The sequence below is a fragment of the Campylobacter ureolyticus ACS-301-V-Sch3b genome (assembly GCF_000413435.1).
GTDB classification, from domain to species: domain Bacteria; phylum Campylobacterota; class Campylobacteria; order Campylobacterales; family Campylobacteraceae; genus Campylobacter_B; species Campylobacter_B ureolyticus_A.
The window spans coordinates 187,010-244,680 of the sequence record NZ_KE340327.1 but is presented as its reverse complement, the minus strand read 5'-3'; the positions used below and the strand labels follow the sequence as shown (position 1 = coordinate 244,680).

Genomic DNA, 57,671 nt, shown 5'->3' with positions numbered 1-57,671 from the left:
CTTTTAAAACATCTTTATCGCCATATTTTAAATAAACATCTTGATATGTTATGCTTTTTGCATCATCTGGAAAATCTTTCGTTCCTCCAACAATTGAAGGTGTTTTATCAATTAGTTCAAATGTTCTTTCGCTTGCAGCTACTGCATCTTGCATGTTATTATAAAGACTTGATATTTTTTTAATTGGAGTATAGAGTAAAAACAGTGCTGTTAAAAATGAAAAGAAGCTTCCCACACTCATTGTGCCATCAATAACGCTTTTTCCACCAACGATTATAACAACTGCAACTCCAACTGAACCCAAAGTCTCCATTAATGGGCTTACGAGTTCGTTTATTTTAACTGATTTTAAGTTTAGTTTAAAAAACTTATTATTTTCTTTTTTAAATCTATTTAGCTCTTTTTCTTCTGTGTTATTTGCTTTAATTATCTCTATATTTGTGTAAATTTCGCTTAAAACCGAGCTTATATCAGATGTTTTTTCTTGGGACTGTCTTGATATTTTTTTCATTTTTTTCGCTAATAAACTTAGTGGGTAAATAGCTGCTGGAAGTATGATTAAAGCAAAAAAAGCAAGTTTTGGACTTTGATAAATTACAACACCTAAAAGACCAATAATGGTAAGTAAATTTGTAAAAAACTCAGGTATCATATTTGATACTATATTTCTAATTCTATCAATGTCATTTATAGTTCTACTTATCAGTTCGCCTGTGCGTATTTCGTTAAAAAATTTCATATCCAAATTAGTTAGATTTTTTACCATTTTTTCTCTAAATTCTCGTATAATATCTTGACCTATATAAACGGTAAAATATCTTTGCATATACCCGCCAGCTCCTTTTATAAAATATACAAAAATAACTGCATAAGGTAAAATGTATAGTAAATTTTCATTTTTTTCTATAAAAATTTTATTTAAAACAGGTTCTATAAGCCATGCAGTTAGCGATGTTCCAGCTGCTGCCATAATCATACCTATTATTGCAAAACAAAATTGTGGTATATAGTTTTTTATGTAGGGCAAAAATCTTTTAAAAACTTCTTTTAAGCCTTTATTTAATTCGCTTTTTTTCATTTAAATCTTCTCCCAAGTTGTGCCATTTGGCGTATCCATTATAGAAATTCCATTTTTTGATAATTTATCTCTTATCTCATCAGCTTTTATAAAATTTCTTTCTTTTTTAGCTTCATATCTTTGATTTATCAAATTTTCAATTTCTTCTTTTTGTTCATTGCTTATGCCAAATTTAAAGTAATTTTTATCTTCTAAAATTCCAAAAATATTTTTAATAAACTCTAAATTTGCTAAAATTTCGCCTTTTTTAGATCTATCTTTTGGGAATTTATCTAAAAAATCGTTACTTAAATTTATAAAATCATCAATTACTGCAAAAGCTTTTGAAGTGTTTAAATCATCACTTAAAGCTTTTATTATCTCATCTTTAAGCTCTAAATTTAACTCTCCTATTTTAAAGTTATCAACTCTTTGTAAAAGTCTATAAATTTTATCAAGTCTTTTTTTAGAGGCTTTTAAATCTTCTAAGTTATAGTTAAAATTTGCCCTATAATGTGAGCTTAGAAGATAGAATCTTAAAGCCTCACCAGGAACTAATTTTAAGGCATCTTTTATAAAAAAGCTATTATTTAAACTTTTGCTCATTTTTTGATTGTCTATTTGAACAAAGCCATTATGCATCCAGTATTTTGAAAGATTTTTATACTCACCACATCTACACTGTGCAGCTTCATTTTCATGATGTGGAAAAAGTAGATCCATTCCGCCTGCATGAATGTCAATTGAGTAGAATTTATTGTTTGAATCAAGATGAGCTTTTATCATAGCAACGCACTCTGTATGCCAACCAGGACGCCCTTTTCCAAAAGGACTTTCATACCATAACTCATCAAATTTCCATAAAACAAAATCTTTTGGATCTTTTTTTAATTCATTACTTTTTACTCTTGCTATAGCCTCATCATCGCTGTTTTTTTTGCTTAAACTAAGATATTTCTTATCTTTTTTTGTATCAAAATAAATGCCATCATCTTTTATTTTATAAGCCATGCCATTATCTAGTAATTTTGAAATATATTTAATTATATTTTCTAAATTTTCAGTGGCTTTTGGCTCTAAATCTGGCCTTAAAACATTTAGGCTATCCATATCATCCAAATATCTTTTTATATAAAAATTTGTGATATCTTCTAAGCTTTTGCCGCTAGTTTTCATTTTATTTAAAATTTTATCATCTATATCAGTAAAATTTCTTACAAATTTAACCTCGTAACCTAAATTTATAAAAACTCTTCTTAATAGATCAAAACTAACCGCACTTTTTGCATGTCCTAAGTGAGCATCATCATAAACTGTTGGACCACATAGATAAATTCTTACAATATTTTTATCAATAGGTTCAAAATTTACCTTTTTTTTCATAACACTATCAAATATAATCATTAATTATTTCCTTAAAAACTAAAAGCAATAAAACCTCTACTAAGCATAAAGCAAGTATTATAAAGATTTTTTTAGGGCTTATTATATCTAAAAAATTTCTAAAGCCAAACTCTTTTAAATTCATAATAAATAGGTAAAAACCACCAATTGAGCTAGCTAGTGCTAAGCCTGCTGCGCCTAAAGGTTTTATAAGTAAAAAACAGCTTATTATATTTAAAATAAGGCTTTTAATTGCGATTTTTGCAGCTATATTTTGTTTATTTTTTGCATAAAGCCAGAGCGAAAAAATTTTAGCTAGTCCAAAAGGAAGTAGTCCAATCATAAACATACTTAAAACAAACATTGAGTTTATAGTATCACTTCTTGTAAAAGCACCTCTTTCAAACAAGAGCCAAATTATCTCTTTACTTAAAATAACACCACCAATTGTAGAAAATAAAAGCAAGGCAAAAAGTAGATGAAATGCTTTAGAAAGTAGAATCAAAGCAGTTTTATCATCATTTTTACTTATTGCTTTTGCAATTTTTGGAAAAAGTGCTGTTGATAGTGCAATAGCAAAAAGAGCAAGAGGAAGCTGGAAAATTCTATTTGCATAGTATAGATAGCTTATACTTCCAAAAGCTAAAAAACTTGCAAACCAAGTATCTATAAAAGCCCCAATTTGTGCTGCACTTGAGCCAATTACTCCGTGAAAAAAGTTTTTATAAAAGCCTTTTGTATCAGCTTTTTTTCCTTTTTTTAATGCAGTGATTCCAACACCAAAATATCTTAATAATTTTAGTTTTTTTAAAGCAAATAAATGCACAAGAAGTTGCATTATCCCACCAATTACAACGCCTACACTAAGATATAACACTATAGTTTCATCATCTTTTGATTTTGCTAAAATTAAAGATATTATCATTGAGATATTTAGCAGTGCTGTTGAAAAGGCTGTTGTTGCAAAATGATCTTTATATTGCAAAAGCGAGGCAAATAGTGTAACTAAAAATATAAAAGTTAAATACCAAAAATTTATTCTTACATAAGGAACTGCTAAATTTATAGTTTGTTTATCGAATCCAATGGCTAAAAATTTTGTAAAAAGCGGAGCAAAAAGATTAACTAAAAGGGTTAAAAATAGTATAAAAATAGTAAATTTTATTAAAACAGTTGTTGCAAAAATAGCCTTTTTTTTAGCTTGAGTAAAACCTGGCAAAAAAGCTTGAGTAAAAGCACCCTCGCCAAAAAGTCTTCTAAATAAATTTGGTAATTTAAATGCTATAAAAAAAATATCACTCCAAACTCCAGCACCTAAAACACTAGCTGTTAAAAGGTCTCTAAAAAGCCCTAAAATTCTAGAAACAAGTATTCCTATGCTATTTGTAAAAAACCCTGCAAAAACCCTTTTTTTAGCCAAATTTAACTACCTATTTATTAATTTAAAGTAAAGAAAGATTATAGTATAATTAACCTTATTTTTTTATTTAAGGTTAAATTTGCAAGAAAACTCTTTTAGTGTTGAGAATTCAGTTATTTTTTTAAATGGAATTTGGGATTATAAAATTAGCAAAAAAACTGTCTCTCTTATAAAAAAAGATATTAAAAATTGTAAAGATAAAGTTACTTTTGATTTTTCAAATTTAAAGAGTATAGACTATGCTATTGCTATAATTATCTATAAATTTGCATTAAAAAATAATTTAAAAATTGATTTTGCAAACTCAAATGAAAAATTTGATTCTATATTTTCACTGATTAAAGATGACATCCCTAAAAAAACATATAAATTTAAAAAAAGAAATTTTTTTGAAGAAGTTGGAATTTCAGTTTATGGTGCATATTTAAGCTTTTTAAGCTTTTTAAGCTTTTTTGGAGAGCTTAGTATAAAATCTTTTTATAATCTTTTAAATTTAAAAAAACTTAGGTTTAAGGCTATTTCAAATGTCTGTAACGATGCGGGAATTAATGCAGTTTTTATAGTCTGTTTAACCTCATTTTTAATAGGAATTGTGCTTATTTATATAGGCTCAGAAATGCTCTCAAGTTTTGGAGTAACACTTTTTATAGTTGAAATTATGGGGATGCTTACTTTTAGAGAATTAAGCCCATTAATCGCAGCTATCGTAGTTGCTGGAAGAAGTGCATCTTCTTTTACTGCTCAAATTGGTGTTATGAAAATAACAGAAGAAATTGATGCGATGAAAACAATGGGTTTTGATCCATTTATAAATTTAGTTATTCCGCGTATTTTAGCTATGATTATTATTATGCCATTTATTGTTTTTTTAGCAGATATGGCAAGTATTTTGGGTCAAATGCTAGTTTCATATTATTATTTAGAAATTAATTTTTCAACCTATTTTGATAGGCTTAAAAATTTAGTTGAAATAAGGCATTTTTACATTGGACTTGTAAAAGCGCCATTTTTTGGAATGGCAATAGCTTTAATAGGGTGCTTAAGAGGTTTTGAAGTAACTGGAAGTACATCAAGCATTGGAGAACTTACTACAAAAAGTGTTGTAAATGCGATATTTTGGGTTATTTTAATTGATTGTTTGTTTGCTATATTTTTTCTTAAAGTTGATTTATAATGTTTATAGAAGCTAAAAATTTAACTATAAAATATGGTGATAAGGTGATCCATAAAGATGCTAGTTTTCATATAAAAGAGGGTGAAATTTATGGCTTTTTAGGTGGAAGCGGTAGTGGTAAAACAACCTTAATGAAAACTTTGATTTATTTGAAAGAGCCAAGTGATGGAAAAGTTTATATGTTTGATAAAGACTTGTGGTCACTTAATATAAATCAAAGGGAAGAGATAAAGCTTAAAACAGGCGTTATGTTTCAGTTTGGTGCACTTTATTCATCTATGAATGTACTTGATAATATTGGAGTTTTACTTAGAGAATATAGCTCTTTAAACAAAAACGATATTAGAGATATTTCTATGTTTTGGCTTAAAAAATCAGGCTTAAAAGAAGATGCGGCAAAGCTTTTTCCAAGTGAGTTAAGTGGTGGTATGAAAAAAAGAGTTGCTCTTGCAAGAGCTTTAGTTTTAAGTCCAAGAGTGCTTTTTTTAGATGAGCCAAACTCAGGACTTGATCCAGTAAGTGCTAGAAGAATGGATGAGTTAATAGTTAGTTTAAGAGATAGTTTAGGAATAACAGTTGGCATGGTAACTCATGATAGTGACTCTATTTTTAATATACTTGATAGATTTTTAATAATTGATAATAAAAAAGTGGCTTTTGAGGGAAACATAGAAGAAGTTAAAAATTTTGAAAATAACCCTTTAAAAGAGCTTTTTGATAGCAAAAATAAGGAAAATTAATGGAAAATAAAAACTCTTTTACAATTGTTGGAATTTTTACTATATTGGTAGGAATTTTAACTATTTGTTTTGTTTGGTGGATGACTACAAGATCTGATTCAAATGTTCATTATAAAACTTATTATATACACACAAAAGAGCTTCCAAACGGACTAAAAGAAGGCTCAGTAGTAAAATATATAGGAGTTCCAGCTGGATATGTAAAAGATATAAATTTTGCAAAAGATAGCGATTATGGAGTAATTGAGATAACTATCGATGTTCAAAAAGATTTTCCTATCAAGAAAAACAGTATTGCAACCACTGAAATTCAAGGCCTTAGTGGACTTACTACATTAAATTTATCAAAAGGAGATGGTGAGAATTTTTCTAAAAATGAAAGGCCAATTTTATACTTAGATAAAAGTTTTTTAAGTAAGTTTAACTCCGAGGCAAAAGCCATAACAACAGGAGTTAGTGAAGCAATTAAAAAAATAAACTCAGTTTTAGATGATGAAAATTTACAAAATTTAAAACAAACATTAAGCTCTATAAATTTAACAGCCTCAAATTTAAGCAACGCTGAAAATTTTGCTAAGTTAAATTCCATTTTAAAAAATCTTGATGAAATTTTAGCAAAGATCGATAAATCGGACATCGATGAAAGTTTAAAAAATTTTAATGAATTAGTTAAAAATGCAGATAATTTTGCAAAAAATGCAAATAAAACAGCTCTTAATTTAAATAAAACCTTAAATTTGATAAACTCTGATTTGAAAAATGGAAATTATGATATAAAAGAAATATTATCTCCTACTTTACATGAAACATCTTTGACTTTAATAGAGTTTAAAAAAACGCTTCGAGAGTTTCAAAATGCTTTGTTTAGGTTAGAAGACGATCCGTATGATTTCTTTTTTAGAGATACACAAAAGCAAAAAAGATCTCAAACTCTAGATTAAAATGAAAGGAAGAAAATGTATAAAAAGATATTATTAACAGCTTGCGTGGCTGTTTTATTAAGTGGCTGTTTAGGTAAAAAAGCACATCCCATAAGATACTACGAGATGACCTATAAAGGCGAGGTTTGCAATAATAAATTACAAAATCCAAAAAGAATTTATGTTGCAAATATACAAGCTTTAAATTTAGCCGATAGTAGAAATATTTTAATTGTAGATGGTAAAAATAATATAATCTATGTTGATGATGCGAAATATATCACAACACCAAGTGAGATGGTTTATAAAGGAATTGTTAGTGCAGTTTCATCAGAGTGTGAATTTGAGCAAATTTTTAGACCTACAAAAGATGCGTTAATTTTAAATACTTCACTTTTGTCTTTGCAAGTAAATTTTGATCAAGCTGAAGTTATTTTGGGATATGAGCTTGTTAAAAACTCAGAAATTTTAAAATCAGGTGTTATTAAAAACCACACTTTTGTGCCAGATCCTTCAACTGATACGATTTTAAAATATATGGATATTTCAGTAAATGAGGCTTTAAATAAGCTTATTAAAGAGATAAAATAGAAATTTAAAAGGAAGAAAATGATAGTTGAGATTGAAGGTATTTTAACTAAATTAGAGCCTGGCATGGCCGTAATAAAGCTAAATAACGGAATAAGCTATGGAATTATCATTTCATTAAATTGCTCAGCAACCCTTATAAAGGGCGAAGAAACAGCTTTATTAATAAAACAAATCGTTAGAGAAGATGCAAATTTATTATATGGCTTTAAAGACAGTGATGAAAAAATGATGTTTGAAGTTCTTTTAAAAGTAAGTGGTGTTGGTGCAAGCACTGCGATGGCAGTTTGTTCTACTTTAAAATATTGTGATTTTGCAAGTGCTGTTATAAATGGCGATACAAAGGTTCTTACGACAGTTCCTGGGATTGGTCTTAAAACTGCTAGAAAGATAATAGCAGAATTAAGTGATGCAAAATTAATAAGTAGCCAAAACTTAGAAAGTTATAAAAGCGAAAGCATAATGGCACTTGAAAGTTTAGGCTTTAAAAGAGATAAAATTCTTAAAATTTTACCAACTTGCAAAGCTCAAAATACAGCAGATCTTATAAAAGAAGCATTAAAAAAATTAGCATAAATAAGGAGAAAAATAGTGAATTTAGGACTTGTATTTGGTGGACAAAGTTATGAGCATGAAATAAGCATAGTATCAGCTATAACTTTAAAAGATGTGTTGAAAAAAGAGGTTAAATTTATTTTTTGTGATAAAGATAGAGATTTTTACTTAATAGATCCAAAAAATATGAAAGCTACATATTTTAGCAGCTTTGAGTATAAAAAATCAAAAAAACTTATACTTAAAAATGGTGGTTTTTTTAGCGAAGGTGCTTTTAGTAGCAAAAAAATAGATGTTCAAGTTTATGTAAATTTAATCCATGGATGTGATGGAGAAGATGGAAAACTAGCATCTTTATTTGAGTTTTTTGATGTTAAATTTATAGGTACAAGACTAAAACCAGCAATTTTAAGTTATGATAAAGTTTTAACTAAATTTTTAGCAAATATAACAGGAGTAAAAACTCTTAATTATCAAATTTTAAAAAGAAATGAAGAAATAACTATAAAACCACCTTTTATTTTAAAGCCAGCAACTCTTGGAAGCAGTATTGGTATAAGCATCGTTAAAGATGAGAGTGAGATTACATATGCACTTGATAAGAGCTTTGAGTTTGATGATACGCTTTTAGTTGAACCTTTTTTTGAAGGTGTTAGAGAGTGTAATTTAGCTGGTTATAAAGCAGACTCAAAGATGGAATTTTCTATGATAGAAGAGCCAAATAAAGATGAATTTTTAGATTTTGATCAAAAATACTTGAGATTTAGTGATAGTAAGACCATAAAAGAAGCTAATTTAGATGAAAAATTAAAAGAAAAATTAAGAAAAGCTTTTTCTAAAATTTATTCATACGGATTTGATGGAAGCCTTATAAGATGTGATTTTTTTATAATTGATGATGAAATTTATCTAAATGAGATAAATACAAATCCAGGAAGTTTAGCTCATTATCTGTTTGATAACTTTGAAGATAGACTTTATGATTTAGCTAGAAATTTGCCAAGTTATAAAAAAATAGAGATAGATTATAATTATGTAAAATCAATTTCTGTTTATAAGTAAAATTTAACTAAAAATATGATAAATTTTACATATAATTTTATGTAAAGGTTGTAAATGCCTAGTTTTAAACAAGATGAAATTTATACCGCAACTGAAGTTGTAAGGAATTTCAGTGCGGTTTTATCAAAAGTCAGTGATGGTGAGCTTAAAAAAGCTGTTATTGTTAAAAATAATAAATTTGAAGCTGTTATGCTTAGCCTAAAAGAGTATGAAAGACTAGAGCGTGCTGTTGAGCTTTTGGATATAGTATATTCACAAAAAAGGCACAAAGATGGCGATTAGAGAAATTTCATACTTGGCTAAAACTTATAAAATCAGCTATGAAATTAAAAATCCAGACAAAGAAAAATCTATTTTAATAATTCATGGTTGGGGTGCAAATAAAGAGATAATGATGAAAGCTTTTGGCTCTTACCTTAATGAATTTAAGCAAATTTATATAGATTTACCCGGTTTTGGGAGAAGCGATATTTTTTATGAGCTTGATTCTATAAAATATGCAAAAATTGTTCAAGTTTTTTTAAGCTCATTAAAACTAAAGCCAGATATTATTATGGGTCATAGTTTTGGCGGTAAGATAGCAACTCTTTTAAGACCAGAAAATTTAGTTCTTTTAAGTACTGCTGGAATCGTTGAAGAAAAGCCTTTTATAGTAAAATTTAAAATAAAACTTTATAAATTTTTAAAAATATTTGGTTTCGCAGGACTTTATAAACTCTTTGCTACAAAAGATGTCGCAGGAATGAGTAGAGTTATGTATGATACTTTAAAAAATGTAGTTGATGAAGACTTTAGAGAGATTTTTTCAAAAACTAGAGCTAAAACGCTTATTTTTTGGGGTGAGGGTGATAAAGCTGTAAGTCTTGAAAGTGGCAAAACAATAAATAGGCTAATTAAAAATAGTGAGTTTTTTCCACTCGCAGGAGATCACTTTTTCTTTTTAATACATTCTAAATTTATTTCAGATACTATAGAAAATAGTTTTAAAAATATTAATGAAAAAAATGAAAATAGTGAATTAAAAATAGATAAATCAAGTGAAGATAAAAAATTTATTTATGATGAATTTGATGATGATTATGAGGTTTTAGAAGTTCATGAGCGAGAATACGAAACGAATGATCCTAAAAAAAACAGTAAAAATTCAAAAAATAAAAAAATAACCAATAATCAAGAAAAAGATGTAGATATAGTAAAAAACGACAACGAAAATAAAAAATCAGATGAGCTAAATCAAAAAAAAGATGAGAAAGATTTAATCATAACAAATGATTTTAGTAAAACAAAAAACCTTGATGAAATAAATACAAAAAATGAAACTAAAACAGAAGATAAAAATAGCCAAACCATGCAAGGGCCAATCATTGGAAATAAATTTATCTATGATAAATTAGATGATGATTATGAGGTTTTAGAAGTTTATGAGCGAGAATATCAAGATGATAAAAAAAATGAAGATGTTGCTCAAGGGCAAAAAAAAGATAGCAAATTAAATGAAGATATAGCAAAAAAAGAGGCCTCAACAAGTTTAGAAAAAAATAAAGAATTTAATAAAGAAGATGAATTTAAAGAAGATAACAAAGCAAAAAAAGCTAACAACAACGATAATGATAAAAAAATAGATGAAATAGTTATTAATGAAAATAATGCAAAAAAAGATGAAAAAGATTTATCTGATGATGAAGTTGTGCAAGATTTAGTTTTAGTAAGTGATGTTGTAAAAAGAAAAAAAATAGATAATAAGCCTAATTTAGATAGAAAAATACCAAAAGATGAAGATTGCAAAGAAGTTTTAAATAATGATTCTAAAAGCGAAAAACTCATAGATAAAGCAGATAAGGATACACAAATTTTAGAAAACAAATCTGAAAAAAGTGTAGAAAATGACACAAAAAATATTGATTTAGCTCAAGATGATTCAAAAAAAAGAAAAAAAAGAGCGATTAGATTTAGCGATATTTATAAATATAAAGTTCAAAAAGCCTTAAAAGAAATTGAAAAAGAAGAGGATAAAAAATGATTTTTTTAAAATTTCTTACACATTTTTTATTAATTTTATCTCTAGGTTTTTACCTTATAACAACTCTTCAGTGGTTTTCTTATAAATTTGAAAGAGTATTTTTTCACTTTACTAAACCTCTTTGGCATCTGATTTTTTTATTTATTCCAATAGTTTGTTATTTTGGATTAAGACTTATAAATGAAAATTTGTTTTTCATATATTTTTATATTATTTTATTACCAAGTCTTATTATTTGGCATAAAAAACTTGATAAAAAATTAGTTTTTACCTCAAGAGTTAAAAGATTTTTTTTAATTTTAATTTTAACAACTCTGTTTTTAGATATTATTTTGTTTAAAAAAGCATTTGTTCTTCCAGTCTTTGCACCTCTTTTTATATCTTTTTTTATAAGTTTTTGCTTTGAAAAGCTAAATGCGAAAATTTATATGCAAAAAGCACAAAAAAAATTAGAAAGTATGCCAAATTTAACAATCATACAAATTACAGCAAGCTATGGAAAAACAAGTATTAAAAATTTTTTATATCAAATTTTAAATGAAAAATTTAATTGTTATAAGACCCCAAGAAGTGTAAATACATTAATGGGCTTAGTAAAAGACATAAATGAAAATTTAAATACCGATGTGCAAATTTACATAGCAGAGGCTGGCGCTAGGAAAAATGGCGATATTGATGCGATAACAAAATTTTTAAAACCACAAATTGTTATTGTTGGTGAGATAGGAAGTCAACATATTGAATATTTTAAAAGTATTGATAATATAAGAAAAACAAAACTTGAAGCCTTAAACTCAGAAAGACTTAAAAAGGCTTTTTTACATAGCTCAACCTTAAAAAAAGATGATGATAAAATAGTTATTTATGATGAGTATTTACAAAATATCAAAGCAAATTTAGATGGCGTTAGTTTTGAGATGAAATTTGATGAAAGTTATAAATTTCATGCACCAATTTTAGGTATTTTTAATGCTTCAAATTTAGCAGTTTGTATATGTGTGGCGAAATTTTTAGGTTTAAAAATAGATGAAATAAAATTAAAAATTTCAAATTTAAAAAGTGTAGAGCACCGCCTTCAAATCGTATCAAAAACACCTAAGTTTATAATAGATGATGGCTTTAATGGAAATTTTGAAGGTATGAGTGCAAGCTATGAGCTTGTTAGAGAATATGATGGGAATAAAGTTATCGTAACTCCAGGAATAGTAGAAGCCACAAAACAGATGAATGAAAACTTAGCGAAAATCATAAATGAAATTTTTGATTTAATTATCGTAACTGGTGAATTAAATGCAAAGATTTTTAGTGAAATTTGTGATAAAAATAAACTGTTTATTTTAAAAGACAAAAACGATCTTATAAAAACATTAAGCGAAAAAACAAAAGCTGGGGATTTAATACTGTTTTCAAATGACGCGCCAAGTTTTATATGAAATCTTTTAAGTTATTGTTGATCGTTGTGAATATAGTACAACGTTCACATATTTTATTTGTTGAATACATCGCAAATTAATTTAATTTAAAATAACTTAGTTTTAATGAATAATAGTTATAATTTATCGATTTTTTTTAAGGTTGAAATTTGAAATTTTTTTTAAGTTTAATTTTATTTATAAATTTTACTTTTGCAAGTGTTATTAAAATCATTGTTACTGGTGATATTATGACACATAAGCCACAGCTTGATTATGCTTATGATAGAAATAGTAGTGAGTTTGATTTTTCGCCGCAATTTAGTAATATTAAAGAATTTTTAAAAAGTGGTGATTTGGTTATTGGAAATTTTGAAAGCTCATCAAATCCAAATTTAATTTATAAGGGATATCCACTTTTTAATACTCCAGCTGAAATTTTTAAAGCCTTAAAAGATACTGGTTTTCATGCTCTATCAACAGCGAATAATCACGCTCTTGATGGTGGAATAGATGGTATTTTAACAACAAATGAGGCTATAGAAAATGCCGGACTTTTTAATTTTGGCACAGGAAAAGGAAATAAATTTAAACTTTTAGAAGTAAAAGGTGTTAAAATAGGGCTTTTGAGTTATTCGTATGGTTATAATGGGCTTGAAAACTCGCTAAATTCTGAAGAAAAAAGTTTATTAAATTTCTTGGATGAAGAAAAAATTAAAAGTGATATTGACAAACTTTTAAATTACGGGGCTGATTTTATTGTTGTTTTTCCACATTGGGGTATAGAGTATCAAAGTTATTCAAACAAAAATCAGCAAAATTTAGCCAAAAAAATTATTAGTTTTGGTGCAAATGCTATCATTGGAAATCATCCTCATGTTTCACAAGAGATTGCGTGGTATAATCAAAATGGCTTTATAGCGTATTCTTGCGGAAATTTCATATCAAATCAAAGGGTTGAAACGATTGGTAATATAGAAAGTGAGCAAAGCGTTGCTTATGAAATTTTAATATCAAAAGATGAAAATTCCACTAAAATAGTCGATGTTTTTTATAATCCTTTATGGATAAATCCAGTTTTTGAAAATGGCAAAAAAACTATAAAAGTTTTTCTAGCAAAGGATATAATAAATGAAAATTATGATAAAAACTCAACTAAATTTTTAATAGATAATCCAAAAACTAGAGCAAAAAAAGCTTATGAAAATATAAAAAAGAAAATTTTTGGTAGGAAGAGATAATAAAGGTTGTCATTCAATTATCAGCAAAGGTTTTTTATTTTCAAATTTTTTATTTATAAGCTAACTTTCAAAAAGTTATAAATATTTTAATATACAAAGCATTTATCTTTTATAAATCAGCCTTAAAACTCCAGCTATAAAAAAAGCAATGGCTATAAATTTAAAACCATCATCTAAAAGCAGGATAAAAAATGAAGTTAGGATTAAAACTAGTCCAAAAATAAGCTCGCTAACCTTTTCATCAATCGCCTTTTTAAAGTATTCAAGCTGTGATTTAGAGATATTTGTTTCTATCTGTCCCGAGCTTATCTTGTGAAAACTTGTTTTTATATAGTGCAGGTTTTGCGGAAGCTCCTTTAATTCATCAAAAATAGTATCAACTAAAGTCTCTTTTGCACCAACTGCTCGTGGGATATTTTTAACTAAGATTGGAAGTATATCTTTTATACCGTTAAAATTTTCTAAATAACTAGTGCCAAGACCCTCTATAATGGCACTTACTCTTAGGATATAGATAGCTTCGGCAGGGAGTTTGAAGGGAAATTTAGCGGTATTTGCCATAACTTCAAAGGCTAAATTTTGCATTGTTGTTTTGCTAAGTGAGTCATTTGAAAATATATCAAAAATTTGCTCCACAAACTCAGCAAGCATCGTAGTTGGCGTTTCATAAGCACTAATTCCAAGATTTTTGCAAGCGGCGATATACTCTTCATAGTTTTGCTCATTTGCAGCTTTTAAAAGCGAGATTATGTTAAGTCTAGTCTCATTTGAGACTGATTTTACCATACCAAAATCAAGCAAAATTATCTGCGAGTTTTTATTTATAAAGACATTTCCAGGATGAGGATCAGCGTGAAAATAGCCCCGAATCAGCATTTGCTCTACATAAAACAAAACTAGGTCATTTATCGCTTTTTTAATATCAATTTTAAACTCTTCAATATTTTTTCTATCATCAAACCTAAATCCCTCCTCAAAGCTCATTACAAGCATATTATCGTTGCTAAGCTCTTCGTAATATTTTGGAAAAATGATGTTTGAATCTTGGTAAATTTTAGAAAATTTCTTTAAATTTGTAAGCTCTATTCTCATACTAGTTTCTTTTATAATAGTGCTTGCAAACTCGCTAATTACAGCTTCTATTGAGTTTTTTGTATAGTGCGAAAAAAGTGGCTTAAAAATTACATTTAAAAAAGAGATGATTTTTATATCAGTTTTTACTATTTTTTCGATATTATATCGCCTTATTTTTATGGCAACTTTACTACCATCTTTTAAAAAAGCCTCATGTACTTGCCCAATAGAGGCACTTGCTATTGGAGTTTTGTTAAAATTTATAAAACCTTTGTCTTCATAAACTTTCTCTAGCTCACTTTGGCTCATTGGTGGCAAATTATCGTGTATTTTTTTAAGCTCATTTAGATAATTAGGCGGGAAAAAGTCACTTCTTGTGGCTAAAACTTGCGCCATTTTTATAAAGCTCGGTCCAAGATAATTGATGTAAGAGGTAATTTTATCGGCTTTTATGCTCTTTATAAACAAAAAGCTCTCACGCCTTTTAATAAGTAGATAAAATGTTAGTAAAAGATGAAAAATCTTATAGATTCTTAGCGGACTATAGAGATTTTTTGTCATTTTTACCTAGCTTTTCATCTTTTTTAAAATCTCATCAAGTTTTTTTTCAACTCTTGCTATGTCATCTTTGCTTGCCAAATTTAGCTCACTAGCAACTTCTTTAAAATACTCCATATTTTGTCTGTGCTCGGCCTCAGCTCTTTCATAAAGTCTGTCTATAAAGGCTTTGCTATCCTCTTTTGTGATTTTGCCACGATTTTCAAGAGCATTTAGTTCTTTTTGAACTCTGTCTTTGATGGTTAAAAACCCACCCGCTGTTATATAAAGCATATCTTTTAGCATAATTTATCCTTTACTTTAGATGAAATTCTTATTTTTGATAAGTTTTCTAACCTCTAGTGCGATGGCAAGCTCTTCGTTTGTTGGTACTACCAAAGCCCTTATAACTGAGTCTCTTTTGGTTATAAATCTAATTGAGTTGCTTTTTAACTCATTTAAATCATCATCGATATTTACGCCAAAGTGATTTATCGTCTTACAGATATCAGCTCTTAAGTGAGCGTAGTTTTCGCCAACTCCAGCTGTAAAGATGATAGCATCGACTCTGCCCATTATGGCAAAGTATGAGCCAATATATTTTGTGATCCTATACATGTACATATTGTAAGCTAGCTTTGCTCTTTCATCATCATGATCTAAAATCATTCTCTTTACTTTTCTAATGTCACTCATACCACAAATTCCTAAAAGTCCGCTTTCCTTATTTAGCATATAGTCAATTTCTGCTTGATTTTTGTTTGTTATTTTGGCGATATGATAGAGCGCTGCAGGATCGATATCTCCGCTTCTTGTTCCCATCATAAGTCCTTCAAGTGGCGATATTCCCATTGAGGTATCTATGCTCTTTCCACCTTTTATGGCAGTTACACTTGCGCCATTTCCAATGTGAAGCGAGATGGCATTAAAGGCATCAAGTCTTATTCCCATGTAGTTTGCCGCTTGTTCGGTAACATATTTGTGCGAAGTTCCGTGAAAGCCATATTTTCTAACGCCATATTTTTCGTAATATTCATACGGAATTGCATACATGTAGGCATATTGCGGCATTGTTTGGTGAAAAACTGTGTCAAATACCGCTACATTTGGGACATTTGGCGCTTCAGCCATAGCACTTCTAATTCCTGCTAAATGCCCAGGGTTGTGAAGTGGGGCAAGCTCTGAAAGTTCATCGATAGTTTTTATAACTTCATCATCTATAATGACTGAGTCTTGAAATTTATTTCCCCCATGAACAACTCTGTGGCCTATGCCATCAAGTTCGCTAAAATCTTTTAAAACTTTACTCTTTTTAAAAAAAATATTTAGATAGTCCATGCCCTCTAAGTGGTCTTTTATGGCGACATCTTTTACAAAAAGCTCATTGCCATAGTTTATATTGACTTTAGAGTGCTCGCTTCCAATCTCTTCGATAAAGCCATCTAAAATGGCATTTCGCCCATTCATATCAAAAAGTTTAAATTTGATTGAGCTACTTCCTGAGTTTAATACTAAAATTTTCATATCAATTTCCTGCTTGAATTGCGCTAATTAGCACTGTATTTACGATATCTTCCACGCTCGCACCTCTACTTAAGTCATTTACTGGTTTTTTTAGTCCTTGTAAAATCGGTCCCATTGCAACACATCCTGTAAGTCTTTGAACTGCTTTGTAGGTGATGTTTCCTGAGTTTAGATCTGGAAAGACAAAGGTATTTGTTTTGCCTGCTACTTTTGAGTTTGGCATTTTTTTCTTCGCTACTTTTTCATCAATTGCAGCGTCAAATTGAAGTGGTCCATCGACATCTTCGCCCAAACTCTCTTTTGCTAAATTCAGAGCCTCTTTTACTTTATCGACACTTTTTCCTTTGCCACTTTCACCAGTTGAGTAGCTAAGAAGTGCGATTTTAGGCTCAATACCAAAAGATTTTGCTGTAGATGATAGGGATATGGCAATATCACAAAGCTCTTTAGCAGTTGGCTCAGGCACCACAGCACAATCCCCAAAAACTAAAACCTCATCTTCTAAACATATTAAAAAAGCCCCACTAACTGTTGAAATTCCCTCTTTTGTCTTAATAAGTTGCAAAGCAGGGCGGATAGTATCAGCCGTAGTTCCAACAGCGCCACTTATCATGGCATCAGCTTTTCCGACTAAAACAAGCATTGTTGCAAAGTAGTTTTTATCAAGCATAATTTTTTTTGCATCTTCTAAAGTTATGCCTTTATGTTTTCTAAGCTCATAAAACTCATTTACAAACTCATCTAAAAGCTCGCTTTTTAAAGGATTGATAATTGTTGCTTTTGAGAGGTTTAGCTTTAAATTTTTTGCTTTTTTATCTATCTCATCAGGCTTGCCTAGTAAAATGACATTTACAGCCTCTTTTTTAAGCAAAATATCAGATGCTTTTAAAATTCTCTCATCCTCGCTTTCAGGAAAGACTACGGTTTTTAAATTTGATTTTGCTTTTTTATAAAGTTCATATTCAAATTTAATTGGAGTTTTGAAATTTGTTTTTGCATTTTCTAACTCATCAAAGAAAATTTCAGGTTTTACCTCTAAAATACTAGTTGAAACAAATTTATCACTTTTGTTAAAATAAATCTTATCAGCTACACTATAAGAAAAATCCAAAGCACTTTTGAACTCATCAAATTTTGCCTCATCATCATCTAAATACTCTGTTAAAATAGGCAAATTAATATCTTTTGCTAAATTTGTATTAAATTTATTTTTATCACCTATGATGATAACAAAGTCATTTTTTTCTAAAATTTCTTCATATTTTTTTATTGTTTTTAACCTTAGTTCTTTTTGATTTGAAAAACAATTTTGCAAATCATCTTTGCAAAAACAACTTATTGAAGATATATGCTCATTATAAAGTGGAGAAAAAATAGCTATTTTTTTAAATTTAGTACTAAAAATTTCTTTTATAAATGATAGGGTTTTAGACTCACTTTTATTTACATTATCGCTACTTAAAATAAATAGTCCATTTTTCATAAAAACTCCTTTGAATTGTTATTTTTATATATTGTAGTTATAATTTTATAAAAAGCATATAAATTTAGCCAAATTTAGTCTAAAAATTTGTAAAATTTAACTAAATTTATCATTTTAAATTAATATTGTTTTGATACAATATTGCATTTTATTTTAAAGGTAAAAACAAAATGTCAAAGCTTACTGGTTCGCAAATGATAATGCAAGCACTAAAAAACGAAGGCGTAAAAGTAGTTTTTGGATATCCAGGAGGGGCAGCATTAAATATATTTGATGCAACTTATGATGAGAAAGATTTTGAACTTATTTTAACTAGACATGAGCAAGCTGCAGCCCACGCAGCCGATGGATATGCAAGAGTAACTGGAGAAGTTGGAGTTTGCATAGTAACAAGTGGTCCTGGATTTACAAACACAATAACAGGACTTGCAACTGCATATATGGACTCAATACCACTTGTATTAATAAGTGGCCAAGTAGCTAATTCACTCATTGGAACAGATGCTTTTCAAGAAATTGATGCTGTTGGAATTTCAAGACCATGTGTTAAGCATAATTATTTAGTAAAAACTATTGAAGAGCTTCCAAGAGTATTAAAAGAGGCTTTTTATATTGCAAGAAGTGGCAGACCTGGTCCAGTTCACATTGATATCCCAAAAGATATAAGTGCTGCTCTTGGTGAGTTTTGCTATCCAGAAGAAATTTCAATGAAAACATATAAACCAACCTATAAAGGAAATCAAAGACAGATTAAAAAAGCTGTAAATTTAATATCAAAATCAAAAAAACCTCTTTTATACTTAGGTGGTGGAGTAATTAGCTCAAATGCAACAAATGAGGTTAGAAAACTATCAGAAATTTCAAAAATTCCTGCAGTTGAAACACTAATGGCACTTGGAGTTTTAAGAAGCGATGATGAATTAAATCTTGGAATGGTTGGAATGCACGGCAAATATGCTGCAAATATGGCTATGAGTGAGGCTGATTTGATATTTTGTATTGGGGCAAGATTTGATGATAGAGTAACTGGAAAATTAAGCGAGTTTGCAAAAAATGCAAAAATTATTCATATTGACATAGATCCAAGTTCAATTTCTAAGATTGTAAATGCTGATTATCCTATAGTTGGAGATATAAAAAATGTGCTTGAGGATTTAATACCATTATTAAAAAATGAAGTTGATTCTAACTCATTTAAAGAGTGGAGAAATACCTTAAAAACTTATGATAAGATTCACCCTCTTAAATTTAATGATAGCGATGAAGTTTTAAAACCACAATGGGTTATAGAAGAAACTGCTAAAATTATAGATGATGAAAAAGCTATTGTAGTAACTGATGTTGGGCAGCATCAAATGTGGGTGGCTCAATACTATCCTTTTAAAAACCCAAGAACACTTTTAACAAGTGGAGGTTTAGGGACTATGGGATATGGTCTTCCAGCAGCTCTTGGAGCAGCGATGGCAAATAAAAATGGTATTGTGGTAAATTTTAACGGAGATGGTGGAGTGCTAATGAATATGCAAGAATTTCAAACTATTTGTGAAAACAAACTCCCTATCATAAACATAATTTTAAATAATAAATTTTTAGGAATGGTAAGACAGTGGCAAAGTCTTTTTTACAAAGAAAGATTTGCTTCAACTGACATTAGCAATCAGCCTGATTTTGTGAAATTAATTGAAAGTTTTGGCGGAAAAGGTTTTGTCGCAAATACAAAAGATGAGTTTAGAAACGCTCTTAAAGAAGCCATCAAAAGCAAAAAGACAGCTTTGATTGATGCAAGAATAGATAGATTTGAAAATGTTGTTCCTATGGTTCCAGCTGGTGGTGCACTATATAATATGATACTTAAATAAGGTTTTAAAAATGAAAGATAAAAGAAGATTAATTTCAGTTATAGTATTAAACGAGCACGGTGTTTTATCTAGGATAGTAGGTCTTTTTTCTGGTCGTGGATATAACATAGACAGCTTAACTGTTGCTCCTGTTCCAAATACAGAATTTTCAAGAGTTAGTATTGTAACAAGTGGCGATGTTAAAGTTTTTGAACAAATAGTTAAACAGCTTTATAAGTTAATTCCAATTTATAAAGTTATAGAAGATGGGGAATTTGTAGAAAAAGAGATGGCATTAGTTAAAATTTCGCTTTTAGAAAATTTATCAGGACTTGATGCCGTTTTAAAGTCATATAATGGAAGCGTTGCAAATAGCAATGATGAAATTTTAATAGTTATGGCATGTGATGACTCGCTTAGAATAGATAGTTTTGTAAAAACTATGAAAAAATATAACCCGATTGATATAGTAAGAAGTGGTTCAGTTATAATGGAGATGTAAAATGCTGCTTAGTAGAATTTGTGAAATATTAAATATTGAGTTTAGCGGTGATGATTTTGATATAAAGGCTATAAACTCACTTGATTTGGCTTTGGAAAATGAGCTTAGTTATTGCGATGGAGTAAAAAATATCAAATTTCTAGAACATACTAAAGCAGGGGCTGTTTTAGTAAGTGAAAAAATGCTAAATCATGTTCCAGAGCATATTAGAGTTTTAGTTTGCCAAAACCCACATCTTAGTTTTGCTATTTTAAGCAAATATTTTAAAAAAGAATTAATTAGGCATGGTAATGTAGCAAATATTGATAAAACAGCTACAATAATGAAAAATGCTTATGTTGGGTTTGACTCATCAATAGATGAAAATACTTTAATAATGCCTGGAGCTTATATTGGCGATAATGTAAAGATAGGTAAAAATTGCATTATTTATCCAAATGTTGTTATTTATAACGATACAATTATAGGAAATAATTGCATAATTCATGCAAATAGCGTTGTTGGAAGTGATGGTTTTGGATATGCTCATACAAAAGATGGAAAACATGTAAAAATTCATCATAATGGAAATGTAATAATAGAATATGATGTTGAAATAGGAGCTGGAACTACGATAGATAGAGGTGTTTTTAAGCCAACCATAATAAAATCAGGTACAAAAATAGATAACCTTGTTCAAGTAGGACATAATTGTGAACTTGGAGATAATTGCTTAATAGTTTCACAAACAGGGATATCTGGCTCAACAATACTTGGTAGAAATGTTGTAATGGGCGGACAAAGTGGCTCTGTTGGGCATATAAAAGTTGGAGATTTTGCTCAAATAGCAGCAAGAGGTGGGGTTAGTAAAAATTTAGAAGGCTTTAAACAATATGCCGGTCATCCGATATATGAGCTAAAAGAGTGGCTAAAAATAAATGCTAAAATCCACCGCTTTTTTAAAAAAGAGAGTTAAAATTTCGCTCTCTTTTGCTTGATTTTAAAGATTTGTATATTTTTAATTTAGTTTAAAAATATACATATCGCATGAGTTTTTAATTTTTGGAACGAAATTTCTTAAAATAAAACCTAAAATTCCCCATCTATTTTTATACATATCAAACATTGCACCTTTTTTAATAAATTTAAGCCTGTCATCAAATTCTAAAATTTCATCTTCGCTATCAATTCCAAATTTAAACTTTGCATTTTTTATAAATTTCATGGCATCATGGCGGCTTTGAGGGAAATTTGCAGCAAATTTATTTAAAAAATCAGCCATTAAAACACCCTGAAATCTATCAAGTAAATTTTTAAAAAACTCTTTTAATTTAGGCTTTTCAAAATACATTGTAACGCCTTCTAATACAAAGATAAATTTAGCATTTTTATGTTTACTAACAAGCTCATCCATCCAAGTAGTTTCAAACATTGATGATGTTATATAAAAATTATTTTTAGCTTTTTTTACCAGTTTTTCACGCAAATTTATAACATCACACAAGTCAAGGTCGTAAAAAATAGCGTTTGAAATTTTACTTTCAAGTCTTAAAGGGCGCGTATCCAGCCCAGCTCCAACTTGAATGATGACTAAATCACAATTTTTATTTTCATTTGCTATTTTTAAAATTTCATCATCAAAAAATTTAGCTCTAATTACTGTTCCAACACGGCTCAATTTACTTTTATCGAATTTAGAAAAATCATAGTCTAAGTGTTTAACAATTTCACCTGAAAACTCATCTTTTAAAATAGGCTTTTTAACTAAATTTTCAAGACTTCTAAAATATAAATTTATAAGTAAAGTCTCACTAACTCCATCGCTAAATTTTATCTTTTCCATATTTTTTTCCTTTTTATAAAAATCAATATCATTATTATAGCTTATATTTATTAAATTTTTTAGGAATTTTTATATAAAATTTTAGCTTTTAAATTAATATTTTTAAAAGGATAAAAATTGGTTTTTAATGATTTTGCGTAGCTAAATAAAGAAATTTTGAATTAATATATAAATTATGAATTTAATATACATATATCAGCTTCAAAGCTTGATAAAGTGATTTTTTTATCAAGGTATAAATTTAAAACAAAATTAGTAGTTAAATTTTTAACTACTTTTTCTTTTGAAAAATTGCATTGCAAATATAAAAGAGGCTACGCCTATTAAAAACATAGGTATTAAGTATTCTAAGCTATCGATAAAGCTTATATCTTTTAAAAATATACTCCTTAAAAATAGCAAGTAATATTTTAAAGTTACTAAATTTGTAAAAGGCTCAAGCCAATTTGGCATGTTTTCAACAGGAGTTGCAAAGCCTGATAATAAAAATGAAGGTAGTAAAAATACAAAAGTATAAAGTATTGCTTGTTGTTGTGTTTTTGATATTGATGAGACAAAAAGACCAATACCACAAACACTAAATAAAAATACTATCACTCCAAGATACAAAAGCCATAAATCTCCAACCAATGGTATATTAAAACCAAAAAATGCAATTAAAAGTATAATAGTGGCATTAAAAATACTTATAATTATCGCAGGGATAAGTTTTCCAAGCATTATTTGAAGTGCTGAAAGAGGAGATACTAAAATTTGATCAAAAGTACCAAGTTCTCTTTCTCTTGCTATTGACATAGCAGTTAGCGCAAAAGCTGATACTAGGCTAACTGAGCCAAAAACACTTGGCAAAATCCACCAATAATTATTTAAATTTGGATTATATAAATTTCTAATTTCAAGATTATTGTTTTTATTTGTCATTGATAGGATATAGCTTTCTGCTATTTGGGCTGAATTTGAGCGGCGTCCATCAGATATTACCTGTATATTATTATCTTTAATTCCAAAATTTGGTGGAAAAACAACTATAGAAATAGCCTTTTTTAGCTCTAATAGTTTATTTGCTTCTTCATAACTTTTCACCATATAGATATTTCTAATATATTTTGAGCCTTCAAATTTATATAAGATTTCTTTTGTTTGTTCGCTATTGCTTTGGTTAAAAATAGCTAAGTCTATGTTTTTAATGTCTAAATTTATTGAAAAAGAAAAAATTAAAAGCTGAATTAGTGGAGCCAAAAAAACAATAACTGAGTTTTGCTTATCTTTAATTATAGATAAAAACTCTTTTTTAATAAGTGCAAGAAGTCTCAATCCAAGCTCCTTTTTAGTTTAAATTTTACAAGTATAAAAAACAACACTCCAACACTAATCATTCCAATAATATCAAATATAAATATCTTATATACATCTCCTACTAAAAATATTGTTTGAAGTGAGCTTACAAAATATCTTGCATGAATTAAATATGAAAAATACTGAAGCAATTCAGGCATATTGTTTATCTCAAAAATAGCTCCTGATATTAAAAAAGCAGGTAAAAAACCAGCTATTATGGCAGCTTGAGCGGATACAAATTGATTTTTAGTTAAAGATGAGATAAAAAGACCCATAGTTAAAGATGGAAAAAGATATATAATACTCATTATTACAAGTATTAAAATACTACCTCTAAAAGGAACGTTATACCAAAAAAATGCGACTAAAAAGCACATTAACATAGAGCCTAAGGCTAAAAACAGATATGGAATAAGTTTTGCAATTATTATTTCATTCATACTAATTGGTGTTGCTAAAAGAGCCTCCATCGTGCCTCTCTCCCACTCTCTTGTTATTACTAAAGCGGTTAAAAGTGTGCTTATTAGTGTCATTATAACTGCAATTGAACCTGGTATTATAAAATATCTACTTGAAATTTCTGAGTTAAATCTCATTTGAGTTTGTAAGTTTATAGGATTTATTTTTTCTAGTTTACTTGTTATTTTGTTTTGAATTTCCCAATTTTTTATGATTTGGCTTGAGTATTTTGCTATAAGTCCTGCTGTATTTGGCTCACTACCATCTAATAAAAGTTGAATTTTGTGTGTTTTATAAAAATCATCTTCTATTATTAAAAGTGCTTTTATATCATTTTTTTTAATTCTTTGTATAAATTCTTCTTTATTGCTCCCAACTTCAGTATTAAAAAATTTTGAGGCCATAAAATTTGATATTAAATCCTTTGTGAGATTTGAATGAGAAACTATACCAAATTTAATATTTTTTGAATCAAGCGAAACAGCATACCCCATCAAAAAAAGCAAAATTAATGGCAAGATAAAAGCAATTAAAATAGAACTTGGATCTCTAAAAACTTGCAAAGTTTCTTTATAGGCAATTGCTTTAATATTTTTAATCTTCATAATCTTTTACAAGCTTTATAAAAGCTTCCTCCATTGTTGCATTGTTTTTAATATCACTTTTTATTTTACTAGGTGATCCAGTTTTTATATCTTTGCCTTTATAAATTATCATTATTTTATCGCAAAGCTCGGCTTCATCCATTAAATGAGTTGTTACCATAACACTTACTCCATTTTTTGAAAGAGTATTTATATGAGTCCAAAACTCACGCCTTGTTACACTATCAACTCCACTAGTAGGCTCATCTAAGAATAATACTGATGGTTCATGCATTATCGCACAAGCTAAACTAAGGCGTTGTTTTATACCAAGTGGAAGTTCTAAAACAGTTGATTTAAGGTATTTTTTAAACTCAAAAGTTTCTATCATTCGCTCAATTTTTTCTTTTTTTTGTTTTCCTTTTAAGCCATAAATTCCCGCAAAAAAATCTAAATTATCAGTTAAATTTAAATTTTGATAAAGAGAAAATTTTTGCGCCATATAGCCTATTTTTTGTTTAGTTTCTTGAGCTTTTTCGTATAAATCTTGACCTAGAACCAATGCTTTTCCACTAGTTGGTTTTAAAAGTCCGCAAAGCATTTTAAATGTAGTTGATTTACCAGCTCCATTTGGTCCTAAAAGCCCAAAAATTTCTCCACTATTTACACTAAAATTTATACTGTCTGTAGCTGTAAAATCACCAAATTTCTTAGTTAAATTTATAGCTTCTATAACTGGCTTATCGCTTTTTAAAATATCTGTTTTTAAAGATGAAATTTTTATATTTTTTGGGTTTAATAGATCTAAAAAAAGATCTTCAAAACTTGGTTCTATAGTCTTAGCATTTTTTGGAATTTCAAATTTAGCATTTTTTTTAATACTAAATTTTATATCATCGCCTAAAATAGAGGCATCTAATATATTTGGGTTTGATTTTAGAGTATCAAGATATGTTTTTTTGTCATCAGTATTTATTAAAAATACTCTATTTTGAAGTATTTTTTTAGCGTTTTGTGGATTTTCATGAAGTAAAATTTCACCTTCATTTAGCATTATAATCTCATCACATAAATTTGCCTCATCTTGGTATGATGTTGCCCAAATTATAGTAATGCCATCTTTTTGGAGTTCTTTTGCCATCTTCCAAAGCTCTTTTCTAGCTATTGGATCAACTCCAACTCCTGGTTCATCCAATAAAAGAAGTTTTGGTTTTCTTATTAAAGCGCAAGAAAGTGCAAGCTTTTGTTTCATTCCTCCACTTAAATTTTTAGCAAATCTATTTTTAAATGGAGCTAGTTTTGTAAACTCTAAAAGTTCATTTATTCTATCATTTTGGTTTTGAATATCTTGCAAAGTAGCATAAAGTTTTAAGTTTTCATAGCAGCTTAGCTCTTCGTATAGTCCAAAATTTTGAGGCATATATCCAATACTTGATAAAAATTCTTTACTTGAGTTTGGCATCTTAAAGCCAAGTACTTCAAGGTTTCCAGAAGTTGGCTTCATAAGACCAACAAGAAGTCTTAAAAGTGTTGTTTTTCCAGCTCCATCAGGTCCTATCAAGCCTGTTATAAGACCACTTTTTGCTTCAAAGCTTATATTGTTAATTGCAATTGTGTTTTTAAATTTCTTTTCTAAATTAACAGCTTTTATCATTTTAGTTTTATATGTACTGGCATTCCCTGTTTTAGCTTATCATCGCTTTGATCAATATCTACTTTAAATCTATAGACCAAATCAGCCCTTAGTTTTATAGTTTGGACATTTTTTGGTGTAAATTCAGCTATATTTGAAATAAAGCTAATGTGACCTTTATATGGTTCATCTTTAATATCTGAATACACTAAAACCTCATCTCCAATTTTAATTTTTCCCATATATGGCTCATCTATATATGCTCTAACAAAAAAATTATCTTTTTTTGATATTTCAAAAACTGGTTCGCCTGGGTTTGAAATCTCACCAATTTCTTTAAATTTAGTTTGTATAACACCATCAATTGGTGAAGTAAGTGAGTAGTTTTGCATATCTAGTTTAATTTTTTCGGCATTTATTTTAAGTGAGTTTATAAGTTCGATTTGTGAAGCTATATCTTCTTTTTCATAACCATTTTTTAGCTTTTCATATTCTGCTTTTGCAAGATTGAAATTTGCTTCAAGACCTTCTAGGTTTGATTTAGCTTTTGTATAGGCATCTTGTGATGTTGCTTTTAGTTTTATGAGTTTTGCTTGTCTATTAAAACTTATCCTTGCTTCATTTAAACTTGCTTTTGAGATATCTAAATTTGCCTTTGCTTTAGCTATATCTTCCTCTCTAAAACCTTTTTGAAGCTTGGAAAGTTTTATTTCATTTAATGAAATTTGAGATTTTAGCTCATCTAGTTTATTTAAAAGATAACTTTTATCAAGTTCTGCAAGCTTATCTCCAGCTTTAACTAGATTGCCTTCATCTTTATAAATTTCTGAAATTTCACCTAAAAATCTAAACGAAAGTGTTGAGGTTTGTGAGTCAATATTTCCATAAAAAACAAGTTCATTGTTTTTAAGCAAATTTTGTTTTTGAAAAAAGAAATATCCAATAATGATAAAACCAATAATAAGTAAAATAGTAACAGCTTTTTTCATATTATAACCTAACATTAAGATGTGGTAATAATACCATAAAATCGCTAATTATTAAATTTAATTTATGATATATTTTTTAAAGAGCTAAAACTATGCTTTTTAAAATTTATATTTGTAAAATTAGTATTTATTAAGAATTTTAAACATTTTTTAAAAAGCTTAATGTGGTAAAAAGAGCCACAATTAAAGTAGCTCTTTTTTAATTATTTTAAAGTTGGAGTTTATAAACTCTCTTTTATCTCAATAGTTTTTATCTTATCACCAACTCTTATGCTATCAACTACTTTTAAACTCTCTTCATCAATGGCTTTTCCAAAAACTGTATGTACTCCATCAAGATGAGGTTGAGCCGAGTGACAAACAAAAAACTGGCTTCCACCAGTATCTCGTCCAGCATGAGCCATAGAAAGAGTTCCTCTTTCGTGTTTGTGAGTTTGGTTATCACACTCACACTTTATCCTATATCCTGGACCACCAGTTCCGGTGCCAAAAGGACAACCTCCTTGAATGACAAAATTAGGTATAACTCTATGAAAATTTAGCCCATCATAAAAGCCACTTTTTGCTAAACTTGCAAAATTCATTACAGTTTGTGGTGTTTCATCTGGATAAAGTTCGCATTTAATATCGCCTTTTTCAGTCTTAATTATGGCAAATTTATACTTTGCTAACTCATCTTTATCTATATCAAAAACTTTTAATTTTTCCATTTTTATCCTTTATTTTATTACGCTATATTTGTATAGACCTCTTGCACATCGTCATCTTCTTCAAGTTTGTCTATTAAAAGCTCTATTTCTTCAATTTCATCATCGCTAAATTCCTGTTTATTATTTGCGATATATTTTAAACTTCCATTTATTATCTCAAGACCAAGTTTTTCTATACCGTTGTTTAGCTCTCCAAAGCTTTCATATTCACCATAAATTATCAAAGTTGTCTCGCCGCCATCTTCTTCATCTTCATTTACAACCATCTCAGTCATTCCATAATCAATCAAATCAAGCTCAACGCTTTCTAAATCTCTTTTTGGCATTTTTACTTCAAAAACTGATTTTCTTGAAAACATATATGATAAACTACCATTTGGTAAAAACTCTCCACCATTTTTTCCAAAGATTGATTTTATGTTTGCAACTGTTCTTGTTGTGTTTTCAGTAGCACACTCTACTATTATAAGACATCCATGTGGTCCTTTGCCATCATAATGGATAGTTTGGATATTAGGACTATCTTTTTCACTAGCTCTTTTTATGGCTGCATCGATATTGTTTTTAGGCATATTTTGTGCTTTTGCAGCAGCGATTGCGGTTCTTAGCTTTGGATTCATATCAGGGTCTGGTCCGCCTTCTTTTGCGGCTATTGTTATAGATCTTCCAAGTTTTGGAAAAATTCTACTCATTTTACCCCATCTTGCTTCTTTTGCGGCTCTTCTATACTCAAACGCTCTTCCCATAAATAAATCCTTTTTAAAATTTAAAGCTGCAATTATACCATACAAAAACTTAAAATTTCGTTGATTTTAGCATATAAACATGTTAAAAAAAAATTTAATAACAAGCATTATAATTGCTTAATTAAAATCTTATTTAAAAAGGATATTTCTATGAAAAAATTTGAGGTAAAAAACATAAAGTGCCAAAACTGTGCAAATACTATTAAAAATTATTTTGAAGATGAGTTTGGCAAGGTTGATGTAGATGTTGAAAAAGGTATTGTTTCATTAAAATTAGATGATGAAAAAATAAAATATTTTTGCGATGAGATGAAGGATTTAGGTTTTGAGGTGCTTAAGGAGATAAAATAATGTCTCAAATTTTTAAACTAAATATCATGGGAATGACTTGTGTAAACTGCTCAAATGCAGTTGAAAAAGTTACTAAAAAAATACCTGGTGTTAAAAATGCTAATGTAAGTTTTACAGCAAACTCAGGCGAATTTGAGATAGAAAATGACGATGTTAAAAACAAAATAATACAAAAGATAGAAAAATTAGGCTATGAAATAGCAACAAATTATGAAGAACTTGCTTTAAAAAAGCAAAATGCATTAAAACGTATGAAAAATACTCTTTTATTATCAATTTTTCTAACTATTATTGTTATGATTTTACATATGGGATTAAAACATAGTTTTTTAAACTCATTAATGCAGTTTATTTTAACAACAGTAGTTGTATTTTACTGCGGAAGACATTTTTTTATACATGCTTTTGGAGCTTTAAAAAATAGAAATTTTGACATGAATGTTTTAGTTTCTTTGGGCGTTTTTTCAGCATATTTTTACTCAACTTTTGCGTTTTTATTTCCAAGTTTAATACCAAGCAAGCTTAATTATGTTTATTTTGAATCAGCTGCAATGATCATAACTTTCATTAGTTTAGGTAAATTTTTAGAAGAAAACTCAAAAGCAAAAGCAGATGATTATATAAAATCACTTTTAAATTTAACACCAAAAATGGCAATTTTGTTAAAAGAAGATGGCACAACTGATGAAGTCTTAGCTACAACTTTAAATATAGGCGATGTGGTACTAGTAAAAAATGGAATGACAATTCCAAGAGATGGGGTTATAGTAGATGGCGGTGCAGAGATTGATACATCTATTTTAACAGGGGAGAGTTTGCCAATTTATAAAAAAGTAGGTGATAGCGTAAATGCTGGGTCTTTAAATACAAATGGTGTAATAAGCATTAAAATAACTACACAAAATCACGAAACCTTGCTTTTTCGAATGACAAAACTATTAAGTGAAGCAAGTGCAAAGAAAATGCCTATTTCAAGGTTTGCTGATAGAATAGCAAATATTTTTGTTCCTATTGTTATTTTAATATCATTAGTTACTTTTTTAGTTTGGTTTTTACTTGGAAATTTAGGATATGCAGTAGTTTGTGCAATTTCTGTTTTAGTTATCTCATGTCCATGTGCTTTAGGACTTGCAACACCAATAGCCATAGTTTGTGCTATTTCTTCTCTTGCAAAAAAAGGAGTTTTAGTAAAAAATCCAGAGGTTTTGGAAATTTTAAAAGATACTAAAAATGTTATTTTTGATAAAACAGGGACTTTAACCTATGGAAAAATTGAAGTTTTTAAAACAAATTTAAGTGATGATTTACTTAGTAAAGTTGCTTCTTTAGAAGCTTTGAGCGAACATTTAATAGCAAAAGCAATAGTTAATTTTGCTAAAGATCAAAATATAAAATTTGAAAAATTTAATAAAGAGTTTGAAAATTTAGTTGGCAAAGGTTTAAAAACTGATGATTTGATAGTTGGCAATGAAACTTTGCTTTTAGAAAATGGAGTAGAGTTTAATAAAAATGACTTTAAAGAATTTTTAGATGATGGATTTGGTGTTATTTTGGTAGCTTTTAATAAAAAATATGAAGGCTATATCATTTTAAGTGATAAAATTAAAACTGAATCAAAAGAAACTATAAATAATTTAAATAATTCTTTAATTAATACATTAATGCTAACAGGAGATAATAAAAAAGTTGCAAATTTTATCGCTTCAAATTTAGATATAAAAGAAGTTTTTAGTGACATTTTGCCTGAACAAAAATTTGAAATTGTAAAAAAACAAAAAGAAAAAGGAATTACAGTTTTTGTTGGAGATGGTGTAAATGATGCACTTTCGCTAAAAGAGGCAGATTGTGGTATTGCCATGAATAGTGGAAGTGATATAGCTAAAAGTTCTGGCGATATTTTACTTATAAATAATGATTTAAATGGAATTTTGAAACTTATTAAAGCATCAAACAGGTCTATGAATATAATAAAACAAAACCTTTTTTGGGCATTTTTTTACAATGCTTTATGTATTCCTCTTGCAGCTGGGGTTTTTGCTAGTTTTGGACTATTGCTAAGTCCAGTTTATGCTGCACTTGCTATGAGTTTTAGCTCAGTTAGTGTTGTGTTAAATTCTCTTAGATTAAAGCTTTGGTAAAAACCAAAGCTTTAATTTTTAACCAAAAACTCTATAAATATCATCTACTAAGAAATACTTTTTATCAATTGTTCCTTTATAATGAATCTTAAAAGTCTCATCATAAGCTTTTGTAAAGAAATTTTCTTTGCTTAGTTCTACGATTGCGTTATTTACTGCATTCAAAAGAGATGAATTACCTTTTTTTATACCGCAAGCTATATAGTCAGGATGTCCAACAGCTTTATTTGTTATAGTAAATGTATTATCTATAACAGCTATGTTTGCTAGTGAAAATACTGTGTGAAAATATCCATCACCTTCATTGTTTTTAAGTTTTGTTAAGCAATCATATAGGTTTTCACAGCTAACTACTTCAATGTTTTTAAATTTAGTTTTGTTGTCTTTTAAAAACTCATCTGAGGTAGTTCCTGGAATAACTAAAAGTTTTTTACCATTGAAGCTTGAAAGTTTATTTAAATGTGAATTGCTTGGGGCTAAAATTCCCATAAAGTCTAGTAAGTAGGGGAATGAAAAATCAACTGCTTTTTTTCTTTCATCTGTCATTGTAAAGTTTGCTACCATTAAGTCGATTTGATCATTTTTAAGCATTGGAATTCTATCTTTTGCCTGAACTCCGACTAATACAACTTTGCCTTTATTGTCTAATATTTTATTTCCTATGGCTTTTGCAAGTTCAACTTCAAAACCAGTAAATTCACCATCTTTTATTTGGCTAAATGGTGGAAAATCAGTTCTAACGCCTATTTTTATCTCATTTGAAGATTTGATTTCTTCTAGATTTCTTGCGAATAAAGCACAAAAACCAAACAAAATAATAAAAAATATTCTCTTCATAAAAACATCCTTTCTAAAAAAATCTAAAACAAAGTATATGGCAAAAATGGTTAATGTTAGGTAAATTTAATAAAATTAATTAAATGGTTATAATATATAAAATTTATAAATATTTCTCTATTTTTAAAAGATTTGTCTTTATGCTAATTCCACCCGTATATCCACCAATTCCACTATTTGATACAACTCTATGACAAGGAATTATAATAGGAATTTTATTTTTAGAGTTTGCATTTCCAACTGCACGATAAGCTTTTGGGTGATTTATAGACTTAGCAATTTCTTTGTATGTTCTAACTTGACCATAAGGGATTTTTAAAAGTGCATTATATACATTTTTTTCAAACTCAGTTCCAATTATATTTAACTTAACGCTAAAACTTTTAAGCTCTCCTTTAAAATATCTGCTTAACTCATCTATACAAAGTTTTAAATTCTCATCATTTGTTGATAAATTTTTATAAAAATTAACAAATTTTATTTCACTTATTCCATTGTTATCACCATAAATTTCTAAATTTATAAAACCAGCTCTAAAATATACTTTTTGCACTTTTATCCTTAAAAATTTATTTATAACTATATTATATTAAATTTGCTACAATTACAAGAAAATATGGAAAATTAATTTTTAAAAAGGATAAATATGGATTTTTTAACCAAATATAAAAAACACGCCGATGAGAGAAGTGTTCTCGGTGTTCCACCACTTGCTTTAAATGTAGAAGAGATAAAAGATTTAATTAATTCTTTAAAAAATGGTGATAAAAATCAAGATAAATTAATACAAATTTTAAAAAATAGAGTAAATCCTGGTGTTGATGAAGCGGCTAAGATAAAAGCTGAATTTTTAAATGAAATTATAAATCATGATTTAAAAATTAATGGAATTACAAAATTTGATGCAATTAATATACTTGAGACCATGCTTGGTGGATATAATGTTGTTGTTTTAATAAAATGTTTAAAATCTAATGATGAAGAGATAGCAAAAGCTGCAGCTAAAGCATTAGGAAATACCATATTTTTACATGATTATTTTAATGATATTATGGATTTGGCAAAGCATGGCAATGTATTTGCCAAAAGCGTAATTGAGTCTTATGCAAATGCTAAATGGTTTTTAAAAAAATCTGAAATTCCTAAAAAAATTGAAGCTATTGTTTTTAAAGTTCCTGGTGAGACAAATACAGATGATTTAAGTCCAGCAAGTGAAGCTTTTACAAGAAGTGATATCCCACTTCATGCAAATGCAATGCTTGTAAGAAGACTTCCTGGAAGTATTGAAAAAATAAATGAGTTAAAAAAAATTGGTAAAGATATCGCCTATGTTGGAGATGTTGTAGGAACTGGTAGCAGTAGAAAAAGTGGTATAAACTCTCTTCAGTGGCATATTGGAAAAGATATTAATGCCGTGCCTAATAAAAAAACAGGTGGGATTATTATCGGCTCAACAATAGCTCCTATTTTTTATAATACTGCCCAAGACAGCGGCGCAATGCCAATAGTAACTGATGTAACTAGCTTAGAAACAGGTGATGAGATAGAAATTTATCCATACGATGGAGAGATAAAAAAAGATGGAAAAGTTGTCGCTAAATTTAGCCTAAGCCCAAATACTATTTTTGACGAGGTTAGAGCAGGTGGAAGAATACCACTTATTATTTATAAAGGACTTTGTGAGAAATCACGCGAGTTTTTAAATATGCCAAAAGAAGATATTTTTATAAAACCCATACAACCAAAATCAAATAAATTTGGTCAAACTTTGGCTCAAAAAATATTAGCAAAAGCCTGTAATTTAGAAAGTGTTGTTCCTGGAATGTATATAGAACCAACCACTCTAACAGTTGGAAGTCAAGATACTACAGGACCTATGACAAAAGATGAGATAAAAGAACTTGCTAGTTTAGGTTTTGGAGCTGATTTTGTTCTTCAAAGTTTTTGTCATACAGCAGCATATCCAAAACCAAGCGATACCATAACTCATAAAACTTTACCTAAATTTATGAGTAGTCGTGGCGGAGTGGCTTTAAAGCCAGGCGATGGAGTAATTCATTCATGGCTTAATAGAATGGTTTTACCAGATAGTGTTGGCACAGGAGCTGACTCACACACAAGATTTCCAATTGGAATTAGCTTTCCAGCAGGAAGTGGGCTTGTGGCATTTGCAGCAGTTACTGGAAAAATGCCTTTAAATGTTCCAAAATCAGTTTTAGTTAGGTTTAAAGGAAAATTAAAAGATGGTATTACTTTAAGGGATTTAGTAAATGTAATTCCATACGCAGCCATAAAAAAAGGACTTTTAACAGTAGATAAAAAAAATAAGAAAAATATTTTTGCTGGAAAAATTATAGAAATAGAAGGACTTGAAAATTTAAAAGTCGAACAAGCTTTTGAATTAAGTGATGCAAGCGCTGAAAGAAGTGCAGCAGCTTGTGTTGTAAATTTGGATATTGAGCCAGTTAAAGAATATATAAAATCAAATGTAAGCTTGATAGATGCGATGATAGAGGCTGGTTATGAAAGTAAAACTACACTTTCAAGAAGAAAAGAAAAAATGCTTAAATGGCTTGAAAATCCTACCCTTTTAAGGGCTGATAAAGACGCTTCGTATGATGAAATTTTAGAGATTAATTTGGATGAAGTAAATGAGCCAATTTTAGCTTGCCCAAATGATCCTGATGATGTGGCTACAATAAGTGAAATTTTAGCCGATAAAAATAGAGTTTATAATATAGATGAGGTTTTTGTAGGAAGTTGTATGACTAATATCGGTCATTACAGAGCTTTGGGAGAAATTTTAAAAGGCGAGGGCCAAATTCCAACTAGACTTTGGATCGTTCCACCAACAAAAATGGATGAAAAAACACTAAAAGAAGAGGGATATTACTCACTTTATACAGCAGCAGGAGCTAGAACTGAAATTCCAGGTTGTAGTCTTTGTATGGGAAACCAAGCAAGAGTTAAAGATGGTGCGGTAGTTTTTTCAACTTCTACTAGAAATTTCGATAACAGAATGGGAATGGGAGCAAAAGTATATCTTGGAAGTGCTGAATTAGCTGCGGTTTGTGCAATCCTTGGAAGAATACCAAGCGTTAAAGAGTATATGCAAATTGTACCAAAAAAACTTGCAGGAAAAGAAAAATCAATTTATAAATATTTAAACTTCAATGAAGAAGAAAATTTTAAACTTTAAAGTAACTTTTTACCTAAATTTCGCTAAATTTAGGTAAAATTATATATCTTAGATTTGGAGTTTTTATGAAAAAAATTTTAATATTTGCTATTTTTTGTATTTTTTCTTATGCAAATATTTGCGATGAGATCAAAAAAAATCCAAACGAATTTTTCTTAGATAGCTCAAATAAAGATTTTTTTTTAAAAGATGAAAACTGCTTTTATATGGCTAAATCTTTGGAGCCATTAAGAGAAGTAAGTGCTAAAATTAGAGGGCTTGACATTGATTGTGATGGAAGTGAAGCTATAAATTTTTGGCAAAATTTTCAATTTGTTATTTATAAGGCTTTATTTACACCTGAAATTTATAAAACTACTTTAAAAGATGCAAATTCAAGCGATTTAGAAGTAAATAAAAATAGGGAATATTTTCAAATTTGGGCTTTACAAAGTTTTGATAATTATGAAAAATTTAATCTTTTTAACTCCCTTTATCAAGTAGCTGTTCCAATGCTTGTGGATTATTATAAAGATGATTTAGGTTATGATGAAGGAAGTGCGATATTTTATGCCTCACGTGTGGCTAATGAGTATTTAAAAGCAGCTGTTGGAAGTGTTAAAAGCTATCAAATCGATATGCTAAATAAATCTTTATTAAATACAAAATTTGATATAAATTTACTAATTAATCATCTCTACACTTATAAGCCAACCGAAATAGAACTTACAAACGCATTAAAAACTTCTATTTTGCTTAATAAAGATAAAGAATTTATACAAACTTTAATAAATTGGGGTGCAAATTTAAATTTTGGACATGAAAATACTCTTTTTTACGCATTAAAAAACTATGATATTTTAAAATTTTTACTTAAAAACGGCGCTATGATAAATTATAAAAATAGTTTTGGAAAAACACCAATTTTTTATGCTTGCGAATTAAATGATGAAAAGCTAGTTGCTTTTTTAATTCGAAATGGTGCAGATGTAAATGCAAAAATTATTTCAAATTATGAAAAAATAGCACTTAGTTCAAGTGGATCTTTACCGTTTAAGCTTTGTGCGTTAAATCACACTTCAAAAAGCTTATTAATGCACGCTGCAAAGTATTCAAATTTAAATATTGTCAAACTTTTAATCCAAAATGGTGCAAATATAAATGAAGTTGATGATATGGGCTATAATGCAGCTGATTTTGCACTGCAAAATAATGACTTGGAAGTTTTAAAATATTTGGAGAGTTTAGGACTTAAAAGACATAACTTTTTAGGAGAATATTATGAATAAAAATATACTAATAACAGGCGCAACATCTGGATTTGGTGAAGCAACAGCTTTGCTTTTTGCAAAAAATGGCTATAACACTATTTTACTTGCAAGAAGGAAAGAAAGACTTGATAGTCTAAAAGATAGTATTGCTAAATTTGGCGTAAAAGCTCACACGATTTGTGCTGATGTTAGGGATAAAAAAGCTATTTTTGAAAGCATTGAAAACTTGCCAAAAGAGTTTAAAAACATCGATATTTTAGTAAATAATGCAGGTTTGGCTCTTGGACAAGATAAATTTGGCGATGCAAATTTAGACAATCTAGAAACTATGGTTGATACAAACATAAAAGGTGTTTTATATGTTACAAAGGCGGTTTTACCGCTTATTAATAAAGGTGGATATATTTTCAACATCGGCTCTGTTGCTGGAAACTGGAGCTATCAAGGCTCAAACGTTTATGGTGGCACAAAAGCATTTATTAAGCAATTTAGTCTTAATTTAAGAAATGATATAAGAGGAAGCGGCATAAGAGTGACAAACATCGAGCCTGGACTTTGCAAGACTGAGTTTAGCCTTGTTAGATTCAAAGGCGACAAAGAAAAAGCCGATAAAGTCTATGAAAATACCGAGTTTATAACAGCTGAAAATATCGCCGAGATTATCTATAGTTGTGCAATTTTGCCAAAAAATGTCAATATCAACTCTCTTGAAGTTATGGCGACAACCCAAACTTGGGCTGGATTTTTCCATGAAAGAGTTAATTAGTGGGATTTTGCAAGCATTTAGGTGAGTGTGGAAGTTGTACTTTAAACTTGCCCTATTATGAGCAAATTTCATATAAAAAAGAGTTTATAAAAGAACTTTTTGGTCAAATTTACAGCGGCGATTTTGAGTTTTTTGGTTCATCAAAAACAGGCTATAGGATAAGAGCTGAGTTTGGGCTTTATCACGAAAAAAACGACCTTTTTTATACGATGAATGGCACAAAACAAAGGCATTTAAAGATAGATGAGTGCCTAAAAGTTGATAGTAAAATAGCAAATTTAATGCCACATCTTTTAAATGAGTTAAAAAATAGCGATAAACTGAAATTTAAAGTCTTTGGAGCTGAGTTTATTGCAACTAAAAATGATATTTTAGTGATTTTGTTATATCACAGAAATATTTTAGAAATTCAAAATGAGCTTTTAAATTTAAGTCAAAATTTAGGCGTAAATTTGATAGCAAGAAGTAGGGGCAAAAAGCTTGTTTTTGGAAGTGAAAATTTAAACGAAAGCTTGCTTATAAATGGTCGTGAGTTTAAATACACATTTGAAAGTGGTGCCTTTATCCAGCCAAACAAAAGCGTAAATGAACAGATGATAAGCTGGGTTTTAAAAAACATTGATAGACCAAAAGACCTCTTAGAGATGTATTGTGGATATGGCAATTTTACAATCCCTTTAAGCTTTAAATTTAGAGCCGTCTTGGCAAATGAAATTAGCAAAAATGCCATAAAAAACGCACTTAAAAACTGCGAGTTAAACGGCGCTTTAAACATTGAGTTTTTGCGAATGGATAGTGATGACTTGATGAGTGCGTTTAATGGAGTAAGTTTTAATAGACTAAAAGATATAAATTTAAACGATTTTGATATCAGTCATATTTTGGTTGATCCACCTCGCGCTGGACTTAGCAAAGAGGTTGTGAGATTTATAAAAAACTATGAAAATATCATCTATGTCTCTTGCAATCCCCTGACTTTAAAAGAAAATTTAGATGAAATTTGCAAAACTCATAAAGTTGTCAAATTTGCACTATTTGATCAATTTCCACATACAAAACATGTGGAGAGTATAGTCATACTTAAAAAATATAAATAAATTTACAGTATGATAATGTAAAAAGGAATAGTTAATGTTAAAAAAAATAAAAGAAATAAAAAATGTTGGAGTTTTTGAAAAATATACAAATAACCTGATTGACTTTGGTAGTTTAAATTTAATTTATGGTAGCAATGCCTCTATAAGTTATCTAGACTTTGCAAGCATTATTGATAAGATTGACTATTACTATATAGACAATATTAGTAACAATAAATATTATAAATTAATAAATGACAATAAGCTAGATAGAAAATCTATTTTTTTAAGTAATTTGTATTATTCTAAGATGGTTACAGAAGAAAGTAGTGATTATGGAATTTAAGTGTATTTATTGGAGGAGATAAAAGTGAAGAGTTATTTTGAACCTACTGGAAGATTAATTATGTCTATCGGTAAAGATTTAATTAAAGATTTACCAGCAGCTATAGTTGAATTGGTAAAAAATGCCTATGATGCTGATGCAACAAATGTGATAATAACATATAGGAAAAATAAAGATTCATTAGAAATCATTGTGAAAGATGATGGTCATGGAATGTCGAAAGATACAGTTATCGGAACTTGGATGGTTCCATCTACTGATTACAAATTAAGAAAGAAGACCAGTCCAAAAGGCAGAATATATCAGGGAAAAAAGGGTATAGGTCGATATGCTGTTTCATTATTAGGTAATAAATTAAAATTATCAACTGTAAATAATGGAATACGAACTATAGCTTTTTTTAACTGGAGTGATTTTAATACTAATAAAAAGTTGTCTGATATTCCTGTTTATATTGAAACTGAGAAAACTAATGAAGGATCAGGAACTATTTTGTATATTACAAATGAGATTGGGAATGATTTATCTGAAAAGATATCAGATGAAGATACAAAAAAAATTGAAATAGAACTTTCACGACTTTTATACGATAAAACAGATTTCAATATAGAAGTTTGCTATGAAAACTTTTTTGATGATTTGAATAAAAATGTTTGCAAAGTGATAGAGCCAGTCGAATTTTATGACACATGCCATTATAGGTTAGTTGGTGTGATAAATAAAGATTTTTCTTATGAATTAAAATATTTTAATTATTACTTAGATGAAGAAAAGATTATTGATGGACAAATTGATATATTTTTGAAAGAAAGGTTAAAAAAATGCGGTAAAGTTAAGATTGATTATAGGGTTTATGATAAGGATCCAGAAGGGATAGAAATAATTACTAACTTCATTAATAATACACAGGATGCAAGATATACGAAAACTGATATAAGGAATATTTTAAAGGAGCAGTCAGGTATTAGTATATATAGAAATGGATTTAGAATTAGACCTTATGGAGACCAAGGATATGATTGGTTAAACTTAGATGCTCAGCGTGTTCAAAATCCTAGTTTATCAATAGGTTCGGAACAGATTAATGGTCGAATTAGCATTGAAGATGAAGAAAAGTCTGGGTTAAAAGAAAAAAGCGCAAGAGATGGACTTTATGAAAATGATAGCTATTGGACATTACAGAAAATTGCTAATTTTGCATTAAGTATTTTAGAAAAAGAAAGATTTAAGTATAGACGAGATAACAAGCCTAAAAAGAAAGATAAACCTTTGGAAAAACTATTTGATTTTAGCAATGTGAAGTTAAATGTAGAGAAATCAATTGAAAAAACAAGAAAACAATTGAAGAAAAGTCCAGAGAAGCAAGAAGAAATTTTTAAATTATTAATAAAGAAGTAAGCCAAGAAATTATAAATTTAGAAAAAGAAAAAGAAGAGGATTTTTTAGAAGTCAAAGAAACGATTGCTATTTATCAAAAACACACTACTCTGGGGAATGTTATTAGTGTAGTTTTACACGAGGGCAGAAAGCCTTTATCTTGGTATACGAATAAAATTCCATCAATAGAGGAGTATTTAAAAAATTCATATCAAAGTGATGAGTTAGGAAAATATAGTTATGAAAAACTATCGAAAGACATGCAAAAATTAAGTGCAGAAGCTAAAAGACTAAGTGTATTTTTTAATCGCCTTGATCCGCTTGCATCTAATAAGAGAGGAAGACGTAAAAAAACAAACTTGAATAATCTAATCAAGAATGTATTAGAACTTTTCCAAGAAGTATCAGATGACGAAGGAATTAAAATGGAATTTACATCATCTGATGAATTTCATATTAATATAATAGAAGAAGATTTATATATGGCTTTAACAAATATTATTGAAAATGCAATATTTTGGGTTAAGTATACGGGTGAAGCTACTATGAATATTGAAGTTTCAATTTTTGATAAAGATGATAAAGTATTTATCGAAATATCAGATAATGGACTAGGAGTTTCAACTGATGATTTAGTAGATGATATTATTTTTACTCCAGGATATTCTGCTAAAAAAAGAGTTATTGAAGATAACGGAACTGGACTAGGATTAGCTATAGCGGGAGAAGCTGTTCAAAGGAATAATGGTAAATTAGAAGTAATTGATGCAGGCAAAGGAGCTTGCTTTCGAATAACATTGGATAGGAACTAAGATATGGACAATTTTAAGATATTACTGGTAGATGATGATTCCGAACAAAGAGAACAATTGCAGGAAACTATTGATAATTATAATAAAAAGTTATTTATAGAAGAACTTAAAAATAAATGTGTTATCGAGGATCAAAAATATATTTCTAGGTTGATGATGCTAGAAAACAAAGAAGAGATATATAAAATACTACAAGAAGATGGAAAAATAAGTGATGAATTTGATATATTAAATAAAATTGAAATTTCTTTTGAAGTTGCCACAACACCTGAAGAAGCTGCCATTGCACTGTTTCAGAATAATTTTGAGGCTGTCATAGTAGATTTAATGTTGGTACCGCAAAAAGATACAGGTAAAGACGATGAGCAAATATCAGGTAATATTTTATTAAAGAATATTATTGATAGAGAAATTATTCCAATTATTGTTAGAACTGGTTTTAGCCAAAAAATTAGTGACGATGTTAATACAAATATTATAAAAGTTCAGTCAAAAGATGAAAGCTCTTTTGAAGATGTAATAAATGAATTAATTAACTACTATGAAGACTCTATTTTCCGTTTACTAGGTTCTAGAGGTAAAGTTAATAATAATATAAAAGAATTTTTTTGGAAAATTATACCAGAGTGCTTCACTAATAAAAAAGAAGAATTAATGGCACTGAATAAAGAAACGCAAGAAGTTGTATTGATTCGCTATATCTCTAGTTGGTTAAGTAACAAATTTATGTTCAATGAAAAATATTTAGATGTCGAACCTATCGAAATGTATATGTTCCCAAACCCTATTACTCAGGTGTGTAGTTGCGATATATATGAAGATTGTGACAATAAACAAAAGTTTTTAGTATTGACACCAGCGTGTGACTTGGCAAATTCAAAAACAAAAGAAATTCTTTTTGCTAAAATTAAAAAGTATGATGAAGTTCAAGACTTTAGTGATATATTAGAAAAGTGCTTAAATAAAGATGGGAATGTAATATCTAATAATAATAAAAATAAGATTGCACAATGGTCAAGAAATTCTGATCAAAAATCTATGAGGTATCATTTCTTACCTAAAGTTAGTTTTTTTGAGGGCGGATTTATTGATTTTCGTTCGTTAATAACTTTAGAATATGATTATGAAAAGAATCAGTTTAAGGATAGAAATTTAAAAAAATTAGGAGTTATTACAGACGTTTTTAAAAGAGATATAATTGCAAGATTTAGTTCTTATTATCATAGGAAGGGACAACCATCATTTAACACAGAGAGTATCTTAAACAAACTATTGGCAGACTAATTAATATTATATATATTTAGAAAGGAGGTTGACAATGAAAATCATTGATATTTTTTCAGGTGGAGGAGGATTAAGTGAGGGATTTAGAATAGATGAATTCCAGTTTATTTGTCATATTGAAAAAGAAGCATCGGCATGCTTAACTCTTAAGCTAAGAAACATCTATTATTATTTAAAGGAACTTAACAATTTAGAGTTATATAACAAATATCTTAGAAAAGAAATAAATTTTCAAGAGCTCATGGAAGTCATCCCAGGCTATATTTTAGAAGATGTGTTGAACTTAGAGATTAATGAAGAAACTATTTTAGATGTTTTTGCTTTTATTGATAAAAGGCTCAACGGAGAACATTTAGATGGCATAATTGGTGGACCTCCATGTCAAGCTTATTCTACAATTGGTAGGTTTAATAATAAACACAAAAAAGAAACAGATGAAAGAATTTATTTATATGAATATTATGTTCAGTTTTTAGAGAAGTATAAACCAAAGTTCTTTGTGTTTGAAAATGTCAAAGGATTACTTTCGTTTAAAGATTATAAAGATAATCCTTTGCTACCAATAATTATAGAAGCATTTGATTCTGCTGGTTATGAAGTTAGATATGAAATTATAAATGCTGAAGATTATGGAGTCTGTCAAAGAAGAGAGAGGCTGTTTTTAGTAGGTTTTAGAAAAGATATTGAAGTAAAGAAAAATTTCTTTGAGATATTAAAAACTTATCAGTCTAAGGCACCAACAATAAAAGAATTATTTTCTGATTTGCCGAACTTAAAAGCGGGTGAGTTTAAGAGTGAATATTCGAAATCTATTGATGAATCTGAAGCCTCTCAAGAATATCGAGATATTTTGACGGATGTATTAACACAGCATATTAGTAGGTCAAACAATGAGAATGATTTAAAAATTTACAAATTAGTTTCGGACGCTAAGAAGCAAGGATTAAATCTAAAATATAATGAATTGCCAGAAGAATTAATTACTCATACTAATACTAAATCATTTTTGGACAGATATAAAGCTATAGAAGGTAACTCAGTCTCACATACAGTTGTCGCTCATATTTCAAAAGATGGGCATTACTATATACATCCAGATAGCTCTCAAAACAGATCAATAAGTGTAAGAGAGGCAGCGAGAATACAAGGGTTTCCAGATAGTTATTATTTCGAATCTTCTAGGACATCTGCTTTTATTCAAATTGGCAATGCTGTGCCACCAAAGTTATCAAAAAATTTAGCAAATACAATTTTAAAGACTTTAGAAATTGATTAGAGTCTACCTCCCCACCTCATTCTTATAATAATTTTCATGTTTTTTCAATACTCACCAAGTTCAAAAGATAGCTCTTTATTTGAATAATGCTCTTGTATAAGGGCGTTCTTTTTTATTAAAACCTATAAAATTTTATAATACTTAAAATTTGAGCACTTCTGAATTAATATATTTCCTCATGGTAGTCCTAGATAAGTTAAATTTCTTATTTAAATCTTAGACTTGATGCTATGACCAGTTAGAATATGCAGAACAAGAGGCAATCTTTGAAGAAAAAATAATCTCTGATAGCATCTATAAGATTTTTTTTAATTTTAATATCATTCATATAGTCATTTAAGATACCGACAAGAAGATATTACTTAATGAATTGATAGAGGAAATTAAAATTTATGGCAAGAAAACAGAAAAAGATATTTAATAAAATCTGTCCTTTTCAGGTTTCTGCTTATAGAGTATGACATTAATCTAAGTTTGGACAAAGAAGATCACGTGAAGAGTATAGTATTTATACAAAAGAAGTAAATTTAAATTTTGTATTTTTTATATCTTTATAGACATTTTATCTTTTATAAAGATGAATAAAGGCATGTAAAAAACTTAAAAGATTTAATATAGTGTTTTTGCTATAATTAAGCAAATTAAATAAAAAAATAAAAAAATAAAAAAGAGGAGTATTGTGGCATTTAGATATAAACTCTTGTGGTTGCAATCAGTAAAAAAATTTAAATAAAACAGATGTAATAGCTATGCAGGGCTTACAGCAGATGTTTATGGTGGCACAAATGAGTAAAGATAAGTCTATTATATTTAAAAATTTAAAAAAAATGTGCAAAGCTTTATCTTTTACTCCTAATGATACAATTAGTTTTGAAATGATTTTAGTAACGAGGATTAGGAAATGAGTTTAAAGACAGAAGACCAGGTTAGAGGTTATGCAAAAGAAGTACTAGGCTTTGGTGATGTTGAAGAAAACATTAACCAAGGTACCGGTCAAATAACTACTTTTAATCAATTAGGCTTTAAGGGATATTCAGATAAGCCAGATGGTTGGTATTTACCTAAAAATATGAATGATGTTGCAATAATTCTTGAAACAAAGTCAGAAGAAAAAGATATCAACAAACAGGCTTTTATTGATGAACTTATGAAAAATATAGATATAATTTCAAGCAAGTATAAAAAAACTATTGGTATTTTGTACAATGGTAAGGAAATTGCTATATATAAAAACAAGGAACTTATAAGAGTAGCTAATAAACTTCAAAATAAGCAATACTATATTGATTTATTTAAAGAAAACTACATAGACAAAAACAAAATTTTCACCTTAACAAAAAGAATAAATGATTTACTACATTTTAAATTTGGAATTAAAAATTTATATCACAGAATGATATTTACAGCTTCAGCCTTAGTAGTAGAAAGATTTGGTGGCAATCTTGAAGCAATTAAAGATAATGGCTATGAACCATTTAGGAACAAAATATATGACACTCTGGCAAAATCACTTCAAGACCATAGAAAACAAAATCTTAAAATAGATATTTTACTTGAGGTGTATAGCGAAATAAAAATGAACATTGTAGAAAATCAAGAAGATATCAATACATTTATTGATTGTATTATTGAAATTGCAGAGTCCATAAACTCAGATAACTGGAACGGCGAAGATGTAATGGGTATTTTCTTTAATGAATTTAATAGATACAAGAAAAAGTCCGAAAGTGGTCAAGTATTTACCCCTGAGCATATTACTTCATTTATGTATGATTTACTAGAGATAACCTACAATGACCGCCTACTTGACGCCACCTGCGGCAGCGGAGCGTTTTTAGTAAAAGCAATGGCAAATATGATAAAAGAGGTTGGAGGTGTTAATACAAAAGAAGCAGAAGATATAAAACAAAATAAGCTTTATGGTATCGAGTTTGACAGAGAAATTTTTGCCCTAGCTTGTGCCAATATGCTTATTCACAAAGATGGTAAGACTAATTTGGAGCAATATGATACAAGAGAAAAGGAAGCTTGCAAATGGATCAAATCTAAAAATATTACTAAAGTATTGATGAATCCTCCATACGAGAAAAAATACGGTTGTAAAAAAATAGTTACAAATGTACTAGACAATGTTCCTACTGGTACAAAGTGTGCATTTATATTACCAGATAAAAAACTAGAAAAAGATAAAATGCAATCATTATTAAAAAGACATACACTTGATATGATTATAAAATTACCAGAAAAACTTTTTGATGCTGGAGTAACAACAAGTGTATTTGTTTTTGAAACTGGAAAACCACAAAAAGATAAAAAAATATTTGCTTGCTATATGGAAGATGATGGACTTGAAAGGGTTAAAAATCAAGGTAGGCATGATATAAAAAATAAGTGGCAAGAAATAGAAAAATATTGGTTAGGAGTTGCAAGAACAAAAGTAGATACAAAATATAATACACATCAATGGATAGATTCAAAAGAATATTTGTCATATCAAAAACCACAGAAACCTTTTGAAATATATGAAGAAGATTTTAAAAAAACCATTATAGATTTTATACTTTTTGAAAAAAAATTGATGTAAAAGAATTTAATGAAAAACTTTTAAATCAAGTTTTGTATAAATCAGAATATAAAGATGGAAAACTCATGTTAGATATAGGTGGAAATAATGAAAAAAATTGACATAACTGAATGGAAAGAATTTGAAATTAAGGAATTATTTACTATAAATCCTACAAAATATCATCGATTGACAAATAAAGATTTAATGCAAGATGAAGGTGAGAATCCAGTAATAGTAAATTCTAGTTTTAATAATGGTATAGGTGGTTATACTAACTACGAACTCACTGAAAAGGGTAATGTAATAACATTTAGTGATACAACAACATCGGATAGCATTTTTTATCAACCAAATGATTTTGTAGGATATTCTCATGTTCAAGTAGTAAAACCAATTTCCAATATAGAAAAGTGGAATAGATATAGTTTATTATTTTTTACAGCAATATTTAAGAAGAAAGCTTCTTTAATGAATTATGATTATGTAAACAAATTTGCACGAGCCGATGCTTTAAAACTTAAAGTAAAATTACCAATTGATAAAAATGGAGAATTAAATTGGGATTATATGGAAAGTTTTATAAAAAGGCTTGAAACGAGAGAGATAGAGAGTACAAGCAATCTTACAAGCTATTTAAATAGAGCTGAGCCTATAAAAATTGATATAGAAAAGTTTAGAAGATTTAATTTGTATGATGAAAACTTGTTCGAAATATTTTCGGGAAATAAATTAGATAAGAAAAATATGACGGAAATAAGACCAACTATTAACTTTGTAGGAAGATCTAATCTAAACAATGGCATTGCTGCAAAGGTTGACAGGATTGTAAATTTAGATCCCTATGAAGCAGGTGATATGACACTAGCTCTTGGGGGGCATTATTTAGGCTCTTGTTTTATACAAAAAGAACCCTTTTATACAAGTCAAAATGTAAGTGTATTGAGAGCTAAAAGCAATATTTCATTTAATTGTAAGATGTTCATAGCAACTATGATTTTTAAGGAATCACAATTATATTATAAAGCTTTTGAAAATGAATTAAATAGGCACATTAAAAAAGATTTTTCTATATTACTTCCAGTAAAAAATGAAAAAACTCCTGATTGGGATTACATGGATAAGTGTATTGAAAATTTAAAAATAAAATGTAATAAAAAAATTTATTATATTTAAAACAAAGATGATTGTAAATAAAAATCTAGTTCTTTGTGTTTTAAGAAGGGAATTTTATGACAAGAAAAAACATTAAACAATTATAATATTAAAAAAATAGTTTCTAAAAAAGTAAATACAATAAAGAAAAATATGACTTAAAAAAAGGTTACAAGTCATTTGATTGCTTAATAACAAGCAATAAAATTGCTACATTTAAAATATAAAGGATAAAAAATGAAAATTTCAAATGAGGAAAAATTCGCTCATATAACTGTCTTTGAGAAAAATTTAGAGTTTCAAATAGATACTTTAGAGAAATTAAACAAGCTTTTAAAAACATTAAAAAAGTCTTTAAAAGAGTATCAAAAGCTTATGGACTATTACTACGGTAAGCAAAGAAACGATGACCTAGAAGCCGATAGAAAAGGGGATATCCCAACAGATCTAAAAAGAGCAGTTTTAAGCGAAGATGAAATTTATAATATGATGATTGACTATAGAGAAAGCGCCATTGAGATGATAGAAATAGCAACAAAAATGCTAAGAGCCTAGAATAAGATAAGTTTTACACTTTAAAATGCAAATTTTGATATAATAAAACTTTTAAAGTCTAAAACAAGGAATTTTATGGTTGATTTAAATAAAATAATCCAAGCAAAACGAACAATATCAGGATTTGTAGATGAGACTCCATTTGCTGTTTCTAACAAGCTTAGCAAAAATTATAACGCTAATGTTTATCTAAAAGAAGAAAATTTACAAAAAACAGGTGCTTATAAAATTCGCGGTGCTTATAATATGATTTCAAATTTAAGCCAAGAAGAAAAAGCAAAAGGTGTAATTGCTGCAAGTGCTGGAAATCACGCTCAAGGCGTTGCAATTAGCGCAAGAGAGTTTGGAATTCGTGCAGTTATCGTTATGCCAGAAGCAACACCTCTTTTAAAAGTAAGTGGCACAAAGGCTTTAGGTGCGGAAGTTATTTTAAAAGGTGATAATTTTGATGAAGCGTATGAATATGCAAATGAATATGCAAAAGAGCACTCTTTAACTTTTGTTCATCCTTTTGATAATGTTTTTGTTCAAGCAGGGCAAGGTACAACTGCTCTTGAGATGCTTGATGCGGTGCCTGATTTAGACTATATAGTAGCTCCTGTTGGTGGAGGTGGGCTAATAAGTGGAGTGGCAAGTTGTGCAAAACAAATTAACCCAAATATTAAAATAATTGCAGTTGGTGCAAAAGGTGCTCCTGCTATGTTTAATAGCTTTAATGCTAAAAAGGTAGTAAATTCAAAAAGCGTAAAAACAATTGCCGATGGCATAAGCGTTAGGGATGCAAGTCCTATTACATTAAGACATATTTTAGAAAATGTTGATGAGTTTGTTCAAGTTGATGATGAAGAGATAGCAAATGCGATTTTATTTTTACTTGAAAGCCAAAAAATAGTTGTTGAGGGTGCTGGAGCAGTTGGAGTTGCAGCGTTAATGAGTTCTAAATTTAAATATCCTAAAAATTCAAAAATCGGTATTATTTTAAGTGGTGGAAACATTGATGTTCAAATGCTTAACATAATAATTGAAAAAGGTCTTATAAAGTCTCATAGAAAGATGGCAGTCAGTGTTACACTTGTTGATAAGCCTGGTGCTTTGATGGGGCTTACTTTAGCTTTAAAAAGTGCAAATGCAAATATTGTTAAGATTGATTATGATAGATTCTCAACTCAGATTGATTATGGTGATGCGGTTATTACTATCACGCTTGAGACAAAAGGTAAGGCTCATCAAGATGAAGTTTGCGAAGTATTAAACTCAAATGGGTATATTTTTAAGAAGATTTTTTAAAAGGATTTTAAGATGGATTTTTTAACTTTAGTGATAATTTTAGTTTTAGGCATAGTTATTTTTATACTTTTTAAACAGAACAAAAAACTAAAAAAAGTTAATGAAAAACCATCTGTCGATATTTCTACTGAGATTATAAAACTTAAAAGTGTTGGTGAACTTAATGTTTTTAAAATTTACTCAAAAGAGATAGTTACTAAGAAAAATAGCCCATTTAGTGGGCTTTGGGACAGCGTATTAGGCTGGACAATGACAAAAAAGCAAATTGCAGTTATTTTTGAGTTTGAGATAGATTTTATATATGATTTAAAAAGCAAAGATTTTAAGATAGAAAATTTAGGAAATAATGATTTTAAAGTAATTATGCCACCTTGCAAATATAAATTTTCAATAACTGATATGAAAATTTATGATGAAAAAAACTCTAAATTTATGCCTTTTTTACTTCCTGATTCGCTAAATTCTTTATTTGGACCAAGCTTTGATGAGAATGAAAAAAATAAATTAATAGGCGAAGCAAAAGATGAGATTAAAAATATGTCCGTTCAAATAATTAATGATCTTGGAACTAAAATTCACAGCTCTGCAACTGATACGATAAAAACTTTAGCAAAAAGCTTTGGTGCTGGAAATGTAAGCTTAGAATTTACAGATAAAAATATAGAAAAAGTTGATGTTAAAGACAGCAATATAGAACTTGGAAATGAGTTAAAACAAAAATTTATCATAGATAAAAAATAACTTTTATCTATGATAATTCCTCAAGGCTTTTTAAAACATACCCTTTTGCGTATATGCTTTTTATATCAAGATTGAATTTTCTTTTTAAATTTCCAACTAAATTTTGCACGACTATGCGAGAGTTTGGCACACTTTCATAAACTGAACTTTCTATCATTTCAAAAGTTACTAAGTTGTTTAAATTTGCACAAAGTAAAAGTATGAGTTTGTGCATCATCGGAGTTAAAAAAATCTCTTCACCATTTTGATAAATTTTTTCTTTTTTTAGATTTATGCTTATTTCATTAGTTAAATTTAGTAAATTTTCCTCTTTTTGGTCTTTGTTTTTTAACATTAAAAGCAAGTTATCTAAAATTGCGCTAAATTTAATTGGCTTAAATAAAACAGCTGACTTTCCACCTTTAAAATTTTCTAAAAATTTAAGATAAATTTGTCTTTTTGAAGCTAAAAATATAAATTGTTGATTTGGATGAATATACATAATCGAGCTTAAATCAATATCACCACAATCATCTAAATCAAGCACTATTAAATCAATTGCTACATTTGAGTTTAAATAAGCACTTATAAAACTTTCACAATCTTGTATATATAGATTTTTAAATAATTTAATTGATTTTTTAGCTTTTGAAATGAGTTCTTTATCTTTTGTTGCAAGCATTAAATTTAAATTTTTAAATTTATTCAAAATTTTTAATCCTTTATTTAATTTTTTATATTCTACTACAATTAAGCTAACTAAAAGCTAAAAAATGAATATATAATGATGAAAATGGTTATAATTTTTTAACTTACATCTAAGGAGAAAAAATGTCTGTTAAAATAGATGAAAAAAGGAGAAATTTTATTAAAACTGCAGGAGTTGCGGGAGCAGTTTTATCAACAAATTCTCTTTTAGCAAAAGAAAAAAAATATTAAAACCATTCCAACAGCTTCAAACGTTGGAGCGTTTTATGCAGATGTCGATGAGAGTGGCAAAATTGTAAAGATTAGACCGCAAGAATCAGACAAAGATCCAAAAGTTCCATGGAGTGAGGCTTGGATAGATAGAGTTTATAGCGATACAAGAGTTAAATATCCATGTGTTAGAAAAAGCTATCTTGAAGCAAAGGGCATAAAAGCAAACTCAAAGCCTGAACTTCGTGGCAAAGAAGAGTTTATAAGAGTTAGTTGGGATGAGGCAATTAAGCTAATTTTAGATAAGCTTCAAAGCGTAAAGCCTGATGAAATTTACAATGCTAGTTATGGTGGCTGGGGACATCCAGGACTACTTCATAACTGCGCTGCAACTACGGGAAGATTTTTTAACACTGTTATTGGTGGGGCGGTTACAATGGACGGCGAGCATAGCAACGGTGCAGCTGAAAGGTAAATACTACTATAGTTGGCGACTTGGAGGTTTATTCACTTCAAACTGCTCATGAAGTTATCTTAGAAAATACACAAGTTTATGTTATGTGGGGAGCCGATATCCTAAAGTGCAATCAAATAGACTTTAAAGTTGCAAATCGTGGAAACAATCCTTATTATGACAAATATGCAAAGTCAAACATCAAATTTATAACAATCGATCCACAATATACTCCTATTGCTAAAAAACTAAATGCCCAGTGGATAAAAATACGCCCAAATACCGATGTTGCCTTAATGCTTGGTATGATGCACTATCTTTATACTTCAAATCAATATGATAAAAATTTCATTGAAAAATATACTTACGGGTTTGATAAGTTCTTGCCTTATCTGCTTGGCAAAACAGAAGATATGGTTGAGAAAACTCCATCTTGGGCAAGTAAAATCACAGGAATTGATGAAAAAGTTATCAAGTCTTTGGCTGATACTTTTGTAAAAAATAGAACATTTTTGGCTGGAAACTGGGCTATGCAAAGAGCGCAATTTGGCGAGCAAGCTGACTGGACTTTGATGGTGCTTGCTTCATTTATCGGTCAAGTTGGACTTCCTGGTGGTGGATTTGGCTTTTCTATGCACTACACAGGTGGCGGACAGGCATCAAGTGGCGTTATGTTACCTGGTGGTCTTGCTCAAGGTAAAAACAAAGTAAGAGTTAAAATTCCAGCCTCAAGAGTAAGCGATGCCATACTAAATCCTGGCAAAAAGATCAAATTTAAGGGCGAGGAGATGGTCTATCCAAACATTAAGATTTTCTATAATGTTGGTTGCAATACCTTAGGTCATCAACCAGACTCAAATACCTTAATAAAAGCTCTAAGAACGCTTGATACTGTGATAGTTCATGAGCCTTGGTGGACACCAACTGCTAAGATGGCGGATATCGTTTTGCCTTCAACTACAACACTTGAAAGAGATGATATAAGTTATGGCGGAAGCTACTCTCAAGACTATGTTTATGCTATGAAAAAGGTCATTGAGCCACTATATGAGTCGCGAAATGACTACGATGTTTTTGAAGAGATGGCAAAAATAGTAGGCGATAGAGAGTGGAGAAGATTTACAGGCGGTGGAAAGACAAAAGATGAGAGGATAAAAGACTTTTATGAAAGAAGTGATTGTCCAAACTATATGGAATTTGATGAGTTTTGGGAAAAGGGCTATGTTCATTTTGAGCCATCAGAAGATGCATATAAATATGTCCGCCATAGCGATTTTAGAAAAGATCCAGTAAATAACAGACTAAGAACTGAAACTGGAAAGATTCAAATTTACTCAGATAAATTTGCAAGTTATAAGCTTGATGATTTTAAAGGTCATCCTATTTGGCAAGAGCCAACTGAGTGGCTTGGCAATAGCAAAGCGGTTGCTAAGTTTCCATTTCATGTATTAAGCCCTCACCCAACTTACAGAATTCACTCACAGCTTGATAACTGCTTTGTAAGAAAGCTCTATAAAGTTGGCAATAGAGAGCCTGTTTTGATAAATAGCGACGATGCCCTAAAACTTGGCATAAAAGATGGCGATACTGTTGAAGTCTTTAACGATAGAGGTGCTGTGCTTGCAGGCGCTGTTGTGACTAAAGATATTATGAGTGGCGTTATATCGATACAAGAGGGTGTTTGGTATGATCCTGAAGATGAGAGCGAAAAAAGGTGCAATGCAGGGCATGTCAATGTCCTAACCACCAACACTTCAACATCATCTATGGCTCAAGCAACTGCTGTAAATAGCTCGCTTGCAAATATTAAAAAAGTCGATGTTAAACCATATAGCGGCATAAAAGCGGCTGTTGTAAAGGAGATGTTGTGAAAAAACTTTTATTTTTAGTAGCTTTAGTTACATTTGGATTTGGTAAAAATATGTGGGTTTATAACATCAAAACAGATCTTATAGACCCAAAAACAAAAGAGGTAGTAGGGCAAATTTACGAAGGAACGCCAGTAAATCTCATAGAAAACAGCGGCGAGCTCTCTTTAATAGAGGTAAATGGGGAAATTTCAAATCTTGATGAAAAAGTTTTAGTCTATAAAAATGACGATACAACGCAAATGCCACTTGTTAGCTTTTTAGATTTAAAAGAGGGCAAAGCTATAAAGGATAGTAAATTTTTGATAAAAAGTAGCGATTTGATAGATAGAGAGTATCCATCTTGGGAAGAGGTTGAGCTTATCTACTACGATACTTGTACCAACTGTCACGCAGGACATCACCCGGCTGAGCATCTAATGAATGAGTGGGATGCATATCTATCAGCTATGCAGTATTTTGCAAAGATAAATGATGAGGAAAAAGCTAGAATTTTGAGATTTTTAGAAGCTCATGCAAAAGATGGCTTTGCAAAAGAGGAAGAGTAAAATTTTTAGAGTTTAATATTTAAAAACTCTATATTCATATAACAATTAAAGCCTTAAATTTCATTATTAAATTTAAGGCTTTTTTAACTTAATTTTAAATAACTTGATATAATTACGCCTAACTTTATATAAAAAAGGAAAATTTTATGAAAAATGTTTTAAGTATAGCAGGGATTGATCCAAGCGGTGGAGCTGGATTAATAGCTGATTTAAAAGTATTTATAGCTCACGAAGTTTATGCCATGGGAGTTGCTACTTCTACAACAGCACAAAATACAAAAGGTATTTTTGCAATGGAGTTAATAAGTCCAAAAATTATAAGTGATGGTATAAAGGCAATTTTTGATGATATAGAAGTTAATGCTATAAAAATAGGCGTTGTGCCAAGTGTGGAAATTATAAAAGAGGTTGCAAAAACTTTGCGTGAGATAAAAAATCTACCTCCTGTTGTCCTTGATCCTGTTATGGCGTGTAAAAATGGCGATATTTGGCTTGAAGGAGAGGCAAAAGAATACATTGTAAAAGAGCTTTTTCCACTCGCAACTATCATAACACCTAATAAATTTGAAGCACAAGTTATACTTAAAAATGAAATTAAAACTTATGAAGATGCACTAAATTCAGCTAAAAAATTGCTTGATTTTGGAAGCAAAAGTGTTTTTTTAAAAGTTGGTGATTATGAGGGTAAATCACTTGATATTTTTTATGATGGAAAAGAGATTTTACCACTTAATACAAAAAGAATTAAAACTGATGATACTCATGGTTCAGGTTGTTCGCTATCAAGTGCGATTGCTTCAAATTTAGCCAATGGCAAAGATCTTAAAAATTCAGTAATTTGTGCTAAAAATTATGTATTTGATGCGATAGAAAAATCATTTAAAATAGGGCATGGCTTTAATCCAATAAATCATTTTTATCAGTTTTATTAATATCTTTAAAACTTATCTTTTCATCAGTTTTTGAAATTTTAGTATTTAAATTTTCATTATCTGATGAAAATTTAGTTTCATTTTCATCATTTATTTTGCAACTTTTTCCAAAAATTTCATTTAAATTTATAATCTTATCAGCTTTACAGGTTTGATTTGCAAAAATTTGAGTTAAAAAAACAGCACAAAATAACAAAATGATTTTTTTCATAAATAACCTTTAAATTTTTAAATTAGTTTATAATATAAAGCTTTATTTAATTTTTATTAAATTTAAGTGTAATATTTTATAAAAATTTTAAAATAAATAAAGCTTTAAACACATTTATTGTAAAATACCTTTTTAAATTTAAAAGGAAATTTATGCTAGAAAATATTTATACTATTTTTATAAAAAATGCTTTACTTAGCAATCCTTTTAAAACAATTTTGAATCTATTTTTGTATTTTGTAATTTTATCTTTATTTGTTGCTTCTTATTCGTATATTAAATCTTTGTTATTTTATAATGTGTATTTAAATCAAACTCACACGGTTGGATACATAAAAAATATAAATTTAAAAGATGAAAATTTTGGTGGCGATATGAGTGTAAATGATAAAATTTTTAGGATAGATAAAACCTTAGATTGGGAAAATTTAGTGGATAAAAAAGCGGAAATTTATAGCATTACTTCAAGCGCTCCAACTGGCGATATCATAAAATTTTTAAAAGTTGGTGATAAAATTTACATAAATGAAGCTTATGAAAACACAGATATTATAGGATATTTGATTATGTATTTTGTAATTATTTTTATATGTTTTTCACTTATATATTTTCCAAATAAAAAGAAATTTCGCGTATGAAAAAGAAATTTATAATATTTTTAGCTTTAATTTTTACATTAGATTTTTCTATTTCGTATTTTAGTTTTTATAAAACTCATGTTAAAAATGGGTATTTAAAAGATGCAAATTTATACTACGCTGGTGCAAAAACTTTTGGTAAATATTATGATTTTGGTGTAAAATTTCTTGATATGGATAGTCCATTTTTAGTTTTATTTCACAAGCCGATGATTTATCTTTATCAAAAAGGTATGGAAAAACTTAAATTTGACGAGCCAATAAAATCACTATGGTTTGTGGAATTTGAGGTAAATCCATATAATTACTCTACAAATGGTGGATATGGGAATTTAGCCTTTAAATACGGAAAAAACTTTGCAAAAGATTTTTTAGAAAATGTTTATTTAAACATTGAATTTATAAATAAAAACAAAGAAATTTTAAACGAATATATTAAAAATGGCTATGAAAATGAACTAACCAATTTTTTGCTTGAAAAATTTAACATTTTAGTTGGAATTTATGTGGCGGATTTACAGATGAATATTGATGGTAGAACACTTAGCAAAGATGGGCTAAATTTAGTCATAAATGATAAAAAGCTTCATCAAAAACTTATAAATTTACAAAAAATTAAAGATGAGTTTTTTGGATATTATGAAGTAAATTTTCCAAACGAATTTCACACTCTTTTTGAAAAAAATAAAAACTATCATAGTCCAAATGGACTAAAAAATAAAACCTCTTTAAAATTATCATCATATATTTTAATACATAAAATTAAAAATAATAATTTTGATTTAATCAAAGATAAAATTTACATAAAAGATATAAAAAATGCAAAAAATGAGCTAGAAAATTTAGCAAAAACAGATGATGAGAAAAAAGATTTAGAAATACTTTTAATTTTTTTTGATTTTTAAAAAACATATAAAACATCTAATTTTACAAACTTTTAAACACATTTATTGTAAAATACTTTTTTAAATTTAAAAGGTTGTTTATGTTAGAAAATAGTGAATTTTATAAAAGATATAAAACTAAAAAATTATATGTTGGAAATGTCGCAGTTGGAGGCGATGCTAAGATTAGCGTTCAGTCTATGACATTTTCAAAAACACATAATGTAAAAGCTACACTTGAACAAATTAATAGACTTTATTTTGCGGGATGTGATATCGTAAGATGTGCTGTTTTAAGTGTTGAAGATGCAACTGCTTTACAAGAAATTAAAGAAAAAAGTCCGCTTCCAATCATTGCTGATATTCACTTTAACTACAAACACGCTTTAAGGGTTGCGCCATTTGTTGATGCTATAAGGATAAATCCGGGAAATATCGGAGGTAAGGAGCGCATAAAAGCAGTAGTCGATGCATGCAAACAAAGGAATTTGCCAATTAGAATAGGTGTAAATTCAGGAAGCCTAGAAGAAGAGTTTGAAAAAAAATATGGAAGAACAGTTGATGGTATGCTAGCATCTGCTGAATATAACTTTAAGTTATTGGAGGATTTTGATTTTAGAGATATTGCTATTTCTTTAAAGAGTAGCGATGTTTTTAATACAATGCAAGCTTATAGAAAACTTAGAAATAAGTGTGATTATCCGTTTCATTTAGGTGTTACAGAAGCAGGAACTACTTTTCATGCAACTATAAAAAGCGCTATTGCACTTGGAGGGCTTTTGCTTGAGGGAATTGGCGATACTTTAAGAGTTAGTATTACAGGAGAGCTTGAAGAAGAGATTAAGGTTGCAAAAGCCATACTTCAAGACTCAGGCGTTCAAAGAAGTGGAGTAAATATCATAAGTTGTCCAACTTGTGGCAGGCTTCAAAGTGATTTAGTTAAAGCTGTAAAAATAGTAGAGGAAAAAACAAAGCATATAAAAACACCTTTAAATATCTCAGTTATGGGATGTGTTGTAAATGCTATTGGTGAGGCAAAAGGTGCTGATGTGGCAATAGCTTTTGGTAAAGGGCAGGGCTTAGTTATGAGAAAAGGCGAAGTTGTGGCAAAACTAAAAGAAGATAAGTTAGTTGAGAGATTTTTAGAAGAAGTTGAAGACGAGGTAAAGAAACGTGGCGAATAAAAATATAGAAAATTTAATACCTTCAAATTTGTATGATTTGGATATGGAAAGAGCGATTTTAAGCTCTATTTTATACAGTGAAGATGGTCTTAGTGAAATTTATGGGATGATAAGTGAGGATGATTTTTATCAAAAACAACATGGTGATGTTTTTAGAGCTATTTTAGATTGCGTTAATAATGATGAGCCAATAGATAGTGCGTTTATTAAAAAAAGGCTTGAAAACAAATA

The 57,671-nt window shown here is 28.8% G+C and carries 52 protein-coding genes and 2 pseudogenes (2 of these 54 running past the window's edge); 36 read left to right on the top strand and 18 right to left on the bottom strand.

The genetic code is table 11. From position 1 onward, the window contains the following. The 3 genes in view from HMPREF9309_RS06365 to murJ are tightly spaced (each overlapping or abutting the next) and all read right to left on the bottom strand, a layout consistent with a single transcriptional unit that may run on beyond the window. Nucleotides 1-1,078 carry the 5' portion of an ABC transporter ATP-binding protein gene (locus HMPREF9309_RS06365; RefSeq protein ID WP_016647103.1) on the bottom strand. Its footprint begins 656 nt before the window's first position, so 1,078 of the gene's 1,734 nt are visible here — the first part of the coding sequence; it begins with the start codon at nucleotides 1,076-1,078; its stop codon lies off the left edge, out of view. Beyond that, complete coding sequence (cysS, locus tag HMPREF9309_RS06360; RefSeq protein WP_016647102.1) at nucleotides 1,079-2,461, bottom strand: cysteine--tRNA ligase; 1,383 nt, start codon at nucleotides 2,459-2,461, stop codon at nucleotides 1,079-1,081. Beyond that, a complete protein-coding gene (gene murJ, locus HMPREF9309_RS06355) occupies nucleotides 2,448-3,860 on the bottom strand; it encodes a murein biosynthesis integral membrane protein MurJ (RefSeq protein ID WP_016647101.1) in 1,413 nt (470 codons plus the stop codon). The genes cysS and murJ overlap by 14 nt, the downstream gene beginning before the upstream one ends. Before the next feature lie 79 nt (nucleotides 3,861-3,939). Between murJ and HMPREF9309_RS06350 the strand changes: the two genes are divergently transcribed. The 10 genes and pseudogenes from HMPREF9309_RS06350 to HMPREF9309_RS06305 all read left to right on the top strand — a co-directional run bounded on the left by HMPREF9309_RS06350 (nucleotide 3,940) and on the right by HMPREF9309_RS06305 (nucleotide 13,572). Then, entirely contained in the window at nucleotides 3,940-5,034 is a 1,095-nt protein-coding gene (locus HMPREF9309_RS06350; protein WP_016647100.1) for an MlaE family ABC transporter permease, read from the top strand. Further along, the gene (locus tag HMPREF9309_RS06345; protein WP_016647099.1) at nucleotides 5,034-5,774 is read left to right on the top strand and encodes an ABC transporter ATP-binding protein; all 741 of its coding nucleotides are present in this window, start codon (nucleotides 5,034-5,036) and stop codon (nucleotides 5,772-5,774) included. Before HMPREF9309_RS06350 ends, HMPREF9309_RS06345 begins: the two co-directional genes overlap by 1 nt. After that, a complete protein-coding gene (locus tag HMPREF9309_RS06340) occupies nucleotides 5,774-6,715 on the top strand; it encodes an MlaD family protein (RefSeq protein ID WP_016647098.1) in 942 nt (313 codons plus the stop codon). Before HMPREF9309_RS06345 ends, HMPREF9309_RS06340 begins: the two co-directional genes overlap by 1 nt. A 15-nt stretch (nucleotides 6,716-6,730) precedes the next feature. Beyond that, a complete protein-coding gene (locus HMPREF9309_RS06335) occupies nucleotides 6,731-7,285 on the top strand; it encodes a hypothetical protein (RefSeq protein ID WP_016647097.1) in 555 nt (184 codons plus the stop codon). A gap of 18 nt (nucleotides 7,286-7,303) precedes the next feature. Next, nucleotides 7,304-7,858 carry a Holliday junction branch migration protein RuvA gene (gene ruvA, locus HMPREF9309_RS06330; RefSeq protein WP_016647096.1) on the top strand — a complete coding sequence of 185 codons (555 nt, stop codon included), beginning with the start codon at nucleotides 7,304-7,306 and terminating at the stop codon, nucleotides 7,856-7,858. Nucleotides 7,859-7,873: 15 nt separating this feature from the next. Then, nucleotides 7,874-8,899 carry a D-alanine--D-alanine ligase gene (locus HMPREF9309_RS06325; protein WP_016647095.1) on the top strand — a complete coding sequence of 342 codons (1,026 nt, stop codon included), beginning with the start codon at nucleotides 7,874-7,876 and terminating at the stop codon, nucleotides 8,897-8,899. A 54-nt stretch (nucleotides 8,900-8,953) separates the two neighbouring features. Beyond that, nucleotides 8,954-9,181, top strand: coding sequence for a type II toxin-antitoxin system prevent-host-death family antitoxin (locus HMPREF9309_RS06320; RefSeq protein WP_016647094.1), 228 nt, complete (start codon nucleotides 8,954-8,956; stop codon nucleotides 9,179-9,181). Beyond that, nucleotides 9,171-9,881 (top strand): annotated as a pseudogene (locus tag HMPREF9309_RS09265) (alpha/beta fold hydrolase); the annotation flags it as partial. The gene HMPREF9309_RS06320 and the pseudogene HMPREF9309_RS09265, both read left to right, overlap by 11 nt. 1,034 nt (nucleotides 9,882-10,915) lie before the next feature. Next, on the top strand, nucleotides 10,916-12,352 hold the full coding sequence (locus HMPREF9309_RS06310) for a Mur ligase family protein (protein ID WP_016647092.1): 1,437 nt from the start codon (nucleotides 10,916-10,918) through the stop codon (nucleotides 12,350-12,352). 149 nt (nucleotides 12,353-12,501) lie between these two features. Further along, nucleotides 12,502-13,572, top strand: coding sequence for a CapA family protein (locus HMPREF9309_RS06305; protein ID WP_016647091.1), 1,071 nt, complete (start codon nucleotides 12,502-12,504; stop codon nucleotides 13,570-13,572). Between the two features lie 102 nt (nucleotides 13,573-13,674). Here the strand turns inward: HMPREF9309_RS06305 and HMPREF9309_RS06300 are convergent, their stop codons facing one another. From HMPREF9309_RS06300 to pta, 4 genes are read right to left on the bottom strand one after another with little or no spacing between them, the layout of a single operon-like run. Further along, nucleotides 13,675-15,207 (bottom strand): ABC1 kinase family protein, encoded by a 1,533-nt coding sequence (locus HMPREF9309_RS06300; protein WP_016647090.1) that lies wholly within the window; start codon nucleotides 15,205-15,207, stop codon nucleotides 13,675-13,677. 6 nt (nucleotides 15,208-15,213) lie between these two features. Further along, a complete protein-coding gene (locus tag HMPREF9309_RS06295) occupies nucleotides 15,214-15,489 on the bottom strand; it encodes a hypothetical protein (RefSeq protein WP_016647089.1) in 276 nt (91 codons plus the stop codon). Nucleotides 15,490-15,504: 15 nt separating this feature from the next. Then, nucleotides 15,505-16,707 carry an acetate kinase gene (locus HMPREF9309_RS06290; RefSeq protein ID WP_016647088.1) on the bottom strand — a complete coding sequence of 401 codons (1,203 nt, stop codon included), beginning with the start codon at nucleotides 16,705-16,707 and terminating at the stop codon, nucleotides 15,505-15,507. Between the two features lies 1 nt (nucleotide 16,708). Further along, complete coding sequence (gene pta, locus HMPREF9309_RS06285) at nucleotides 16,709-18,190, bottom strand: phosphate acetyltransferase (RefSeq protein WP_016647087.1); 1,482 nt, start codon at nucleotides 18,188-18,190, stop codon at nucleotides 16,709-16,711. Nucleotides 18,191-18,360: 170 nt separating this feature from the next. On the opposite strand from pta, the gene HMPREF9309_RS06280 reads away from it, so the two are divergent. From HMPREF9309_RS06280 to lpxD, 3 genes are read left to right on the top strand one after another with little or no spacing between them, the layout of a single operon-like run. After that, a complete protein-coding gene (locus HMPREF9309_RS06280) occupies nucleotides 18,361-20,049 on the top strand; it encodes an acetolactate synthase large subunit (RefSeq protein WP_016647086.1) in 1,689 nt (562 codons plus the stop codon). A 10-nt stretch (nucleotides 20,050-20,059) separates the two neighbouring features. Further along, nucleotides 20,060-20,530, top strand: a complete 471-nt coding sequence (ilvN, locus tag HMPREF9309_RS06275; protein WP_016647085.1) for an acetolactate synthase small subunit — start codon at nucleotides 20,060-20,062, stop codon at nucleotides 20,528-20,530. Nucleotide 20,531: 1 nt separating this feature from the next. Continuing rightward, on the top strand, nucleotides 20,532-21,485 hold the full coding sequence (lpxD, locus tag HMPREF9309_RS06270) for a UDP-3-O-(3-hydroxymyristoyl)glucosamine N-acyltransferase (RefSeq protein ID WP_016647084.1): 954 nt from the start codon (nucleotides 20,532-20,534) through the stop codon (nucleotides 21,483-21,485). A 42-nt stretch (nucleotides 21,486-21,527) separates the two neighbouring features. Here the strand turns inward: lpxD and HMPREF9309_RS06265 are convergent, their stop codons facing one another. The 7 genes from HMPREF9309_RS06265 to HMPREF9309_RS06235 form a co-directional block, all read right to left on the bottom strand. After that, nucleotides 21,528-22,352, bottom strand: a complete 825-nt coding sequence (locus HMPREF9309_RS06265; protein WP_016647083.1) for a class I SAM-dependent methyltransferase — start codon at nucleotides 22,350-22,352, stop codon at nucleotides 21,528-21,530. Nucleotides 22,353-22,619: 267 nt separating this feature from the next. Further along, nucleotides 22,620-23,666: an ABC transporter permease gene (locus HMPREF9309_RS06260; RefSeq protein WP_016647082.1), complete on the bottom strand. Its 1,047-nt coding sequence runs from the start codon at nucleotides 23,664-23,666 to the stop codon at nucleotides 22,620-22,622. After that, on the bottom strand, nucleotides 23,663-24,754 hold the full coding sequence (locus HMPREF9309_RS06255; RefSeq protein ID WP_016647081.1) for an ABC transporter permease: 1,092 nt from the start codon (nucleotides 24,752-24,754) through the stop codon (nucleotides 23,663-23,665). The genes HMPREF9309_RS06260 and HMPREF9309_RS06255 overlap by 4 nt, the downstream gene beginning before the upstream one ends. After that, nucleotides 24,744-26,387, bottom strand: a complete 1,644-nt coding sequence (locus tag HMPREF9309_RS06250) for an ATP-binding cassette domain-containing protein (RefSeq protein ID WP_016647080.1) — start codon at nucleotides 26,385-26,387, stop codon at nucleotides 24,744-24,746. The genes HMPREF9309_RS06255 and HMPREF9309_RS06250 overlap by 11 nt, the downstream gene beginning before the upstream one ends. Then, nucleotides 26,384-27,355 carry an HlyD family efflux transporter periplasmic adaptor subunit gene (locus HMPREF9309_RS06245; protein ID WP_016647079.1) on the bottom strand — a complete coding sequence of 324 codons (972 nt, stop codon included), beginning with the start codon at nucleotides 27,353-27,355 and terminating at the stop codon, nucleotides 26,384-26,386. The genes HMPREF9309_RS06250 and HMPREF9309_RS06245 overlap by 4 nt, the downstream gene beginning before the upstream one ends. Nucleotides 27,356-27,576: 221 nt before the next feature. After that, a complete protein-coding gene (locus HMPREF9309_RS06240) occupies nucleotides 27,577-28,065 on the bottom strand; it encodes a peptidylprolyl isomerase (protein ID WP_016647078.1) in 489 nt (162 codons plus the stop codon). Between the two features lie 17 nt (nucleotides 28,066-28,082). Then, nucleotides 28,083-28,811, bottom strand: coding sequence for a YebC/PmpR family DNA-binding transcriptional regulator (locus HMPREF9309_RS06235; protein ID WP_016647077.1), 729 nt, complete (start codon nucleotides 28,809-28,811; stop codon nucleotides 28,083-28,085). A 150-nt stretch (nucleotides 28,812-28,961) separates the two neighbouring features. Here HMPREF9309_RS06235 and HMPREF9309_RS06230 point away from each other — a divergent pair, with 150 nt between their 5' ends. Continuing rightward, nucleotides 28,962-29,162 (top strand): heavy-metal-associated domain-containing protein, encoded by a 201-nt coding sequence (locus tag HMPREF9309_RS06230; protein ID WP_016647076.1) that lies wholly within the window; start codon nucleotides 28,962-28,964, stop codon nucleotides 29,160-29,162. Then, on the top strand, nucleotides 29,162-31,300 hold the full coding sequence (locus HMPREF9309_RS06225) for a heavy metal translocating P-type ATPase (RefSeq protein WP_016647075.1): 2,139 nt from the start codon (nucleotides 29,162-29,164) through the stop codon (nucleotides 31,298-31,300). The genes HMPREF9309_RS06230 and HMPREF9309_RS06225 overlap by 1 nt, the downstream gene beginning before the upstream one ends. Before the next feature lie 18 nt (nucleotides 31,301-31,318). Here the strand turns inward: HMPREF9309_RS06225 and HMPREF9309_RS06220 are convergent, their stop codons facing one another. Together HMPREF9309_RS06220 and HMPREF9309_RS06215 are read right to left on the bottom strand one after the other, a co-directional pair. Further along, nucleotides 31,319-32,137 (bottom strand): transporter substrate-binding domain-containing protein, encoded by an 819-nt coding sequence (locus tag HMPREF9309_RS06220; RefSeq protein ID WP_016647074.1) that lies wholly within the window; start codon nucleotides 32,135-32,137, stop codon nucleotides 31,319-31,321. A 103-nt stretch (nucleotides 32,138-32,240) separates the two neighbouring features. Beyond that, nucleotides 32,241-32,690 (bottom strand): methylated-DNA--[protein]-cysteine S-methyltransferase, encoded by a 450-nt coding sequence (locus HMPREF9309_RS06215; protein ID WP_016647073.1) that lies wholly within the window; start codon nucleotides 32,688-32,690, stop codon nucleotides 32,241-32,243. A gap of 93 nt (nucleotides 32,691-32,783) precedes the next feature. Between HMPREF9309_RS06215 and HMPREF9309_RS06210 the strand changes: the two genes are divergently transcribed. The 14 genes from HMPREF9309_RS06210 to HMPREF9309_RS06150 all read left to right on the top strand — a co-directional run bounded on the left by HMPREF9309_RS06210 (nucleotide 32,784) and on the right by HMPREF9309_RS06150 (nucleotide 49,824). Continuing rightward, the gene (locus tag HMPREF9309_RS06210; RefSeq protein ID WP_016647072.1) at nucleotides 32,784-35,336 is read left to right on the top strand and encodes a bifunctional aconitate hydratase 2/2-methylisocitrate dehydratase; all 2,553 of its coding nucleotides are present in this window, start codon (nucleotides 32,784-32,786) and stop codon (nucleotides 35,334-35,336) included. Between the two features lie 65 nt (nucleotides 35,337-35,401). Continuing rightward, a complete protein-coding gene (locus HMPREF9309_RS06205) occupies nucleotides 35,402-36,604 on the top strand; it encodes an ankyrin repeat domain-containing protein (RefSeq protein ID WP_016647071.1) in 1,203 nt (400 codons plus the stop codon). Next, nucleotides 36,597-37,352, top strand: a complete 756-nt coding sequence (locus HMPREF9309_RS06200; RefSeq protein ID WP_016647070.1) for an SDR family NAD(P)-dependent oxidoreductase — start codon at nucleotides 36,597-36,599, stop codon at nucleotides 37,350-37,352. The genes HMPREF9309_RS06205 and HMPREF9309_RS06200 overlap by 8 nt, the downstream gene beginning before the upstream one ends. Continuing rightward, entirely contained in the window at nucleotides 37,352-38,449 is a 1,098-nt protein-coding gene (gene trmA, locus HMPREF9309_RS06195) for a tRNA (uridine(54)-C5)-methyltransferase TrmA (RefSeq protein WP_016647069.1), read from the top strand. Before HMPREF9309_RS06200 ends, trmA begins: the two co-directional genes overlap by 1 nt. 34 nt (nucleotides 38,450-38,483) lie before the next feature. Then, complete coding sequence (locus HMPREF9309_RS06190; RefSeq protein ID WP_016647068.1) at nucleotides 38,484-38,774, top strand: hypothetical protein; 291 nt, start codon at nucleotides 38,484-38,486, stop codon at nucleotides 38,772-38,774. Between the two features lie 24 nt (nucleotides 38,775-38,798). Then, nucleotides 38,799-40,172, top strand: coding sequence for an ATP-binding protein (locus HMPREF9309_RS09055; RefSeq protein WP_016647067.1), 1,374 nt, complete (start codon nucleotides 38,799-38,801; stop codon nucleotides 40,170-40,172). 239 nt (nucleotides 40,173-40,411) lie between these two features. Beyond that, nucleotides 40,412-40,963 carry a sensor histidine kinase gene (locus HMPREF9309_RS09050; RefSeq protein WP_016647066.1) on the top strand — a complete coding sequence of 184 codons (552 nt, stop codon included), beginning with the start codon at nucleotides 40,412-40,414 and terminating at the stop codon, nucleotides 40,961-40,963. Nucleotides 40,964-40,966: 3 nt separating this feature from the next. Then, nucleotides 40,967-42,247 carry a hypothetical protein gene (locus tag HMPREF9309_RS06180; protein WP_016647065.1) on the top strand — a complete coding sequence of 427 codons (1,281 nt, stop codon included), beginning with the start codon at nucleotides 40,967-40,969 and terminating at the stop codon, nucleotides 42,245-42,247. Nucleotides 42,248-42,281: 34 nt separating this feature from the next. Beyond that, complete coding sequence (locus HMPREF9309_RS06175; protein WP_016647064.1) at nucleotides 42,282-43,523, top strand: DNA cytosine methyltransferase; 1,242 nt, start codon at nucleotides 42,282-42,284, stop codon at nucleotides 43,521-43,523. 901 nt (nucleotides 43,524-44,424) lie between these two features. Next, nucleotides 44,425-46,107 carry an HsdM family class I SAM-dependent methyltransferase gene (locus HMPREF9309_RS06170; RefSeq protein ID WP_016647063.1) on the top strand — a complete coding sequence of 561 codons (1,683 nt, stop codon included), beginning with the start codon at nucleotides 44,425-44,427 and terminating at the stop codon, nucleotides 46,105-46,107. Nucleotides 46,108-46,194: 87 nt separating this feature from the next. Beyond that, nucleotides 46,195-47,262, top strand: a complete 1,068-nt coding sequence (locus HMPREF9309_RS06165) for a restriction endonuclease subunit S (RefSeq protein WP_016647062.1) — start codon at nucleotides 46,195-46,197, stop codon at nucleotides 47,260-47,262. A gap of 216 nt (nucleotides 47,263-47,478) precedes the next feature. Next, nucleotides 47,479-47,796, top strand: coding sequence for a DUF4298 domain-containing protein (locus tag HMPREF9309_RS06160; protein WP_016647061.1), 318 nt, complete (start codon nucleotides 47,479-47,481; stop codon nucleotides 47,794-47,796). 75 nt (nucleotides 47,797-47,871) lie between these two features. Then, a complete protein-coding gene (gene ilvA, locus HMPREF9309_RS06155) occupies nucleotides 47,872-49,083 on the top strand; it encodes a threonine ammonia-lyase (protein WP_016647060.1) in 1,212 nt (403 codons plus the stop codon). 12 nt (nucleotides 49,084-49,095) lie between these two features. After that, the gene (locus HMPREF9309_RS06150; protein WP_016647059.1) at nucleotides 49,096-49,824 is read left to right on the top strand and encodes a DUF4230 domain-containing protein; all 729 of its coding nucleotides are present in this window, start codon (nucleotides 49,096-49,098) and stop codon (nucleotides 49,822-49,824) included. Between the two features lie 7 nt (nucleotides 49,825-49,831). Here HMPREF9309_RS06150 and HMPREF9309_RS06145 read toward each other — a convergent pair whose 3' ends face one another. Beyond that, the gene (locus HMPREF9309_RS06145) at nucleotides 49,832-50,512 is read right to left on the bottom strand and encodes a helix-turn-helix domain-containing protein (RefSeq protein ID WP_016647058.1); all 681 of its coding nucleotides are present in this window, start codon (nucleotides 50,510-50,512) and stop codon (nucleotides 49,832-49,834) included. Nucleotides 50,513-50,634: 122 nt separating this feature from the next. On the opposite strand from HMPREF9309_RS06145, the pseudogene HMPREF9309_RS06140 reads away from it, so the two are divergent. The 3 genes and pseudogenes from HMPREF9309_RS06140 (at nucleotide 50,635) to thiD (ending at nucleotide 54,523) form a co-directional block, all read left to right on the top strand. After that, nucleotides 50,635-53,046 (top strand): annotated as a pseudogene (locus tag HMPREF9309_RS06140) (molybdopterin-dependent oxidoreductase). Continuing rightward, complete coding sequence (locus HMPREF9309_RS06135; RefSeq protein ID WP_016647055.1) at nucleotides 53,043-53,591, top strand: hypothetical protein; 549 nt, start codon at nucleotides 53,043-53,045, stop codon at nucleotides 53,589-53,591. The pseudogene HMPREF9309_RS06140 and the gene HMPREF9309_RS06135 overlap by 4 nt, the downstream one beginning before the upstream one ends. A 146-nt stretch (nucleotides 53,592-53,737) precedes the next feature. Beyond that, entirely contained in the window at nucleotides 53,738-54,523 is a 786-nt protein-coding gene (gene thiD, locus HMPREF9309_RS06130; protein WP_016647054.1) for a bifunctional hydroxymethylpyrimidine kinase/phosphomethylpyrimidine kinase, read from the top strand. On the opposite strand, the gene HMPREF9309_RS06125 is transcribed toward thiD, so the two are convergent. Continuing rightward, on the bottom strand, nucleotides 54,489-54,734 hold the full coding sequence (locus HMPREF9309_RS06125; protein ID WP_016647053.1) for a hypothetical protein: 246 nt from the start codon (nucleotides 54,732-54,734) through the stop codon (nucleotides 54,489-54,491). The two genes, thiD and HMPREF9309_RS06125, sit on opposite strands and share 35 nt — an antisense overlap. A gap of 152 nt (nucleotides 54,735-54,886) precedes the next feature. On the opposite strand from HMPREF9309_RS06125, the gene HMPREF9309_RS06120 reads away from it, so the two are divergent. The 4 genes from HMPREF9309_RS06120 to HMPREF9309_RS06105 form a co-directional block, all read left to right on the top strand. After that, nucleotides 54,887-55,372 (top strand): hypothetical protein, encoded by a 486-nt coding sequence (locus tag HMPREF9309_RS06120; protein ID WP_016647052.1) that lies wholly within the window; start codon nucleotides 54,887-54,889, stop codon nucleotides 55,370-55,372. Beyond that, a complete protein-coding gene (locus tag HMPREF9309_RS06115; RefSeq protein WP_016647051.1) occupies nucleotides 55,369-56,277 on the top strand; it encodes a hypothetical protein in 909 nt (302 codons plus the stop codon). The genes HMPREF9309_RS06120 and HMPREF9309_RS06115 overlap by 4 nt, the downstream gene beginning before the upstream one ends. An 80-nt stretch (nucleotides 56,278-56,357) precedes the next feature. Continuing rightward, on the top strand, nucleotides 56,358-57,440 hold the full coding sequence (ispG, locus tag HMPREF9309_RS06110; protein ID WP_016647050.1) for a flavodoxin-dependent (E)-4-hydroxy-3-methylbut-2-enyl-diphosphate synthase: 1,083 nt from the start codon (nucleotides 56,358-56,360) through the stop codon (nucleotides 57,438-57,440). A gap of 16 nt (nucleotides 57,441-57,456) precedes the next feature. After that, nucleotides 57,457-57,671: the 5' portion of a replicative DNA helicase gene (locus tag HMPREF9309_RS06105; RefSeq protein WP_414526229.1), read on the top strand. Its footprint extends 1,186 nt past the window's final position; the window shows 215 of its 1,401 coding nt (coding positions 1-215); the start codon lies at nucleotides 57,457-57,459; the stop codon falls past the right edge of the window.

Bases quoted from the DNA above. Each gene is read 5' to 3' on its own strand.
- cysS (WP_016647102.1), bottom strand. From the start codon at position 2,461: ATGATTATATTTGATAGTGTTATGAAAAAAAAGGTAAATTTTGAACCT.
- HMPREF9309_RS06345 (WP_016647099.1), top strand. From the start codon at position 5,034: ATGTTTATAGAAGCTAAAAATTTAACTATAAAATATGGTGATAAGGTG.
- HMPREF9309_RS06340 (WP_016647098.1), top strand. From the start codon at position 5,774: ATGGAAAATAAAAACTCTTTTACAATTGTTGGAATTTTTACTATATTG.
- HMPREF9309_RS06335 (WP_016647097.1), top strand. From the start codon at position 6,731: ATGTATAAAAAGATATTATTAACAGCTTGCGTGGCTGTTTTATTAAGT.
- ruvA (WP_016647096.1), top strand. From the start codon at position 7,304: ATGATAGTTGAGATTGAAGGTATTTTAACTAAATTAGAGCCTGGCATG.
- HMPREF9309_RS06320 (WP_016647094.1), top strand. From the start codon at position 8,954: ATGCCTAGTTTTAAACAAGATGAAATTTATACCGCAACTGAAGTTGTA.
- HMPREF9309_RS06310 (WP_016647092.1), top strand. From the start codon at position 10,916: ATGATTTTTTTAAAATTTCTTACACATTTTTTATTAATTTTATCTCTA.
- HMPREF9309_RS06300 (WP_016647090.1), bottom strand. From the start codon at position 15,207: ATGACAAAAAATCTCTATAGTCCGCTAAGAATCTATAAGATTTTTCAT.
- HMPREF9309_RS06295 (WP_016647089.1), bottom strand. From the start codon at position 15,489: ATGCTAAAAGATATGCTTTATATAACAGCGGGTGGGTTTTTAACCATC.
- HMPREF9309_RS06290 (WP_016647088.1), bottom strand. From the start codon at position 16,707: ATGAAAATTTTAGTATTAAACTCAGGAAGTAGCTCAATCAAATTTAAA.
- pta (WP_016647087.1), bottom strand. From the start codon at position 18,190: ATGAAAAATGGACTATTTATTTTAAGTAGCGATAATGTAAATAAAAGT.
- HMPREF9309_RS06280 (WP_016647086.1), top strand. From the start codon at position 18,361: ATGTCAAAGCTTACTGGTTCGCAAATGATAATGCAAGCACTAAAAAAC.
- ilvN (WP_016647085.1), top strand. From the start codon at position 20,060: ATGAAAGATAAAAGAAGATTAATTTCAGTTATAGTATTAAACGAGCAC.
- lpxD (WP_016647084.1), top strand. From the start codon at position 20,532: ATGCTGCTTAGTAGAATTTGTGAAATATTAAATATTGAGTTTAGCGGT.
- HMPREF9309_RS06265 (WP_016647083.1), bottom strand. From the start codon at position 22,352: ATGGAAAAGATAAAATTTAGCGATGGAGTTAGTGAGACTTTACTTATA.
- HMPREF9309_RS06255 (WP_016647081.1), bottom strand. From the start codon at position 24,754: ATGAAGATTAAAAATATTAAAGCAATTGCCTATAAAGAAACTTTGCAA.
- HMPREF9309_RS06250 (WP_016647080.1), bottom strand. From the start codon at position 26,387: ATGATAAAAGCTGTTAATTTAGAAAAGAAATTTAAAAACACAATTGCA.
- HMPREF9309_RS06245 (WP_016647079.1), bottom strand. From the start codon at position 27,355: ATGAAAAAAGCTGTTACTATTTTACTTATTATTGGTTTTATCATTATT.
- HMPREF9309_RS06240 (WP_016647078.1), bottom strand. From the start codon at position 28,065: ATGGAAAAATTAAAAGTTTTTGATATAGATAAAGATGAGTTAGCAAAG.
- HMPREF9309_RS06235 (WP_016647077.1), bottom strand. From the start codon at position 28,811: ATGGGAAGAGCGTTTGAGTATAGAAGAGCCGCAAAAGAAGCAAGATGG.
- HMPREF9309_RS06230 (WP_016647076.1), top strand. From the start codon at position 28,962: ATGAAAAAATTTGAGGTAAAAAACATAAAGTGCCAAAACTGTGCAAAT.
- HMPREF9309_RS06225 (WP_016647075.1), top strand. From the start codon at position 29,162: ATGTCTCAAATTTTTAAACTAAATATCATGGGAATGACTTGTGTAAAC.
- HMPREF9309_RS06220 (WP_016647074.1), bottom strand. From the start codon at position 32,137: ATGAAGAGAATATTTTTTATTATTTTGTTTGGTTTTTGTGCTTTATTC.
- HMPREF9309_RS06210 (WP_016647072.1), top strand. From the start codon at position 32,784: ATGGATTTTTTAACCAAATATAAAAAACACGCCGATGAGAGAAGTGTT.
- HMPREF9309_RS06205 (WP_016647071.1), top strand. From the start codon at position 35,402: ATGAAAAAAATTTTAATATTTGCTATTTTTTGTATTTTTTCTTATGCA.
- HMPREF9309_RS06200 (WP_016647070.1), top strand. From the start codon at position 36,597: ATGAATAAAAATATACTAATAACAGGCGCAACATCTGGATTTGGTGAA.
- HMPREF9309_RS06190 (WP_016647068.1), top strand. From the start codon at position 38,484: ATGTTAAAAAAAATAAAAGAAATAAAAAATGTTGGAGTTTTTGAAAAA.
- HMPREF9309_RS09050 (WP_016647066.1), top strand. From the start codon at position 40,412: ATGCAAAAATTAAGTGCAGAAGCTAAAAGACTAAGTGTATTTTTTAAT.
- HMPREF9309_RS06180 (WP_016647065.1), top strand. From the start codon at position 40,967: ATGGACAATTTTAAGATATTACTGGTAGATGATGATTCCGAACAAAGA.
- HMPREF9309_RS06175 (WP_016647064.1), top strand. From the start codon at position 42,282: ATGAAAATCATTGATATTTTTTCAGGTGGAGGAGGATTAAGTGAGGGA.
- HMPREF9309_RS06170 (WP_016647063.1), top strand. From the start codon at position 44,425: ATGAGTTTAAAGACAGAAGACCAGGTTAGAGGTTATGCAAAAGAAGTA.
- HMPREF9309_RS06165 (WP_016647062.1), top strand. From the start codon at position 46,195: ATGAAAAAAATTGACATAACTGAATGGAAAGAATTTGAAATTAAGGAA.
- HMPREF9309_RS06160 (WP_016647061.1), top strand. From the start codon at position 47,479: ATGAAAATTTCAAATGAGGAAAAATTCGCTCATATAACTGTCTTTGAG.
- ilvA (WP_016647060.1), top strand. From the start codon at position 47,872: ATGGTTGATTTAAATAAAATAATCCAAGCAAAACGAACAATATCAGGA.
- HMPREF9309_RS06150 (WP_016647059.1), top strand. From the start codon at position 49,096: ATGGATTTTTTAACTTTAGTGATAATTTTAGTTTTAGGCATAGTTATT.
- thiD (WP_016647054.1), top strand. From the start codon at position 53,738: ATGAAAAATGTTTTAAGTATAGCAGGGATTGATCCAAGCGGTGGAGCT.
- HMPREF9309_RS06125 (WP_016647053.1), bottom strand. From the start codon at position 54,734: ATGAAAAAAATCATTTTGTTATTTTGTGCTGTTTTTTTAACTCAAATT.
- HMPREF9309_RS06120 (WP_016647052.1), top strand. From the start codon at position 54,887: ATGCTAGAAAATATTTATACTATTTTTATAAAAAATGCTTTACTTAGC.
- HMPREF9309_RS06115 (WP_016647051.1), top strand. From the start codon at position 55,369: ATGAAAAAGAAATTTATAATATTTTTAGCTTTAATTTTTACATTAGAT.
- ispG (WP_016647050.1), top strand. From the start codon at position 56,358: ATGTTAGAAAATAGTGAATTTTATAAAAGATATAAAACTAAAAAATTA.